Source organism: Kallipyga gabonensis (assembly GCF_001286805.1).
GTDB classification, from domain to species: Bacteria; Bacillota; Clostridia; order Tissierellales; family Peptoniphilaceae; genus Kallipyga; species Kallipyga gabonensis.
The window spans coordinates 1267008-1324678 of record NZ_CXYV01000002.1 but is presented as its reverse complement, the minus strand read 5'-3'; the positions used below and the strand labels follow the sequence as shown (position 1 = coordinate 1324678).

Here is a 57671-nt window from a genome sequence, read left to right as displayed (position 1 = left end):
GAAAACACAGGCAAAAATCGCAGAGAATTCCATTATCCTTGATGAAGACTGGGGTGCCATGCCCATCCTTTATCGGGCAACCGTAACAAGGGAAGAGGATGGAAAAGAAGTCACCGAAATTGCGAAAAGCAGAAATAATGGAGAGGTGATTCAAAAAACCTTGCTATTCCGGGAAGGGAATGTGCCGGTTTGGTCAGGAAATGAGGATGAATCTTTCTATCGTGCTATTTTTCAGAGTAATTTAGAGCCATTTAACCCCTATACCGGTAGGTATAAGACCTTTCATCTCATTGCAGAATTTACTGGCGATCGTAAGGCAGAGTTAGATGAGCGTTATGAACTGAAAATGGAGGGAAATGATCTGGATGGGTGGACACTCACTTTATCATCCAAGATCAGAGAAGGAGTAAAGGAAGACGTTGAAGAGATTCCTTATCGCACAGTTTACGAATTCGATCCGACCATGAAAGAGGGCGAAATTAAGCTTAAACAGGAAGGTCGTCCAGGTCAGAAGGTCACCAAAACGCCCTATTATTACCTTCCCGGTGAAGACGGTAGTGAAAAGCTTTTGAAAACCCTCGATGATCAGGCAACAACTACCGTTACAGAACCCGTGGACGCCATTTACCTCAGAGGACCCGTGGGTCCCGGTTCTGATGTGGATCCCCAGCCTTCCGATCCTTCCGTTGACCGGATCGGTGGTGATGACCGGGTTGACACGGCCAATAAGGTCTCCGGAAAGTTCTATGACAATGCGGATACTGTCATTTTAGCTCGTAAGGATGATTATCCTGATGCTCTGACTGCCGGTGTCTTATCTAAACTGATGAATGCCCCTATTCTTTTAACAGAAACAGACCAGCTGGATGCCCGTGCCGCTTCTGAGATAAAACGCTTGGGTGCGAAGGAAGTCATCGTTATTGGTGGAGACAGTGCTATCTCAGAGAAGACCTTTAATCAGGCTAAAGCCATTGCCGGCTCAGCGAAGCGGATCGGTGGTCATGACCGGTATGAAACTGCTGCACTGATTGCCAATGAAGTTGGTGGACTGACCAAGAATACTTCCAAGGCAGTGATTGCTACCGGCCAGGATTTTGCAGATGCCTTAGCTATTTCCTCTTATGCGGCTAAGGAGGGTCGCCCCATCCTCCTGGTAAAAACGAATCAGATTCCGGAAGCGACCGCTAAGGCACTTGACGACCTGAAGGTTGAAGGCGTGACCATTGTTGGCGGAGATGCTGCTGTTTCCAAGACTCTTGAGGGCAAGTTACCTAAGCTTGAGGCTCGCGTAGGCGGTGCCAACCGGTATGAGACAGCGTCTCTTATCGCCTCCCGTTTCTTCGACAAGTCCGACCGGGCTTTCCTCGCCTCCGGTCAGAAGTTTGCTGATGCTTTGGTTATCGGCCCTGTCGCCGCAAGACTCAATGCACCTGTTCTTCTTTCCAAGCGTGATATTTTGCCGAAAGAAACCAAGGCTCAGATTATGAAGGCATCCTATAAGCAGGTCACCATTATCGGGCTTGACGGTGCCATCTCTAAAGCTGTTGAAGATGCGATCAAGTAAGTCATGTGGTTGTTTCGTCGTTAAATGTTGACTGAAATGTTTTAAGTAAGAGAAAAGGGCCCGCATAATGTCGGGCCCTTTACTTTGATAACAAAAGTGGCTGAGTGAGAAAGAACTAGTTCTTTTCACTCAGCCACTTTTGATTAAATCATCGTTTTATTCTTCTTCATCTTCACCGGGAACCTTGTTCCGGTTGATTGCCGTTTTTGTCTGGTTTTCATCGGTGCGGGGGTTGTTGTTGATTACGGAGTTGTTCTCCTCATAGGTCTTAGTATTTTCATGATCCTGGTATTGGCTGGACTTCTTTTCAGTCATATCTTCCTCCTTAAACGTTACCGGGTTATAGGGAACCTATAACTCCTTGGAACATTGGCTCATCTATTAAATTATTGTATCGTATTGACGGGCATCTGTATAGGCCGGTAGCGGGAAAGAGTTTGCCCTCCTGTGTTATAATAGACCAAGAAAAAAGGAGGGACTATGAAAAAATTCCCGTTTATACTGGCTATAGCCTGTTTGATAATGATTAGTTTTTCCGCCTGTTCCGAAAGAAAGAGCGAAATTACTTCTGAAGAAATTCCGGAAGAAAGTTCTTCTGAACCGATCATAGCGTCCTGGAATGAAGGACCGGAGGAGGTCTTCTATTCCATCTATAACGGTTTAGAGATCGAAGAAGATCAAGTAGGTCTTCGGCCTATGATGGTTATGATTGATAACCAATACTACGCCCGTAACCAGGCCAATCTGACAAAGGCTTCCATCGTGTGGGAGATGAGGGTGGAGGGGGAGTTTACCCGTTATATGGCCCTTTTTGAGCAGAAACCCGGACAAAACGACTTTCTGGTCGGTCCCATCCGGTCAGCCCGGCCTAATTTTGTCACCATTGCCAACCAATATGGAGCCATCTATGCCCATCACGGAGGATCAGCAGACGGCCTCCGTTTGATTGATCGTTTAGGCTTGGATGACCTGGAGGCCATGAGAGAAGGAGGAAATCTCTTTTTCCGCTACCGGAAAACAGGAAAACGGCCACCGCATGACTCCTATTTCAACTTGGAGGACGCCTTCAAACAAGCTGAGAAAAAGGGATACGAACAGGAAGGAAAAAATGTCGGCTTTTCATTCCATCCCATTTTTGAGCCTCTGGATCATGGAGAATCCGCTCAGTCTTTTCTTCTGGACTACCAGGGTAAACTCAACAACATCGAATTCAAATATTTGCCGGAAAAACAAGCCTATGAGCGCTATCGGGAGGGAACCCTCCAGGTCGATGAGGGAACGGAAGAACCCGTCTTATCCACCAATGTCATCATCCAATATGCCAACAGCTACATCTATGATAATAAAGGCCACAAGGCCTTTGATTCCATTGGAGAAGGGAAGGGCTTTTATGTGACCGGAGGGAAGGTTATTCCCATCCGTTGGGAAAAGTCTGATGACCACATTAACCCTACCCGTTTTTTGACCGAGGATGGAGAGGAATTGGTGCTTAACCCGGGGCTCACCTGGATCTGCGTGATTGATGATCGAATGGATCCGAATTTTGAATAGTTTTTTAGAATAAAGAAAGAACCGCTTGAAACCATTGATTTCAAGCGGTTCTTTTTAAGCTGGCAATAGGACTTGAACCCACAACCCTCTGATTACGATTCAGATGCTCTACCGATTGAGCTATGCCAGCAAATGATAAAGTTGACTTCCCTAGTATAACAAAGATCTTGAGGAAGGGTCAAGACCAAAAGCGAGGATAGAAGATGGTATAATAAACTATTGGATCGTTATGTTTGTGTTTTACTGGCCTGCTTAAGGTCGGGATAAAGGATAGAAGGAGAAAATATGAAAACATTGGAAGAAAGATTAAGAAAATACATTTCCTTCGATACGATGTCGGATGAAGAGTCGGAAACCTGCCCATCTACGGAAGGGCAGAGGGTTTTGGGCCAGGTCCTGGTTGAGGAACTCAAGGAATTGGGGTTGGAAGAGGTCAACCAGGATCTTAATGGCTATGTCTACGGGAGCCTGGCGGGAAATGTGGAAGGTATTCCTGCTATCGGACTAATTGCCCATATGGACACGTCGCCGGATGCTCCGGGAAAGGTGGATGATCCTCAGGTCCTTCAGTATGAGGGAGGGACCATTCCCCTGAGTGAAAAAAAAGTTTTGAGCCCGGATGATTTTCCCTTCCTCAATGACCTGGTTGGGCAGACCCTCATGACCACCCGGGGAGATACTCTTCTGGGGGCCGATGACAAGGCGGGGATTGCCATCATCATGCATGTTCTGGAAACTCTGGTCCGGGATCCTTCCATCCCTCATGGTCCGGTCAAGGTGGCTTTCACCCCGGATGAAGAAATCGGGCGGGGGGCGGACAAGTTTGACGTCGAGGCCTTTGGTGCGGATTTCGCCTTTACCATCGATGGGGGAGAAATGCCCGGCTTTGAATACGAGACCTTTAATGCCGCATCGGCTAAGTTGGAGGTGGAGGGGAAGAATGTCCACCCGGGTTCAGCCAAGGGGACCATGGTTTCCGCAGCGGAGATTGCCTTGGAATTTCACAGCCTTCTTCCTGCAGAAAAAAAGCCCCAGTACACCGAGGGGCGGGAGGGCTTTATCCACCTCCTCCATATGGAGGGGACAGTGGATCAGGCCAAGATGGACTACATCATCCGGGACCACGACCGGGCGGCCTTCCAAGCCTTGAAGGAGGTCATGGAAGGGGCTTTGGCCTATATCAACAAGAAACACGGTCCGGTGGCCCGGCTGGAAATCAAAGATAGCTATTATAATATGCGGGAAAAGGTGGAGGAACACCCGGAAATCATTGCATTGGTCAAGCGGGCCTTTGCTAAGGTTGGCCTGGAGCCGGAAATTGTCCCCGTCCGGGGAGGGACTGACGGAGCGGGCCTGTCTTTCAAGGGCCTTCCCACACCCAACCTCTTCACCGGGGGCTACAACTATCACGGGGTCTACGAATTTATTTCCCTGGACCAGATGGCCCGGTCGGCCGATGTCGTCCTCTCCATCCTCCAGGAAAACACCCGGAAGAACTAGTGTAGGCCCGGATAGCCCTGCTGGCGGAGGGCTTCATAAAGGGCGATGGCCACGGCATTGGAGAGGTTGAGGGATCTTTCCGTCTTCCGCATGGGGATTCGTACAACCTTATCGGCATGGCGGTCCAGAAAGTCCTGGGGGAGGCCATGGGATTCGGAGCCGAAGATGAGGAGGACAGGTCTATCCACTGCAACTTGTCCCAGAGTCCGGTCAGTGGTGGATTCGATGATAAGAATTTGGTAGCCCTCTTCCTCCATCCGGACCATGGCTTTCTCAAAATCTTCCAGGCTATCCCAGGTGGTCAGATCCACTTGGGGCCAGTAGTCCATCCCGGCTTTCTTGATGAGCTTGGAGGTCAGTTGAAAGCCCAGGGGCCGAACCAGGCCCAGGCGACTATCGGAAACGACACAGGTCCTGGCCACGTTTCCTGTATTATAAGGGATTTCCGGTTGGACGAGGACAATCATATTTTTATTCACAGGATACCTTCTTCCTTTTTTCTTTATGATACCGCAAAGGAAGGGGGAAGAGTAGAAAAGGAGGAAGGATGACGGCACCGACGACCATAGGAATCTTTGCCCATGTGGACGCAGGGAAAACGACCCTGGCCGAAGCCATCCTCCAACAGAGCGGGGCGGTGAAGAAGGCCGGAAGGGTGGATGAGGGAACCACGGTCATGGATACGGATGACCTTGAGCGAAAGCGGGGGATCACCATCTATTCCCGGACAGCCTCCTTTTTTATGAATACCGGGGAAGGCCGGCGGGAGTTCATTCTCGTGGATACACCGGGTCACCGGGACTTTGCCCCGGAAGCCGAGCGTACTCTCCCCATCCTTGATGGCGCCATCCTGGTCATCGACGGAGCGGACGGGCCTGTGGGCTATACCAAGACCCTTTGGGACCTCCTATCTCGGGCTCAGATCCCGGTCTTCCTTTTTGTCAATAAGATGGACCGGCCAGGTTTGGATAAGGGGGCAATCATGGCCACGATCCTCGACAGGTTGACCGAAAGGGCCGTGGATTTCACGGCCCCTGTCCCCAACCGGATGGAAGCCTTGGCCATGGCCGATCCCGGCCTCATGAAGACCTACTTCTCCATCGATACCATCTCTAACGGGGAAATTCGAGCATCTATCCAGGCCCGGAAGATCTTCCCGGTCATTTTCGGATCGGCCCTGGAAGGGGAGGGGGTGGGTCGGCTCCTGGACTGGATGGGAGAAAGCCTGACTCCCCATCTGGGTCAGGGTCGCTTCCAGGCCATCTGCTACAAGATCGGCTACGATGGGCCCATTCGCCTAAGCCAGGTCAGGATCCTATCAGGAAAACTTAAGGTCAAGCAGGACTTTGATGGAGAGAAGGTTCATGAAATTCGCCGCTACCAGGGTTCGGATTATGAGCCGCTTTCGGAAGCGGGGCCCGGTCAGGTGGTATCCTTAGTTGGTCCTCAAAATACTCGGGCGGGAAGCTGCATTGGGGGAAATTCTCTGCTCCGGCCCACCATTCGTCCTGTTCTCCAATACAGGGTGGAAAGGACAGACCAAGGTCTTGAGGAGGACCTCATTCAAGCCCTGAAATCCTTAAATGAAGAGATGCCTGAACTGGGCGTTCGGTTCGACCCCAAGAGCCGGGAGGTCATGGTCCACGCCATGGGTCCGGTCATCCTGGAGATCATTCAAGACCGACTGGCCCGAGAGGGGATCCCCATCCGGGTCAGCCCGGGCCGGATTCTTTTTAAGGAGACCATTCGAGATACTGTCTTGGGTTTGGGCCATTTCGAGCCCCTCAGGCACTATGCGGAGGTCCATCTTTTATTGGAATCGGGGGAAGCAAATTCCGGGATTCGCTTCTTTTCCGAAGATAGCCAAGGAGGAGCCACGGATGCCCAGTTGGCTACGATCCGGGAGACCCTGGCCCAACCCATCCCCGGGGTCCTGACCGGGGCGGAAGCCACGGATATCCGGGTCAGCCTTCTGGCCATAAAAACAGGGGCCCACACTTCCGCCGGGGACTTGCCCGAAGCGGTCCGGCGGGCCTTCCGACAGGGGCTCATGCAGGCGGAATCCGTCCTCCTTGAGCCCATGATCGCCTTTGATCTGGACCTGCCCTTTGACTGGCTGGGGAGAATCCTCCAGGAATTGACCCGGCTGGGGGTTGAGGGGGTGGACCAGGAAAGTCGGGGCGACCGGGTCCACTTTCGGGGCCGGGGACGCCTCCGCCTCCTCCAGGACTTTTTTGACAACCTTCCCGCCATGACCGGGGGACAGGCTGTCCTCCACCTGGAGGATGGAGGCTATGAGGAGATGGATCCGGAAGAGGGAGAAAATCTCATTGAAAAAATGGACTATGACCCTCTCAAGGACCCCCTCTTTCCTCCCTCCTCCATCTTTTGCCGGCATGGAGCCGGATTGGCCGTCCCCTGGGACCAGGTGGAAGATTGGGTCCACCTGCCTGTGGAGGGGCCCGGGGAGGATGAGGCGGAAGAGGGAGATCTTCCGGTAGAGGGACTTAGGCGGTCTCCCCAGGAGCAGGTCTGGTCCTTATCCAAGGGCGAGGCCGACCGGATCTTCCGGGAAACCTTCTATGCCAACGCCAATTCCCAAAAGGAGGCCAAGCGGCGGGAGGTCCGGGCCCGGGACAAAGCCCGGCAGATGGAAAAAGACCGGAAGGTCGGGAAAGGGAAATCCATCCCGGCATCAGGACCTAAGAATCCCCGGGAAGCCAACCCGGATTTTCGGGGAGAGGCCTGGCTCCTGGTTGATGGGTATAATATTATCCATGCCTGGCCCAACCTCCACTTTGAGGGGGATGAGGGCTTTGAGACCGCCCGAAAGAAGCTGACCGACATCCTCTCCGAGATCCACGCCCTGAGCGGGGAGGAGGTCATCCTGGTCTTTGACGCCTACCGGGTCAAAGGAGCCCTTCGCCGACATGAGGAGAGGGGAGGCATCCACCTCGTCTACACGAAAGAGGCCGAAACGGCTGACCAATATATCGCTGAAATCTCCAGGGAGAAGGCCAAGACCAACCGGGTCCGGGTGGCCACATCCGACGGGCCGGTCCAGCTCATCGCCTGGCGGGAAGGGGCCCTCATCCTGTCGGCACGAGAACTCTACCGGGCTTACCGGGACCTGAAAAAAGAAATTGATGATTATCAACATCCCGAATCAAGTCCACGCTTAACCCACCGGCTGGGTGACTTCCTGGAAGGCCCGCCCGGTGGTCCCAAATAAAGGAGGCAAGCATGAATTACCAATCCATCATGATTTGCATTGTTAACCATGGACAGGCTGAAGAAATGCTTATGGAGCTTAGGCCCTTTAATGTGGCCGGTGGCCTGGTCCTGCAAGGGGAAGGAACCTACCGCAATAAGATTCTTACGATTTTAGGCTTGGATGAGACCCGGAAGGAAGTCCTCTTTCTTCCTGTGGACAACCACTTTCTCCCGGCCATATTTGCCATGTTCCAGGAACAGTTTAATCTGGATAAGAGACACAAAGGGGTAGCTTTCACCATCCCTATGATCCGGTATAAAGAGGACCGGCTAATTTCCCCCGGTGACCAGGTCGATCCCAGCCAATTTAATGAAGCCTGCCTCTTCGTCATCACCGACCACGGCAAAAGCCGGGATGTCGTCGATTATGCTGAAGAGCTGGGGGTCAGGGGGGGAACCATCATCCACGGTCGGGGAGCCGGCCTTCCCCTTCACCTGGCCTTTGATATCCAGATTACGCCGGAAAAAGACATCGTGTTCATGGTCACCGAAAGCAAAAAATTGCCTTCCCTCCGCAGTCACCTGATTGACCGCCTTCAGTTGGATGAGCGAGGCAACGGGATCCTGTTTGTCCTTCCGGTCCTGGACACCGTGGGCTTTTATCAAGAGAAAGGAGGCCGGGGATGAATGAACTCCAAAGTAAACTCCGTGAAGTCAGCCAGTCCATCCTTCCCATCATTTTTTATGTGGTCTTCTGCAGCCTGGTCTTCGTCCCGGTTGATCCGGTCAACATCTGGCGTTTCCTGGTCGGTTCTTTCTTCCTCTTTATCGGCTTGGCCATCTTCCTCTGGGGGGTTGACCAGTCCATGGCCCCCATCGGGATCCAAATGGCCAAGTTTCTCGCTTCCTCCAAGACTAAGTTTTTCTCCCTAGCCTTTGCCTTTCTCCTGGGTTTTCTGATCACGGTTGCCGAACCCGACCTCCTCATCTTAGGCCAGCAGATCGAGGAGGCCTCGGCCGGGGCCATTCATGCCCGCTTTTTTGTCATCCTGGTTTCCGCCGGCGTTGGCCTGATGATTTCTTTTGGCGCGCTCAAAATTCTGATCAACCAGCCATGGAGAAAGCTTTTTACCCTGGCCTACTTTCTCATTTTCATCCTGGCCTTTTTCGCCAGCAATGAGTTCATTGCCTTTGCCTTTGATGCCTCAGGGGCGACGACAGGCGCCATCACGACCCCCTTCATCCTGGCCATTTCCCTGGGTCTATCCAAGATGAAGGGGGGAAACAGCGAGAACGACTCCTTCGGCCTGGTTGGGACCATGTCGGCCGGCCCCATCATCGCCACCCTCCTCTATTCTGCCTTCCTTGGATCTTCCACAAGAATGGAGGGAGCTCCTCTGGTCATCGAGGAGAAGGGGGTATCCGCTGTCTTCGGGGCCCTGAGCCATCTCTTCACGGAGTCCCTTCTGGCCCTCCTCCCCATCGCCATCCTCTTTTTCTTCCTCAACCTTGTTCGCTTCAAGCTCAGCAAAAGGGAGATTATCACTATCGTCCGCGGTCTCATCTACTCCCTGATCGGCCTGACTTTTTTCCTGGCCGGAGCCAATGAGGGCTTCATGGACATGGGAAAAATCCTGGGCACAGGTCTGGTGAAGCAAGGCCCGGTCGTCCTGGTCATCCTCTCCTTTATTTTGGGTTTCCTGGTCGTTTCTGCGGAGCCGGCTGTCCTGGTCCTGGGCAAGCAGGTGGAAGAGGTGACGGGGGGCTACCTGAATGCCAAGATTATGGGGCGGACCCTCTCCATCGGGGTGGGGATCGCCGTCGCCCTATCCACCCTACGGATTGTCCTTCCTTCTCTGGAAATCTGGCATATCCTTCTTCCCGGCTTCGCCCTGGCCATCGCCCTCTCCTGGTATGTCGATGACCTCTTTGTCGGCATCGCCTTCGACTCCGGTGGAGTAGCTTCGGGGCCCATGGCCGCCACCTTTGTTCTCTCCTTCGCTCAAGGGATTGCCAACGACTGGCCCACGGCCAACATTCTTTCTGACGGTTTCGGGATCATTGCCCTTATCGCCATGACCCCCGTCATTTCCATATTAGTTGTCGGTGCCCTGGTAAAGGTCCAGTCCAAGTCGGAAGAGACGCAAGATAGGGAGCTCGCTGAACCCCGGATCATCCGGACCCTTCCGGCCCTGGAAGAAAGGCCCAAGTTCTATGACCTCTTGGTGGTCACCTTGCCCCATGGCGGAGCCGACCGCCTGGTTGAAGTCGCCCGTAATCTGGGGGCGACCGGGGCAACTATCCTCCACGGCCGTGATGAAAGAGGTAAGCAGTGGGCCAAATACCGCCTGGCCTTAGACCCCCAGAGAGACTTTGTCTGGTTCCTGGTCGAGTCGGACCGGTCGGATGCCCTGGCGGATTCCTTGACTCAGGAAGTCATCTTGGGCGAGACCCCCAGGGTGATTATTCTCCCTGTCCATTCCGAGGCCGGTCTTTCCGCCTTCGGGTCCATGCCGGATGAGGACTAGGCCATGAGCCGGATTCGCTTGGCCCATACGGCGGACCTCCACCTGGGTCAGGACCTCCCCTTCCTGGGGTCGGCAGGCCCTCGAAGGGCCCGGGAAAAGGTCCGGGCCTTCCAAGACCTCCTGGCCATCTGCCGGGATGAGGGGGTCCGGGTCCTCCTGATCGCCGGTGATTTTCTGGAGGGAAGCCCGCCCCAATCCCTGGTCCGGACCATCAGCCGGGCCATGGAGGAGGCCGGCTTTTTGATTTTTATTTCCCCGGGCAACCATGACTACATGAGCCTGGACTCTCCCTATGGTCTTTTCTCCTGGCCGGACAATGTCCATATTTTTCAAGGTCCTCCTGAACGGATGGACTTTCCCAGCTTGAAACTTTCGGTCTATGGGGCGGCCTTTCCTTCCGCCCAGCTTTCCCGCCCCCTCTTTGAAGAAAAGGATTGGGCCCGTTTGCTTGGCCAAGCTCCGGCAGATGATCCGGACTGGGTCCACATCGCCCTGATGCACGGTGACTTGGTCCAAGGGGACCGGACCTCCCTTTACCAGCCCATCCGGCCTTCCTCATGGCCCAGGGGCCTCTTGTCCTATGTAGGTCTCGGCCATATCCACAAGCCCTCATCGGTTCAAAAGCTAGGTAAGACCTCTTTTGCCTATTCCGGGACCCCTATGACTTCCTCCTTTTCCAACCTTGGCCCCCAGGGCTTTTACTTGGGCTGGGTGGATTCTGGGGGAGCCCAAATGGACCGGCGGATCCTGCCTGGACCGGTATTTCTTGAGGAGGAAGTGGACCTCTCGGACTGTCGAACCCGGGAGGACCTGGACGAAATCCTCTTCCGAAGGCTCAGTCGCTACCCGGATTACCAAAAGAATTATTACCGGGTCTACCTTGTGGGTAAGCGGTCCGAGGGTTTGCTCGTTAATACAGGGGATCTGGAAAAGTCTCTAGGAGAGGACCTGTCCTACCTGGAAGTGGTCGACCGGTCATCCCCGGCCCTCAACCCCCATCTCTTGGTCGAAGAGAAATCCCCGGAGGGGGACTTCACCCGGGCCCTCCTGGACCTGGCCGGAAAGGAAATTGGGGATCTTGAGGAGGGGGGAGACGGAAGATCCAGGGAAGATCGGGTTCTCCGCCTAGCCTGGAAGCTGGGTCTGGAGGCCATTCAAAAGGAAAGGGATCAGACATGGTAATTCAATCCATCCAGCTTTGGGCCTTCGGCCAGATCAGAGAAGAGTCATGGACCTTTTCCCCCGGCTTCCAGGTCATATATGGGGAGAATGAGTCGGGAAAGACCACCCTCATGGATGCCTTCCAGATGGCCTTCTATGGGTCGGACCGTCGGACAGAGGACCCCCGGACCAACCTGCGCAAGCGCTATCTCTCCGACCGGGAGGGGGAAAGCCGGGTCCAGGTCCGCCTTCGGACCAGGGCAGGAAAGTCCCTTCGATTGGACAGGACCTTTGGAAGGACCCAGTCCAGGGACCGGGTCAGCCTCATCGATGAGGAAACCGGCAAAGAAATTCTCTTAGAGAGGGGCCAGGAACCGGGGGCCTTCCTTTTCGATATGGATGCGGAGACTTTCCGGAGGACCCTCTTCATCGACTCCGGTGCCGGGCCCATGGCCTCCAATCGAGGAAGGGATAGTCTCCAGGAAAAAATAGGCCGAATGGCCTCATTCGGACAGGAGGACCTTTCCCTCTCAGCCATCGTTAAAAGCCTGGAAGAGGAGGCCGGATCTCTCCGGTCAAAATCGGGCCACCGGGGTCTTTTGGTGGACTTGGAGAAGGAAAGGGACCGGCTCATGGAGGAAAAGGGTCGGGCAGTCCGAAGGGAGGAAGAGGAAGCGGACATGGCCCGTAGGCTGGCATCCTTGAAGGCTCATGCGGAAAGGATCAGGGAGGAGGCCGGCAGGGAGAGGTCGGCTGATCTGGCCCAAATTTTCAAAAAACAAGAGGAAAATGCGGGCAAGGAAGAGGTCCTCCAGAATTCGATCAAGCGCCTGGAAAGGGACCATCAGGCGATTTTGGAGGAAAAGAACCAAAAGGAGGGCAGGCTCTCCTTTATGGAGTCCGCCCTTAATCAGAAAAAGGAGGAAGAGGAGGATCCCGCAAAACTTAGGGCCCGCTACCGGAAAATCCTGGATGAAGGCCAGGCTCCAGAGCCTTCTTCCTTAGGCCTGCCGGCATGGATATGCCTTGTCCTGGCCGGACTTTGTGCCCTTCTTGCCTTTCAAGTGGAATCCTTCCGTCTTCCCTTTAGCCTCCTCAGTCTGGCAAGCCTTGGCGCCTTCCTCTATTTCTTCCGGAAGAGAAAAAAAGACTGGAAGACCCATCAAGTCAAACAGAAGAATGCTTTGGAGGAGATGGCGGCTCTCCAGGACCGGATCCTGTCCCTGGAAAAGGGGACCGGTCCTTCAGAAGAGGAGGAGAGGGCATCAGAGGAAATCCAGGTTCTACGGGAGGAGGTCCGGGGCCTGGCTGACCGCTTGAGGGACCTGGAGGATGAAGAGGGCCGGGCCCGGACTCAGCTGGATGGAGTCATTAGAGAGGGACAGGACCTCCGGGAAAGGGTCATCCGGAGGGAAGGGGACCAGGCCTTTTCAGAAGAGGAGGAGAGGATCTGGGAAGAGGTCCGCCAAATGGAGGCGGAGATCCGGGCCCGCTATGGCTTGGAAGAAAGGGCGGAAAGCCTCCAGGTCAAGATCAAGAGGGTGGAAGAGAAATTGGCCGGTCTGGAAGAAAGACGGGAAGCCTTGGACCTGGCCCGCCGAGCCTTTCTGGCTGCGGATGAGGACCGGAGGCGGAGGCTGGGCCCATCACTCCAGCGGAGGACCCTGGATATCCTTGACCAATTGGCACCGGGCCGCTTTGAGAGCCTGGGCCTGGACGACCGATTCCACATGAGCCTGGACGACCGGAAGGATCGGACCTACTATGACTGGCGGGTCCTTTCCCTGGGAACAGGGGACCAGGCCTACTTCAGCCTACGCCTGGCCTTGGTGGAGATCCTGGAGGGGGAGGACCATTGGCCTCTCTTTATGGATGACCCCTTTGTCCACTATGATGATACCAGGGCGGAGGCCGGTCTTTCCTTCCTGACCCGGGACCCCCGTCAGAATAACCGCCAGATCTTCTACTTCACCTGCCATGGTCGGATCCTGGACCGGGCTCGAAGCGAAGAGAAAATCCATATCCACTACTTATGAGAGAGGACGCTCCGGCGTCCTTTTTCTTTGCCCCTAGTCCTGGACAAATACCCCATAGGGGTATATAGTATGTATAGAATGAATAATGAAAAGAAGGAGTCTTCTTATGAATACGATGAAAAATGCAGAGAAAAAACAGACGTTCGACGTCCGGGGGATGACCTGTGCCGCCTGCGAACAAGCGGTCACCAAGGCGGTCTCCAAACTGGATGGGGTAGACCAGGTCCGGGTCTCTCTAATGACCAATTCCATGGAGGTGGACTATGACCCGGACAAACTGACGGATACAACCATCGAAGAAGCGGTAGCCAAGGCCGGTTACCAAGCTGAAGTCAGGGAAGAAAAAAGAGGATCTAACAAGGAGAAAAAGAAGGACATGGGCCAGGCGATTTTCCAGGACCAGGCCAGGGACATGGCCTTCCGTCTCAGGGTCTCCATCCCTTTCCTCCTCATCCTCATGTACTTTTCCATGGGTCCCATGGTGGGGGCCCCCCTGCCCACTTGGATGGAGGGGGTGGAAGGGTCGGTGGCCTTTGCCCTGACCCAGATGATCCTGACCCTCCCTGTCCTCATCGTCAACCGGACCTACTTCATCCACGGCTTTCGGTCCCTCTTTTCAGGGGCCCCCAATATGGACGCCCTGATCGCCATTGGGGCCACGGCTTCCTTTAGCTATGGATTATTTGCCCTCTACCGGATGGCCTACGGCCTGGGGTTCAACCGTCCCGACCTGGTCCACACCTACCTCCACGACCTCTATTTTGAATCCGCTTCCATGATCTTCACCCTGATTACCCTGGGCAAGTACCTGGAGGTCCGGTCCAAGATGAAGACCAGCCGGTCCATTGAAGCCCTCATGGACCTCCAGGCGGAGACCGCCACTGTGGTGGAGGACGGGCAGGAGAAGGTCCTCCCCATTGAAGAAGTAACCCCGGGCATGGTGGTCAAGGTCCGGCCTGGCGAGCGGATCCCCCTGGATGGGCGGATCATCGAGGGGAGGACCTCAGTGGAGGAGTCCGTTATTACCGGGGAGTCCATACCTGTGGCCAAGGAAGTGGGGGATAAGGTAACCGGGGCCACTATGAACAAGCTGGGCTCCTTCCTCTTTGAAACGACAGCAGTAGGGGAAGATACCACCCTCTCCAAGATTATTGACCTGGTCCGGGATGCCAATGCCTCAAAGGCTCCCATCCAGTCCTTGGCTGACCGGATTGCCGGCATCTTTGTCCCGGCCGTCATCGCCATCGCCCTGGTGACCTTTATCGGATGGAACCTGGCCGGTCAGGGGATAGAATTTGCCCTTCGGACGGCCATCTCCGTCCTGGTCATTTCCTGCCCCTGCGCCCTGGGTCTGGCCACCCCGGTCGTGATAATGGTAGCTACAGGAAAGGGGGCGGAAAACGGCCTCCTGATCAAGTCCGCTGAGTCCCTGGAAGTCCTCCAGGAAGTCCAGCTGGTCGCTCTGGATAAAACCGGGACCTTAACAGAGGGCCGGCCCCAGGTGACCGATATATTGGTTCATGGAGGAGAGGATCAAGCAAACTTGAAAGAAAAGGGGAGGGCTCTCCTGGCCCTGGCCGCTTCCCTGGAAGCCGGTTCGGAACAGCCCCTGGCTGAAGCCATTTTGAAGGCAGCGGAAAAAGAGGGGGTTAGCTACCGGGATGCTCAGGACTTCGAGGCCTTGGCCGGTCGAGGAATCCAAGGAAGGGTTTCTTTGGGAGATAGTTTTTGGGGCCAAGGCCCGGGTCTGGGCTTGGCCGGCAACCTCCGGCTCATGGAGGAGAAGGGGGTGGCTATTTCTTCCGACGTCCAAGCCCAGGCTGAAGACTTGGCCGGCCAGGGAAAGACCCCCATGTACTTTGCCTTGGACGGCCGCCTTGTCGGTCTGGTTGCTGCCCAGGATCCGGTGAAAATGACTTCTCGAGAGGCTATCACGGCTATGGAAGAGAGGGGGCTGGACCCCATCATGGTAACCGGAGACCATGCCATGACGGCCCGGGCCATGGCCCTGACCTTGGGTATGGACCATGTGGAAGCCGAAGTCCTGCCTGGCGACAAGGACGCCATTATCCGAAAGTACCAGGACCGGGGGAAGAAGGTGGCCATGGTGGGGGACGGAATTAATGACGCTCCTGCCCTGGTCCGGGCGGAGGTCGGGATCGCCATTGGAGCCGGCACCGATGTGGCCGTAGAGTCGGCGGACGTCGTCCTTGTTCGGTCGGACCTCCGGGACGTGGTCGCCGCCTATGACCTTTCCCACAAGACCATGGCCAAGATCAAGCAGAACCTCTTCTGGGCCTTTTTTTACAACGTCATCTGCATTCCCCTGGCGGCCGGATTGCTCTATCCGGCCTTCGGAATTACTCTGAACCCCATGATTGCGGCGGCAGCCATGTCCTTTTCCTCCGTATTCGTGGTCATGAATGCCCTCCACCTCCGGACCTTTTCCTTCCACCATGAGGGACAAGATGTTGAAGAGGACAAGGGGGGACAGCCTATCACCTATGGAATTTTAAAGGAAGTCAGTTCGGGAGAAGAAGAGAAGAAAGGAAATAAGGAGGAGAAAATGGAAAAAGTGTTGAAGATTGAAGGAATGTCCTGTGCCCACTGTCAGAAGCGGGTGGAAGAGGCCCTCAACCGCTTGGAAGGGGTGGAGGCCAAGGTAGACCTGGAGGCCGGCCTGGCCCGGGTCAAGGGTGACCATCTGAACCTTGAAGCCATGAAAAAGGCCGTGGAAGATGCGGGCTATGAGATGACGGGGGTTGAGGAATAAGATGCAGGCGGATAAAAAAAAGATCCTCCGACGGCTGAGGATCATCGAAGGCCAGGTCAAGGGGGTCATCGATATGGTGGAGGAAGACCGCTATTGCATCGACATCTCCAACCAAATCATGGCCATCAGCCAGGCTCTTAAGGGGGTTAACCGGGAGGTCCTCTCCGCCCACCTCCACCACTGCGTCCTGGATTCCATGGAATCAAGGGACGCTGACCGGGTGGAGGAGAAGCTGGAGGAGATCAACCAGGTGATTGCTAAATTGTCAAAATAATCTAATTTACAGGTTCCGCCAATAATTCGGTCGGTAGGCGGAATAGGCCACCGCCTGGTCGATCTGGGCCAGCATGGCCTCCCTGTCCCGGTTGAAGGTACCGGCAATGGAAACGGGGTTGGAGGCGTGGTTGGACCGAAAGACGGTTCCCGGGGAATCCACTTGTTCGATAAATTCCCGCATCTCGGCCATCTTTTCATCATCGTTGATTTCATAGAAGCGGCCTGCCTTTACCTCATCGTAAAGGGGGGCTCCGGGGCTCAGGTGGAGGCTGAGAAAGGCCACATAGTCGGGTTGAGACCGGTTGATGGCCTGGATGCAGCCTTGGATGTGGTCTTCCCTTTTTTCCAATTGACCCAGGCCCAGGATCATGGTGACCGAGGTCTTGATGCCGGCTTTTTTTGCCTTAAGGATGGCCTCCACATAGTCGTCCTGGGTCATGTCCTTAGAAATTTCCCGGAGGACCTCATCCGACCCCGACTCCAGGCCCACATAGACCATGTCCAATCCGGCCTCCTTGAGGGCCCGAAGTTCCTCATCGGACTTCCGGAGGATGTCCTGGACCGTGGCATAGGAGGTGACCCTTTCCAGCTTGGGATAGAGGTCATAGGCCGTATGGAGGATGTCCAGGAGGCGGTTGGTGGGGACAACCAGGGCATCGCCGTCCGCCAGGAAGATCCGGCGGATTCCTCGGTAGGGGAGGGCCATCTCCCGGAGATCGCCTAAAATTTCTTCCTGACTTCGGATGAAAAAGCGGTCATCTTTATACATGGAACAGAAGGTGCAGGTGTTGTGGGCGCAGCCCACCGTCACCTGGATGATGAGGGAGTAGGCCTCCGAAGGGGGACGAAAGACATTGCCGATATATTCCATAGGATTCTCACTTTCTAGACAGACTTGATTCTTCCTCTATCCTACCAAATAAATGATGAGCTAGTGAAGGGAAGCTTTTGGGGTAAGTAAAAAGAAGTGAAGAAAATAAGGAGGACATATGAGAGATTTTGAATTTCATCTGCCGACAAAAATTTTATTTGGGAAACATGAGATGAACCACTTGGGCCAGGAGATCCGTGAAAACGGAGGAAGCAAGGTTCTCTTAGCCTATGGTGGCGGGTCCATCAAGAAAAATGGAATCTACGACCGGGTTATCCAAGCCCTGGATAAGGCCCAAATTCCCTATGAGGAACTGGGTGGGATCCAGCCCAACCCCAGGGTAGATTCAGCAAGAGAGGGGGTCAAGCTGGTGAAGGAAAAGGGTCTGGATTTCATCCTGGCGGTAGGTGGCGGGTCCACCATTGACTGTGCCAAGCTGATTGCTGCCGGTGCCCTGACCCAAGCTGATCCCTGGGACCTGGTCATTGGCAAAGCCGCCATCGAAAAAGCCCTTCCCCTGGGCACGGTCCTGACCCTTTCTGCAACCGGGTCGGAGATGGACGATTCTTCGGTCATCACCAATGAGGAAACCAGAGAAAAACTGGGTTGGGCTTCCCAATTTGTCCTCCCTCGCTTCTCCTTTATGGACCCTGAATTCACCTATTCGGTCAATGAATGGCACACGGCAGCGGGCACAGCGGATATCATGTCCCACACCATGGAGAACTACTTCTCGGTGAATGATGATGCCTATGTCCAGGACTCCATGGCTGAAGGAATCCTCCGGACCTGCGTGAAATATGGTCCAATCGCCATTCAGGAGCCGGAAAATTATGAAGCCCGGTCCAACCTCATGTGGGCAGGAACCTGGGCCATCAACGGTCTTTTAGATACGGGGAAGACCCAGGCCTGGACCGTCCACCCCATCGAGCACGAGATCTCCGCCCAGTATGACATCACTCACGGAGTTGGTCTGGCCATCGTCACCCCTCGTTGGATGGCCCACCTCCTTTCCGAGGAAACAGCCCCCAAATTGGCCCGCTTCGGCCGCCAGGTTTTCGGCCTTCAAGGCGAAGACGACATGACTCTGGCCAAGGAATCCATCCAAACCCTTTATGACTTCTTCAAGGATGAGTTGGGGATCCCCATGACCCTGAAAGAGCTGGACATCGGAGACGACAAGATCGACCGGATGGCCGATGACACCATCCGTCATAAGAACGGCCCCATCCAAGGCTTTGTCGAGGTCGACAGGGAGGACGTCAAGGATATCCTCCTCCGCTGCCTGGATGAAGGGGTGGAAAGATAAGAGAAAAACAAAATACTGATCTAGATCAGGGCTATGCCGGAATGCGACTTGCTTCTGGCATAGCCCCTTTTCTATTATTCCGAGGACCTTCGTATTGTTCCGATAAAGTGGTATATTAAGGTTAGAAAGGGGGTGAAGTCTCATGGTGATGACGACAAGGGAAGCCGGTGAAAAATGGGGAATTTCTGAAAGACGAGTTAGGACCTTATGTGCGGAAGGAAAGATTCCTGGAGCTTATCAGGAGGGACGGATTTGGAAGATCCCTCTTCAAGCGGAAAAGCCGGCGGATGGAAGGTTTAAGTTGAGGGAGAGCCTCCTTGAGCAAATTGACCGAAAGAAAAAGGAGCTGGATGGAAGACGACCTTTGACGGAGGGGGAAGTAGAACGGTTGAATGAGGAGTTTACCGTTGAATACACTTATAATTCCAATGCCATTGAAGGGAATACGCTGACCCTGCGTGAAACGGATCTCGTTCTGCGTGGCTTGACCATTGACCGGAAGCCTTTGAAGGACCACATGGAAGCGGTAGGTCACAAGGAGGCTTTTGATTATATTCGTGAACTGGTTCAAGAGAAAGCACCCCTGAGCGAGAAGGTCATCAAGCAGGTTCATTTTCTTGTACTTGCCGATAAAAGACAAGATCGGGGAGTCTATCGAAGGCTTCCTGTTCACATTTTGGGGGCCCAACATGAGCCTGTCCAGCCCTTTTTGATTCAGCCAAAGATGGAGGAGCTTCTTGGTGATTATGCAGCCGATCAATCGCATATCGTGACTAAGCTTGCCCGTTTTCATATCGAGTTTGAGAGAATTCATCCATTTATTGATGGGAACGGGCGGACCGGTCGCTTGCTGGTGAATTTAGAGTTGATGAAAGCCGGATATCCGCCGATTGACATCAAATTCAAGGACAGGCTTGCCTATTATCAAGCCTTTGATGACTACCATGTCAAAAAGAGTGCCTCGACCATGGAAAAACTCTTTGCCGGCTATCTCAATGAAAGGCTCGACATGGATTTGAGGATCCGAAAAGTATAGAGGAAGATCATCGCCCATTCATGCTGATAAAAATGATGGTTGATCCTCGCCTCTCTATTCGCATTCCAGGTCTCGATTCGGTATAATATTGAGATAGGTTAGCGGAAAGAAACTGCAGTGAGGTGGGGAAGATGAAGGAAAGAGACGGACAAAAGAAGGGGAGCCGGAAGGATAGTTTTGACTGGCTTTCCTTTCCCGACAAAAATAAAAAACGCATATGGGTTTTTCTACTTCTTCTTGTTTTTGTCTTTTTTGCCCGGTCTTTCTATCGGTCCAACCTTAGCTTTCAGGAGACAAATTATACCGTTACTTCTCCCGATATTCCTAATCCTTTTAATGGCTTTACCATTTGTCAGATTTCCGACCTCCATGGTCACCTTTTTGGGGATCAGGGAGAAAAACTTTTGGAAGCAGTCCAGGAAGGTAAACCGGACATTATTGTCTTAACGGGGGATCTTATCTCCATTTCTGTTGATCAAGTGAAAAAGGAAGATCAGGAAAGAATGGGTAGTTTCTTAAAGGCATTGGGTAAAATTGCCCAGACTTTCTTTATCCCCGGAAACCATGAGCTGGGTATGGAAGAAGTTTCTTCCCATTTTTATCTGAGGGATCTCTTAAAGGAAGCCGGGATTACGGATCTTTCCAATCGGACGCTTCCTCTTCTTCGAGGGGGAAAGAGAATATATCTGTCTGGACTCAAGGAGGGACCCTATTTTTATCGGAATTCCGCCGTCCAAACCCTTCCGGTCCATGAATTCCTTGAAAGGGGAAAGGAAGAGGATTTTCACATTCTTCTTGCCCACAATCCCTTTTACTGGTCGGAATACAAAACCTGGGGAGCCGACCTGACCCTTTCGGGTCACGTTCACGGCGGGGGGATTCGTCTTCCCCTGATTGGTGGTCTTTTCTCCCCGGAAGTGGCATTCTTTCCTAAATATGATCTGGGATGCTATGAAGATTCGCCCTATACCATGGTGGTATCGGCCGGTTTAGGTAATTCAGGCTTGCCCTTTCGGTTATTTAACCCGGAAGAATTGGTATTTATTCACTTGGAATCCAAATCCATCAAATAAGTCCGGGCCGACTATCCGGAAAAGAGGTTCTTATGCATAGTAAAAAAACAAACTTTATTCAGGGACAATTCTGGTCCCTGGTCGTTTTTGCCTTTATCCTCATCATGGCTGTGTTTTCCCTTCTTCCCAAAGGGGGAAAGACTCTCACGGACTACACCTTGGACCAGGGATTGGATCTCCGGGGGAGGGTGACCCTTCCGGGGAAAATAATGGAGGGGGAGGTCAGGAGAAAGGATGGACCCCTGTATGAGGGGAAGCTTTTGGACGGTCACCTCCATGGCCCGGGTAAGGTTACGCTTGAACCGGGCATCGTTTTTGAGGGGGTTTTTGACCAGGGGAGCATACAATCCGGAAAAATAAGGGTGAAGGAGGAGGGGATTTACCTCCTCCAAGAGGACGGGTCTTGGGTGAAACAAGATACCGATAAGAAGTGAGAAAAGGGACGTTGATTTTATGACCAAACGCATTCAGTGGCTGGACTCTCTCCGGGTCTTTGCCTTTGTCCTCGTTGTTATTTACCATCTTAGATCCTCTTTTCTTCCGGCCGGATTTTTCGGGGTGAACCTCTTCTTCGCTCTCTCCGGATTTCTCATTACCGGGAAGTTTCTGGATCGTATCCTTAAAGAGGAAAAAGAATCTTTCTGGACTTTTTTGAAAAAAAGGGGAGGTCGCCTCTTTCCCGGTTTGGTCTTCATGCTCCTGATTACCGGCTTCTTTCTTCTGGTGGCTTCTCCGGATCTTCGAGTGGACTACTCCCGTCAATTCGCCGGGGCCATGGGATTCATGACCAATTGGTATGAGATTCTTTCGGGCGGTTCCTATGAAGCACAATTTATTCCTCATATCTATGTCCATACCTGGACTCTGGCCATTGAGATGCATTTTTACCTTCTTTGGGGCGGAATTCTCTATTTCATTGCCCGAAAAACCGGAGCAGGGATGAGGCAAAGAGAATCCAATCCCGTCAAACATCAAGTTCAAGTCCGTATGGGGGTTTTCATCCTTTCACTGATCTTTTTCTTTTTACCTCACATCCTGATGATTATCGGGTCTATTGTGGGCTGGTCGACCTCATTTCTCTATTTTTCAGACCTGACCCGGATGAGCCCCTTTTTTGCGGGCTCTCTTATGGCCTGCTTGACCGGAATGGAGTCGGTTGCCTATCCTGCCAGGAAGCTGGCTGACAACCTGTCGAAGTCTCTTGCTTGGGCTGTTTTTATTGTCCCCTTGGCTCTTTTAGCTATTCTCTCATTTAACCTCTCCTATGAGGATCCCTCGACCTACCGGTGGGGTTTTCTTCTTGTGGATGTTTTTTGTTTTCTTGCCCTGGGGGGCTGTCGTCTTCTTGACCTTCAGTATGACCGGTGGAAAGAACCTGCTTTGATCCACTATCTTGCTCAATCTTCTTATGGCTTCTATCTCTTCCATTGGCCCATCTATGTGGCTCTTTCCACCACGCCCCTTCCATTGGGCGTAAGCATTTTACTTACTCTCATATTGGCCTCTCTTTTTGCATGGCTGAACTTGTATCTTTGGGAACCCCTACTTCTCGGAAAGAAGATGCCCCGAATCTTTCAGCGAGAAAAAAGAAAGATTACAAATGGAGCTTTCGTTGCCTCTCTTGTCGGACTTATCCTGATTATCGTACAAGGGGTTACTGCACCGCCCCTCCTGTCTTTAGAAAACCAACTTTGGTCCTCTTCCTTGAACCAGGAACTGGACCAGGTGGTCGATGAAGGAGAAAAGGTGAAAGAAATCATTGCCCAGGAGAAGCTGGCAGAACAGCAGAGAAAAGAAGAGGAAGCCATGCTCAAGAAGGCTCGTGCGGAGGGCTTCACCATGGTTGGGGATTCGGTAACCTTGGGCATGAGGAAGGAAATCCTCAAGGCCTTCCCTAAGGCTCAGGTTAACGGAAAAGTTTCCCGTTTCCTCCACCAGGGGCCGGACATCCTCCGGTCCATGGCCAAATCCGGCCACTTAAAAGATATGGTGGTCATAGGATTAGGGAACAATGTCTATCCTTCTTTCAAGAAGACCTGTGCGGAAATTATCGATCTATTGCCTTCCGGCTCCCGGCTTATTTTCATCAGTCCATACCAGAGAGATGCCAACAAGAATTCGGATGTGATCAAATACGCCAATTATCTCCCTCAATTGGAGAAGGATTATCCCTTTGTGACGATTGCCGACTGGAACCGGGCTGCCAAAGACCACCCTGACTTTTTTAAGGGAACAGACGGGGTTCATTTCTATGCCCATAAAGACGGAATTCCCTTGTATATCAACACCTTAAAAGAAGCAATAGCCAAAGCCTATAAGAAACCGGCTAAGTCCTAAGGAGGTAGCGATGTCCTTTGTCGATCTGATCCTGAAGAAAAGAGATGGTCACCCCTTAACAAATGGAGAAATTGCTGATTTTGTGACTGCTGTCAAAGAGAAGACCGTGGCTGACTATCAAATTTCCGCTATGCTCATGGCCATATTCTTTCGGGGAATGAACCCGGAGGAGATCGCCACATTCACCCGGGAGATGGCCCTTTCCGGAGAAAGTTTATCTTTTCCGTCAATCAAGGAGCCCATTGTAGATAAACATTCCTCGGGAGGGGTTGGAGACAAGACTTCCTTAGTGATTTCCCCTATTGTAGCCGCTTGTGGCCTTGCCGTTGCCAAGCTTTCCGGAAGAGGATTGGGGTTTACCGGGGGAACTATCGACAAGCTGGAATCCATACCCGGCTTTCGAACAGAGCTTTCTTCTGAAGAGTTCACCCGCTTTGTGGAAAAAGATGGGATAGCGATCATGGGGCAATCGGCCAAGATCGCTCCGGTGGACAAGATTCTTTATGCCCTCAGGGATGTGACAGGAACTGTGGATTCCATTCCTTTAATTGCCGGATCCATTATGTCCAAGAAACTAGCGGATGGTTCAGATGCTATCGTCCTTGACGTGAAATATGGATCAGGAGCCTTCATGAAGACGACGAATCGGGCAGTAGAACTGGCCAAGGTCATGGTCGGAATAGGGGAGGATAATGGGAAATCCACCCTGGCTTTGGTAACCAATATGGACCAACCCTTGGGTTGTGCAGTGGGAAATAATCTGGAGGTGATTGAGGCGGTTGAAGCTCTTCATGGACGTGGCCCGGAGGATTTTCTTTTGGAGTGCCGGGCAATCGCTTCCGCCATGCTCGAGCTGGGTGGAAAAGCCGCCAGCCCGGAAGAGGCAGGAAAGAAGGTTCAAGAAGTAGTAAAGAGCGGGGCAGCTTTTGACAAATTCCTGGCCATGGTGGAAAACCAGGGAGGGAATGTGGAGTATATAAACAATCCTTCTCATTTCTCCCAAGCTGATCTGATCTTAGATGGTCAGGCGGATAGGGAGGGGTTTGTCGCATCGATCAATACGGAAGAAATTGGGAAGTCTTCCCTTCTTTTGGGAGCGGGTCGTGCTCGCCTGGACGATCCTGTTGATCCTGCTGTAGGTATCAAAGTGTTCAAAAAAATTGGAGATGAGGTTAGAAAAGGTGATCTTCTTTTTACCGTTCATGCGAATGACCGAATGAAAGGGGAAGAAGCGGTGAAAAAAGCCCTTTCGGCCTATAATATTTCAGAGAATCCCGTGGATAGGGTGAACCATCCTGTTTTCTGTCGGGTGAAAAGAGAAGGAAGAGATTATGTTGAAGAAAGAATGTCTTGAAAATTCTTCTTATCGACACCTGATCGATAAGGCCAGGGAAGCCCTTCAGAATTCTTACTCCCCCTACTCTCATTTTAAGGTGGGTGCAGCTATAGAGGATGTAAATGGAAGAATTTGGCAGGGGTGTAATATTGAAAATGCTGCTTTTGGCCCCTCCAACTGTGCAGAAAGGACAGCGATCTTTAAGGCTGTATCAGAAGGGGTGACTTCCTTCCGCAGCTTAGCGGTTGTCGGTCAAATAGAGGGAGAGGAAGAGATCACGGAGGAGGTCACTCCGCCTTGTGGACTTTGCCGTCAGGTTTTAGCAGAATTTTGTCCTCCAGATATGCCGGTTGTATTAGCTAATCGGTCCGGTCAAGTTGAAATCTACCTCTTAGGGGATCTTCTGCCGTTGTCCTTTACCGAAAAAAATCTCGAAAGGTCCTAAACTATTGGAGAAAATCGCGATGAAACAGCGGTCAGGATAGCAGAGAAATTTACCATTTTGAAAAGCAGGAAGACCCTTCTTCTGCTGAAAAAAACTGTGGCGGATAGGTCCGCCACAGTTTTTTGTTTTTCATTCCTGACTATTTCGGACGATTTGGTCGACCTTTAAGGTCAACGCACACTCCATCCTTTTTCGGAAGAGGTCGCAGGAAAAGGGAACGGTACCTTCCAGGCTTCCTGAGGCGTGGTAGGCATTAGCCGCGCATCCGCCTGAGCAGTAGAGCCTTGCCCAGCAATCCTGACATTCCGGTCGGGAATAGGTGTTGCAGGCTTTGAAGTTCCGGATAATCCTTTCTTTTTGGATACCTTCAAAGACATTGCCGATAGTGAATTTATCATCGCCGACAAACTGGTGACAGGGGTAGAGGTCTCCCCATGGGGTGACCGCCATATATTCCGTTCCGGAACCGCAACCGGAAATCCGCTTATAGATACAGGGTCCGCCATCCAGATTCATCATAAAATGGTAGAAGATAAAGGGCCGATCTTTGTCATCCATATCCTCTACGGACCCGCCATTTCGGATCACCTCATCGGCTAACCGGTCCCGTCGGAGCATTTCATCGGTCAGGAGGTCGTATTGGGCCTCCAGGATGGGGAGGTCCTTTTCGGAGAGCATATAGTCTTCCTCAGGATCCCCAATCACCGGCTCCATGGATAAGCGGTGAAAACCGAGGTTGGCCATATGGAGAATATCCTGGTAGAAATCAAGATTCTTCCCCGTATAGGTTCCTCGAATGTAATACTCCTTATCCCCGCGTGATCGGACAAAGTCCTGGAATTTCGGGACGATGGTATCGTAGGATCCCTTCCCATCGATCCGGTGGCGGAGTCGGTCATGGACTTCTTTCCGGCCATCTAAGGAGAGGACAACATTGTGCATATGCCGATTGAGATAGTCGCCTACCTCCTTATCCAGAAGGAGACCATTGGTGGTGAAGGTATAGCGGAAATTTTTCTTATACTTTTTCGCCAGGGAATCGGCATAGGCTACCGTCTCCTTGACCACATCCCAATTGAGCATGGGTTCGCCCCCGAAAAAATCAATATCCAGGTTACGGTGACTTCCGGAATTTTCGACCAGAAAGTCGATCGCTTTCCTGGCTACCTCAAAAGGCATGATGGCCCGCTCCCCATGGTACTTGCCCTGGCTGGCAAAGCAATAGTCGCAGTCCAGGTTGCAAGTATGGGCAACGTTGAGACAGAGGGCCTTGACCTGAGTTTTTCTCTTAGTCAGGTCCATGGAGAGGTCCGCATAGGTATCTTGGCTGAAGAGACTGCCTTCCTCAATCAGGGAACGGATTTCTTCTCTGATTTCCTCGAGCTCCCGATGGGATCGGTCGGGAAACTCCCGGCCTAAGTCCTCAACAAGACCGGTCCAATTCTTATCGGACAAGCCTTCGGTTGGATTGTCCGGAAAGTTCCGGTTGATGGTTTCGATGGCCCGAAAGCTGGGAGGATCAACCAGGTGGACTCCGCCGGAGTAGGTGTCTACAATGATATGGTATCCATGACTGATAAAGGAATGGATCATGGGCATCCTTTCTATCCTGTATTCTTTCCATGAAAAAAGCCACTCCAAAGAGTGGCCAATTCATCACTTGAAATGAAATGGAACTTACTTGGCTTTTTCACAGTCCTGGTTGGCTACGCCGCAGGATGTTTTGCAGGCAGACTGGCAGGAGGTCTGGCATTCGCCGCAACCGCCGTCCTTTTGGCTCTGCTTCAGGTTTCTTGTATGTAGACTTAAAATATGTTTCATGATGGATTCCTTTCCAGGTAAATTGATGAATGACTACGTTTATTGTAGCTTTTTTGCTTTCATTCGTCAATTGATCGGAGGGCCTGAATTTGGCGGGGAAAGAGGCCCCGGTCGGACCGGTAGTCCTGGCCATAGTCTACCCAGTATTTCATGCAGGATAACCAGGCATTTGTGATCTTCTCACCGGGAAGGAGGATGGGGATACCGGGGGGATAGGCCCAAACGGACTCTCCGGCGACTCTACCTTCCGCCTCACTTGTTTTGATGACCTCCATGGGTTGGTCCAAAGCCTGGTCAATTTCCATGACCTTTGGAGGAAGGGGGAAGTTGGGCAGGACCGGGGTGGTTTTTACCGGATGGAGGTCTCGATCCAGGTCAAGAAGGGCTCGGGCAAGGTGGTCCAAATCACCGGACTCATTACCGATCGATGGCATAGCCAGGATGAGGGGACCCAGGGTCATTTCGAATTCAAAACCCAATTTCCTCAAGACCAGGGTGACCTCTTGACCGCTTTCCCGGGTTTTCTGGCAGGAAATGAGTATCTTTAAGGGATCATTGGGGGCCGGAAGATCAACAATCTCCAATAGTTTGAGCTTCCGGGCCTTATCTCGAAAATCCCTGATTTCAATACGAAGACGGTCGAGATCATCCAGTCCCTCCTTTTCCATATAGGTCAGACAGGCATCCATGGAAGCCATTAAAGGATGGGAGGGGGAGGAGGTCTCGAAGATGGAGAGGTTTCGGGCCAGCTCAGCCGGGTCAACCCGGTCACTGCAATGAACTAAGGCAGCCGGGGTCAAGGCAGGCAGGGTCTTGTGGAGGCTCTCCACCACCAAGTCAGCTCCCGCTGCCAGAGCTTCAGGATAGCGTTCATGATCAAGACGGTTGAGGTAGGTTAAATGGGCCCCGTGGGCCTGGTCCACCATAAGAAGAGCCCCATGGTCATGGCAGATCCTGGCCATAGCCTGAAGGTCGGAAATAGCCCCTTCGAAAGTGGGAGAAGTCACCAGAACCAGCTTGACATCCTTCTCCTCTTCCAACCGTCTCTTAAGGAGGTCAGGATCCGGATCGAGGTAGAGGGGGAGGTCAGCTTGGAGTCTGGGGAGGAGGTAGGCCCCTCTTAGGCCCAAAATCTCCAGGCCATGGTAGACCGACCGGTGGGATCCCCGGGAAAGGAGGACCTTATCCCCCCGCCGGGTCAGGGTCCTCATCCCGGAGAGGATGCCGGCAGTGGATCCGGCAATGGAAAAGAAGGAGGCCCGGGCTCCCCGGGATCGGGCCAATTCCTCCTGGGCTTCTTTTAGACGGCCGGAGGGGTGGTGAAGATCGGCCATACCCGCAGTTTCCGTCATATCCAGGGCATAGGGAAGGAGGTTTCCGAATTTCCGGGTGTTTTGCTTGTGACCCGGCATGTGAAAGGGGGTGATCCCGCTGGCTCCGTAGGAACGAATGGCATCTAAAAGATGGTCATAGGTTCGGTCGGGCTTCCACTTTTCCGGTGGAGTGAGGGGGTTCATTGTATCGGAGGGGGTAGAATTTGCCCTCTTTGAAAATGATCTGTCAGTCATTGTTCTTCCTTTCCGTAACACCCATCCGGGAGCGGGTGTCTTGTACAGATTAAGTATAGCTTAGCTTGACGATGAAAATTCAAGAAAAAATCTGTCATAGGTGGTATGATAACTTTATCCATTTTTTTGACTCTTTATTATTCGATGGAAGAAACCCAAGAGAAAGGACGACTATGCGTACATATCGAACCATCTTTCCCTTTCTGAAAAAAAATTATTGGCACTACATTATCGGCATTGTGGTTTTGATGGCGGTGGACTTTGCCAACCTGCTCATCCCGCAAATTTTCCGATCTTTTGCCGACCTCTCGACGACAGGGCAACTTACCGAAGAGAATCTCATGGCCCTGATTCTCCGCCTTCTTTTCATTGGCGGAATCATGGTGGTAGGTCGCTTTATTTGGCGGACACAAATTTTCGGGACGGCTCGACGGATGGATTATTGGCTTCGCGATAAGCTTTTCCAAAAGTATCTCTCCCTCGATACCGATTATTTTAATAAAAATCGAACCGGCGACCTTATGGCCCGGGCAACGAATGACATCTCTGCTGTTCGGGATTCCATGGGTGGAGGGATCATGATGGTCATTGATTCGCTTTTCATGACCATTTTTACGGTGGTTATGATGGTGTCAACAGCGGGGTTGAAAACGACTGCCGTTGCCTTGGTCTCTCTCCCTTTTTTGGTCATCGCGGTTGTCAAGATCATCCGTCCTCTTAACCGACGGTCTCGCATCGTCCAGGACACTTTTGGTGAGCTGACTACGGAGGTCCAGGAAAACCTGTCCGGAATCCGGGTGATTAAAGCTTTTGCCATTGAAGACAATCGGTCTCATTCATTCGAGTCGATCAATGAGAAGTATTCTGACAAGGTCATGGACCTTAACTGGGTGGATGGACTTTTTGATCCTATGATTACCTTAATCTCCGGTTTTTCCTTCTTTGTCTTTATTATTTATGGAGCTAACGGGGTTCTTTCCGGAACGATAACGGTGGGATCCTTTGTCGCCATCATCCAATACCTGGACTTAATTATCTGGCCTTTGATCGCCATGGGCTTGGTCATCTCCCAATTTCAGCGAGGGGTCTCTTCTATGGAAAGGTTGAACGAGATCTTTCGGACTCAAGCCAAGGTTCATGAAAATGAATTTGCTACTAAATTAGATGATCCCAAGGGTAAAGTGGAATTTAAGGATGTATCCTTTCGTTATAACTCTGACTCATCCTGGATCCTGAAAGATGTTTCTTTTACCTTGGAACCGGGCCATTCTTTAGCCATTTTAGGGAGGACGGGATCCGGAAAATCTACCTTAATTAACCTTCTTCTTCGTCGATTTGATGTAACAGAAGGGGAGATCCTGGTGGATGGCGTGGATATACGTAACTTAACCTTTGATTCCCTATATCGGGTTTTCGGGGTGGTTGCTCAGGAATCCTTCCTCTTTTCCCGGCCCATCGATGCCAATATTGCCTTTTCTTCGGAAGAAGTGAATGACGATCATGTCCGCCGTGCGGCTGAATTTGCCCAGGTTGACAAGGATATTGAAGCCATGCCCCAAGGCTACAAATCAATGGTTGGGGAGAGGGGAGTGACCTTGTCCGGCGGCCAGCAGCAGAGGGTATCCATCGCCCGGGCCTACTACAAGAATGCACCTGTCCTAATTATGGATGATTCTCTTTCTGCCGTTGATACGGAAACGGAATCTCGAATTCTTGCTCAACTTTCTCAGCATAAGAAGGGGTTAATCATGGTCTCCCAGAGGATTTCCACAGTTGAAAGTCTGGAAGAGATCATTGTCATTGAAGACGGAAGGATCAGTCAGCGGGGAAAACACACTGATCTTGTCAGCCAAGAGGGCTTCTATAAGGAACTCTACCAGCTCCAGCTCCTGGAGTCTCAAGCTCGTCACTTTGGAGAGGAGGAAACCCATGTCTGAAATGGAAAAGGACATCGAATGGAAAAAAACGGATAGTCATGCGGTCAGACGGCTTTTGGCCTATGCCAAGCCCTATTGGGCATGGTTTCTCCTGGTTTTCGGTCTCATTCTGATCGCAATTGCCATGCGCCTTGTTCAACCTCGAATTATCCAAACCTTCATTGACCAGGATCTTTCCATCCTTGCCAGTGCAGGGGCTGATGATTCGGCGAAAGAACTGGCCATGGACGGAGCAATTAAAAAAGCTCTTATTTACCTGGCCATGGTCCTGGGCATGTTCGTGATTAACTATCTTGGCTTTATTCTCACCCAAAAAACAGGTCAGCGGATTATCCGTAAAATTCGATCGGACATCTATAATCACATACTCGGTTTGTCTATGAAGTTTTTTGATGACCATGCTATCGGATCTCTGGTTACTCGAGCGACCAATGATCCCGAAGCCATCAATGAGATGTTTACCTATGTTCTCGTTTCTCTCTTTCAGTCCATCTTTACCTTTATCGGGATCGTCATCATCATGTATTCTATGGACGTCCGACTGGCGACCTTTGTCGTTCTCCTGACCCCCTTTATTGTAGCCATTTCTGTCATTTTTCGGCGGAAGATCCGGGTAATTTATAAAAAGGAAAGGGAAGTCCTTTCTCTCCTCAATACAAAATTATCCGAAAACTTATCCGGTATTTTTGAGATCCAAACCTTTAGCGAAGAAGAAGGAATCTACCGGGAATTCGACCGGATTAACCAAAAATATTATCAGCTGGGCCGGACGGAGATTCTGGGCTTTGCTATCTATCGGCCGGCGATTGAAGTTGTCCGGACAACGGGATTAGCACTCCTCCTTTGGTTCGGTGGCCTGGCTCAGATGAAGGGGCTGATTACCTTTGGCCTGGTTTATGCCTTCATTGATTATATCCAGCAATTCTTCCGGCCTATCTTAGAGATGGCCATGACCTTTAACGTCATCCAATATGCCATGACATCAGCCAACCGGGTTTTCCATCTTCTGGACCAGACGGTCGATATCCAATCAGGGGACAGGCCTCTTCCTCAGGATTCCGTCCGGGGAGCCATTGAATTTGACCACGTTTGGTTCCGTTATGATGAAGAAGGAGAGTGGATCCTCAAGGATGTATCTTTTGCGGTCGAGCCCGGCCAGTTTGTCGCCTTTGTCGGTGCAACAGGAGCCGGGAAATCCACGATCATGAGTTTAATTTCCCGCTTTTATGATGTCCAGAAGGGAAAAATTCTCTTGGATGGGGTGGATGTTAAAGAATATAAGCTGACTGACCTCCGCCGGGCTGTGGGCTTGGTCCAACAGGATGTTTTCCTCTTTACCGGAGACATTTTAGGGAACATCCGTGTCGGCAGGCAAAGCGTAGATCGGGAGGCAGCCTACGAAGCAGCTAAGCTGGTTCGTGCGGATGAATTTATTAAGAAACTGCCCAAATCTTATGATGAGCCGGTTACTGAGCGGGGATCCACCTTGTCCGCCGGCCAGCGTCAGCTCCTTTCTTTCGCCCGCACCGTTGCTGACCGCCCCTCTGTCCTCATCCTCGATGAAGCCACTTCCAATATTGATACGGAGACGGAAACCCTGATCCAGGAAGCCATCCAAAACATGGCCACCAACCGAACCATGTTGGCTGTGGCCCACCGAATTTCCACCATAGCCGGTGCGGATAAGATTATCGTCATGCACCATGGAGAAATTGCCGAAGAAGGCACCAGGGAGGAACTGATCGAGAAAAATGGTCTTTTCCGGGTACTCTATGACCTTCAATATGCGGAAAGGGTGTAAGAAAAAGCCGAGATTCATGTATAATATAGGCAATGAGTGATGACTTTGAGGAGGAGGGACTTACTATGGCAAACGATGGACAAGGTCGAATTCACCAGTCTTCTCGAAAATTGAGAAATCTTTCTTATCAGGCAGCCTTTCAGCACTGTCACCAGGAAGCCTTAGCTGAGGAGGCTGCCCAACATACGCTTAACCAAGTTAAGCAACTTGGTTCATGGTTTTCATCACAAACTCCCTTGGACCAAAATGGTTTTATCGGTTTGATTTCCACCTATTATGTACTCAAAGACAAATCGATCGAGGAAAAGACGGATGACGGTGAGAAAATAGACCGGGAAGAGGTTGAAAAGGCCAATCCGGACAATCTTATCTCCACTTACCAAGCTGCCCTGAGGGATATGCCGGTAAGGGAAAGAGCTCTTTTCCTATTAGCCGTTCACTTCCGCCTGTCGGACGAAGAAATTGCTAAAGTCCTCTCACAGTCTACCGGACAAATCAGTCGTGAAATTGAGAGGATCTCCGAACAGCTTTCAAATCGAGTTCGAGACGATGAAATAGAGCCCAACCTTCGTCGCAAGTCCATGCAGCAGGCCTGTGCCTTCCAGGTGAAGACCTTGGTAGACCGTCTGGAGGCCTTCGCTTCTTTGAATGACCACACTTTCTCTTCAGATGCGGCCCCGGGACCCCAGGCACCGGTTTACCGTCCCGTAGACCGACCGGTTTCCGGCCAGGACCGCCCTCAAAGGGGGGAAAAGGCGAGAGGGGATTCTTCGGCCAACGGGACCTTCCCGCCCAAGGCCAAGTCCGCCTCCTCTTCCCGGTCCAAGGACCATACCAAGGTGGCCACCAAGTCCGCCTACTACATTTCCGGTATCCTTGCCATCCTTGTCCTCCTGGTCTTAGCCCGTTTCACCATATTAAAGCCCAAGGACCAGGGTAGATTGGCTTCTTCAGACCAAAGCTCCACCAGTGAAGAAGTGGTCCAATCCTCCTCCGAGGAGGCACCGGTCACTAGGGAAACCCGTTCCGTCCCCAGCCGCTACTATGGAGCCTACAACAACACCATCCTCTTCGTCGATCCTGAAGATAACACGGTTTTCGAATATCCCAAGGGGGGAGAAGTCAAGAAGATCCTCAACATTGATGAGGCGGCTTCCCAGCATGGCGGAATCCACCACATCGGGAAGGTGGATGACACCATCTACCTGGCCTTTATGGATGGAAAAGCCGGCCATATTTCCGGAGAACCGGCAGAATTAACCCTGGAGCCCTATTGGCAGAAAGCCTGGTTTGAAGGACAGCTTGAGGGCCAGCCCCAGCTGGATGAGCCCTTGATTTACGATGGGGTGGCCTATCAGTTTGAAGATAAAGAGGACTAGTTCTCCTTAATCCAAGAGTTTTCATATAAACACCTGACCACCCCCGTCCTTCTTTGGGCGGGAGGTGGCTTTTTTGTAAGGGTTGTTCACCTTAATGGAGTAATCATTATGAAAATAGATAGTGGGTTGCTAACAGATTTTATTATTTCCATTCCATTTTTGGTCTATTTCCTTCATCAGATACGCTCTAAATCGAAGTACTATATTTTCAAGTGTGCTGTTATAACTCTTTTGTGTTTTTATACCATTCTACTCGTGAAATACGCCGTTTTTCCGATTTATATCAGCGGATCCATTAAGGAAATGATGCAGGAAGAATTATCATTCTCAGAAAGTCTAGCTGAGAATATAAGTTTAATACCGTTTATTAGGGGTTGGTATCCTAAAGATTTTATATTAAATATTATCATGACCCTACCATTAGGTGTTTTATTACCCTGCCTCATTAAAGGGATGACGAAGATATCAATGACAATAGTTGGCTTAGGGGTTGGTATAACTATTGAACTGGTTCAGTTTTTGATATTCCTATTTCAGGGTTTCACATTTAGAGACATCAATATCAACGATAGTCTTGCCAATGCAATTGGAGTGATTATCGGATTTGTCATTTATACTTTCGCAGTCAGAATATTCATAGAGGAAACAAAAAGCACGAAAATAAAGACTTTGCGCATGTTCAGAAGTTTTTTAATTGATCAAGGTCAATATATGGATTGATCGACCATGTAAAAATGACTTGAAAGGAAAGTATAAATAGTGTAAACTATACAAGTCTGAATTATCCATGCGGTAGTAGCTCAGTTGGTAGAGCATCAGCTTCCCAAGCTGGGGGTCGCGAGTTCGAGCCTCGTCTACCGCTCTGTGCTATGGCGAAGTAGCCAAGTGGTAAGGCAAAGGTCTGCAACACCTCTACCACCGGTTCGAATCCGGTCTTCGCCTTTATCAGGACCTGTGAAGAAACTTCACAGGTCTTTTTTTATGCTTTTGGGCCATAGAAGCCGTCGGCATGCCCTTCTTCCTATGGGCCAACTTTTTTTTTGAAGGCGGCTTTGATATAATTTAGCCATCGATTGGGAGGAAAACTTTTTATTGAAAAAGGCGATCTGTCGCCTTTTCCTAGATGGGAGATGAGTATGGATATTATTCAACCGAGTATTCTTTCCGGCTTCATGGAGCTTCTTCCGGAGGACCAGGTCCGCTTCAACCGGATGAAGGCCATTGTCGAGAAGAACTTTCAGGCCTTCGGCTTTTGGCCCCTGGACACCCCGGCCATTGAAAAGACGGAGATTCTCTTTTCCAAGGGCGGGGGAGAGACCGCCAAGCAGGTCTTCCGCATTGAAAGGGATGACCACTCCCAGGACCAGGCCCTCCGTTTTGACCTTACTGTCCCCCTGGCCCGGTATGTGGCCCAACACAATGCGGACTTAGCCTTCCCCTTCCGCCGCTATCAAATTTCCAAGGTTTGGCGGGGAGAGCGGTCTCAGAAGGGTCGCTATCGGGAGTTCTACCAGGCTGACATCGACATCATCGGCCGCCAGTCCCTTTCCCTCTGGAACGATGCTGAAGTTCCAGCGGTCATCTACAATATTTTCAGGGATATGGGCTTGACCCAGGCCTGCTTCCACATCAACAACCGTAGGCTCTTAAATGGCTTCTTCCTCTCTATTGGGGTGGAGGACCTGGAGGAGACCCTCCGGGCCGTGGATAAGCTGGGCAAGATTGGGAAAGAGGGGGTTCAGGAGATCCTGGAGGATTTGGGACAGACCTCGGATCAGATCGAACGGATCTTCCACTTCATCGAGGATGCCGGGTCCAACGAAAAGACTATCGACAAGCTTCGGGCCATGAACGAATCCGGTGAAATGAAGGAGGAGTTCAGCCGGGGCTTTGAGGACTTCGTCGAAGTCTACGACCACATGCAGGCCCTGGGGATCCCCACAGACAACATTAAAATCGACCTCTCCATAACCCGGGGGCTGGATTATTATACGGGCATGGTCTATGAGACCTTTATTAAGGGCCATGAATCCATCGGCTCAGTATGCTCCGGAGGGCGCTACGACAACCTTTCTTCCAACTTCTCCAATGAGAACTTCCCGGGGGTGGGCATATCGATCGGCTTGACCCGGCTCTTCTACCAGCTTAGCCAGGCCAACCTGGTGAACTGGGGAGAGGATCAATTCATCCGGGCCCTCATCCTTCCCATGTCGGAAGAAGACGGAGATTTTGCCGTCTCGGTCCTAAATCAACTTCGGGCGGAAGGGGTGACCTGCCAGCTCTATACGGAGACCGGGAAGATGAAGAAAAAATTCTCCTATGCGGATAAGCTGGGTGCCGGCTATGCCATCATTATTGGCGAAGCGGAGAGGGAATCCGGAAAGATCTCCATGAAAAACCTGACGACCGGGGACCAATCCACCTACAGCATTGAAGATGCCGTCCGGCTTTTAGCGGATCTGGACCAGGCTTAGGAGCGGTCAGGAAAGATTCATTTCAAGAAATCTTGTCAAGCTTTGGTCAAATGAGTATAATAGCAATATCTGAATATGGTGAGTTGACGAGAAGAGTAAGCACCAGGAGCGGAAAAACAGAGAGATGGGCCAAGGCTGAGAGTCCTATCCAAAGTTCGGTGTCTGAAGACCACCTCTGATCACCGCTGGAATGAAGAATAAAGTAGGGTGGAACCACGATGACGATCGTCCCTATACGACCGTCATCGTGTTTTTTTATGGACTGAATGGCTCCCCGACCCATCTAGTCCCCTTACCGATGAATCGGGAATTTTCGGAAAGGAAGCGCCATGAAAATTATTTGTAAGGATGGATCAGAATTAGAACTGAAGGAAGGGGCTTCGGCTCTGGATGGAGCCAAGGCCATTTCCGAGGGACTTGCCCGAAATGCCCTGGGGGCGAAAATCAATGGGGAAGATGCCGATATCCGCGACGTCTTGTCGGATGGAGACCGGCTGGAAATTGCCACTTTTGACGATGACCTGGGCAAGCACGCCTTCCGCCATTCTTCCTCCCACCTCCTGGCCCAAGCGGTTACCCGCCTCTATCCCAAGGCACAATTTGCCATTGGACCGGCCATTAAAGACGGCTTTTATTATGACATCGACTTCGGCGAGGATGTCTTGACGGAAGAGGACCTGGCCAAGATTGAAGAAGAAATGCAGAAGATTGTCCGGGAAAAATTGGACATCGTCCGCTTCTCCAAACCCCGCCAAGAAGCGATCGACTATTGGAAAGAACATAACCAGCCCTACAAGGTTGAGCTGATTGAAGACCTGCCGGAGGAGGAAGAAGTTTCCTTCTACCAGCAGGGGGACTTTGTTGACCTCTGTGCCGGACCTCATATCCAAAACACCGGAGAAATTAAGGCATTCAAGCTGACTTCGCTTGCCGGTGCCTATTGGCGGGGAGACGAACACAACAAGATGCTGACTCGGATTTACGGGATCTCCTTCCCTAAGAAGAAGCTCCTTGATGAATACCTGGAACGCCTGGAAGAAGCGAAAAAACGTGACCACCGGAAGATCGGTAAGGAAATGAACCTCTTTACTTTCATGGAAGAGGGCCCCGGCTTCCCCTTCTTCCTTCCCAACGGCATGGTCATTAAAAATGAGCTGATTGACTACTGGAGAGAGATCCATAGAAAAGCGGATTACCTGGAAATCTCCACCCCCCAGATCCTCAACCGCAAGCTCTGGGAGACTTCGGGTCACTGGGACCACTACCGGGAGAATATGTATACCACCAAGATTGATGGGGAAGACTACGCCATCAAACCCATGAACTGCCCGGGTTCCGTCCTGGTTTACAACGCCCAGCCTCACTCCTACCGTGACCTACCCCTTCGCTTGGCGGAGTTGGGCAACGTCTACCGCCATGAGCTTTCCGGTGCCCTCCATGGCCTCTTCCGGGTCCGGAACTTCACCCAGGACGATGCCCATATCTTCCTGGCTATGGATCAGATTGAAGATGAGGTCAAGCGGATTTGCGACCTGATCGATATGGTCTACAAAAAGATGGGATTCAAGTACACCATCGAGCTTTCCACTCGTCCGGAGGATTCCATGGGAACCGATGAGGAGTGGGAAGGAGCCACCAACGCTCTGAAGGGGGCCCTGGAACACATGGGCAAGGAATATACCATCAACGAGGGCGATGGCGCCTTCTACGGTCCTAAAATCGACTTCCAGTTGGAAGATACCATCGGAAGAACCTGGCAGTGTGGAACGGTTCAGTTGGACTTCCAGCTTCCCCAGCGTTTTGAAGCCGAATATATCGGTCAGGACGGTGAAAAACACCGCCCCGTCCTCATTCACAGAGTTGTCCTTGGCTCTATTGAACGCTTCATCGGAATCCTGGTTGAAGAATATGCGGGCAACTTCCCCCTTTGGCTGGCCCCGGTTCAAGTGGAGCTGATTCCCGTCAACAATAAGGCCCACGGCGACTATGCCAAGAAGATGAAAGAAGAGCTTGAGGCCGTCGGCGGCCGGGTCAACCTGGACCTTCGTGAAGAGACTCTGGGAAAGAAGATTCGCGATGCCCAGCTGGCCAAGACCTCCTTCCAGATCGTGGTGGGGGATGAGGAGGTGAAAAACAAGACCGTCTCCATCCGCCGTCATGGGGAGAAAGACAGCGAAACCATTCCCTTTGAAGAATTCAAGGCCTGGCTCAAAGAGCAAATTGAGACTCGGGCTTAGTTTTCAAACTCGGGTTAGTTTTCATAAGAGAAGAAATCCCCGGCAGTCTGCTGCCGGGGATATCTTCTCTTATCCAATACAGTTTAATGTTCAGCAAGCTTTATGGTCAGTTCATCATATGCTTTGAGGTCAGAGAAAGTACTCTCTTTATCATTGATATTCGCAAGTTTACAGTGAAGAGGAAATAGGGAAGCCTGAACTTCAAAAATATCAACTTCTTTAGAAATCCCGTCCCGAAAATCCTTTTTTTTCTCAATAGGAAAGGAAAGGGTATTCGCATTGATTTCTTTTCCTGTATTGGAGGCAACTCTCCAATAGGTATTGGAGCTTCCTCTGGGGAGGACCACTCGAATGATCGATTTTGCGTCTTTGATGACAATGGTCTGTTTTTCACATGCACTAGCTTTTGTTTCAGAACTTAGATCCATGTGATAACAATTTTCATTGATTAGGAGAAAGTCTTGCTTCGGAAATCCGTACTCATCCTTTGGAAAAAGAAATATGATTTCTTCCTTTTCTGTATGGGGATGACTATTCGTTTGACAAGCGCTTAAAAAAACGAGAAGAACTAGGCTAAGCACTAGAATTGGTATTTTTAAAACTCTAATGTGAATTGCCATGATAATCGATCTCCTCCTAATGTATATGAGAAGTTGCCGTTAGAATTAAGAGTTACACTTTTGCGGATACCGCCATTTGGCTCTAATAAAACTAAGATCTTACTGTTACCAAAATTTTGTTCCCACTCCTGGTATCCAATTAATGCAATAGAATGTCTACCATTCCCCACTAACCGAAGATGTAGAGGAGAGTTTCTATTAATATGATATTTAACAGTGTTAAAAGGAATAGTATCGGTTTGTTTGGGATATAAGCCCCAATGGTTATACGCTTTTTTAATTTCAGTTAAGCCTCCAGGACGTCCTGGATTTTTTGGATAAACATAGTTCGCTACATTAGATGCGTTTAACGAATATCCATATTCATAGTTAATAATTGCTGCACAAGTAGCTGCCCAACACCAAGGATTCTTCCCTTGAGAAACTCCTTTTACATTTAAAATCTTCTGTGATTTTATGTTAACAGGGGCTCTGGCCGCAATAAAAGTATTTAAATCAAGCTGTTTAAGTGTGAATCTCTTGAGCAACGGTTGATAGTGATTAATAAAAAATGTCATTTTACTTTTATTGATTTTTTCTTGAGGAAAAGATAGAAGATCTATTTTTTCTATTCCATTGAAGGCTGATACACTCCAACCATCTGTAAGAAGGATAAATTCTCCAGATCGCTCAGATTCTAAAAATAACTGCAGCTGTTTACTAAATGACGTTGAAAGAGAGGAGACGAATTCATTCTCTACTTTCGTCACATCCAATATAAATTTTATTTCTCCATGAGACTTTACAGGAAAGCAGAAAGAATAGGTGTTATTGACTGTATTAAATATACTAATTGGCTCACATAAATAATACTCTCCTATATTTTCTCTTATTTGTCTGGATTCCAATAAAGCAGAAAGGTGTTGAATGAAAATATTGTTTGCATAGGTTTTCGTATCCAGATCTGCAGTCAAGGTAACAATGCTTGATTTGGATAGAGATTCTGTTTGATTTGCTGAAACGAATGAAAGTGGCATTATCAAGAGTAAGATGAGCAAAATACAACCTATTTTTTTCATGTGAATCTCCTTTCTTCATAGAAACGTTTTCTAACATCAGTATACCATAAAATATTGTTTTATAATATTAATTATTAATAATAAAGACTTCTCAGAATATGTAATTAATATCAGTAGACCTATGATTAAGATAAATCAAACCCCCTTACCATGATCAGGGTAAGGGGGTTTGATCACTGTTATTATTCAGTTTTTATTGTCATTCTATTACTTCACTTGATCCACCAGGGCCTTGAAATCCTCAGGCTGATGGATGGCCATCTCGGAGAGCATCTTCCGGTTGATCTCAATGTTGTTCTTCTTGAGACCGGCCATGAAGCGGGAGTAGTTGGTTCCGTTGGACCGGCAGGCAGCATTGATCCGGGCGATCCAGAGCTGGCGGAACTGACGCTTGCGGAGCTTCCGTCCCACGTAGGCATATTGCATGGACTTGATGACAGCCTGCTTTGCGGTTCTAAAAAGGGTATGTTTGGAACCAAAGTACCCCTTGGCTTGCTTTAGTACATTTTTGTGATTCTTTTTGGCGTTGACGCCACCTTTAACTCTTGCCATTTTCTACCTCCATCCTAACGGGGCAACATATCATCGATACGCTTCATATCCGACTTGTGAACAGTTTTCGAATGACGAAGCTTGCGAACCGTCTTCTGGGGGTAATGGCCAGTGATATGGTTCATGCCTGAGGACCAGCGCTTGAGCTTGCCGGAACCGGTTCTTTTGAAACGCTTTGCGGAAGCTCTATGTGTCTTTTTTTTGATCTTTTTGACTGCCATGTTATTCTCCTATCTACTCTTTATCAGGGTTGGGTTCGAGGAACATCACCATACTGCGACCTTCCATGGTCGGCTTCTTGTCAATAACCCCACTATCACCAACCAAGTCGACAAACTGGTCCAGGACTTCACGACCTAAGTCCTTATGACCCAGCTCACGTCCCCGGAAGCGGACGGAGATCTTGCAGGCATCTCCACCGTCCAGGAAGCCCTTGACCTTAGCGGCCTTGGTTTCCAAGTCATGCTGCTCGATCCGTGGGGAGAGGCGCATTTCCTTGGTTTCCTTGGTCTTTTGGTTTTTCTTCTGTTCCTTGAGCCTCTTAATCGAGTCGTAACGGAACTTGCCGTAATCCATGAGCTTGGCCACCGGAGGTTTGGCTTGGGGGGACATGAGGACCAGGTCCAAATGTGCCTCTTCCGCCCTCTGTTGGGCCTCTTCAATGGGGATGATGCCGATCTGCTCGCCGTCATCACCGATCAAGCGGACTTCCTGGGCGCGAATCTGCTCATTGATGATTAATTCCTTAATGGTGCACCTCCTAAAAATAAAAAAATAGCGGACAAAGTGCCCACTATACTCATTACCACCGGAAAAGACCTTGAATGGGTCAAGGTGGAAGTTTTCACGAGTAACCGAACGAGCCCTGGCTGTCGGTGAGAGTGGGAACCCTGCTTCAACGCTCTTATTGTAAAGGCCTTCCGGCCATCTGTCAAGGGCTTCCCCTCCAATTTCATTGTCATGAAGGCGACTATCTATTAAAATAGACATGCTTAGCGGTTATAGAAAGGAAGGCCCCTATTCATGCAAAAAAGACCACTTATTGGGATAACCGGTCATTATACTCCTGATGACCGTTTGGGCCCGATGCTTCATATCGGAGTGTCCGGACAATCCTATGATGTGATAAACCATGATTTCATCTCTGCTGTTGAAAGAGCAGGAGGAATACCCTTTATTATTCCTTATACCGAAAATTTTGAGTTAAGAAAGACCTATGTTGACCTGGTGGACGGCCTCATCTTCACGGGAGGGACGGACCCCATGCCTTCACTCTATGGAGAGGATAGCCGAAAAGAGTTGGGCACCACCGTTCCCGAGAGGGACCTCCAGGAATTGGACCTGGCCCGTTTAGCCTACGACCAGGAAGGGCTCCCTATTTTAGGCATTTGCCGGGGGATCCAGGTCTTCAATATTTCCCGGGGAGGATCCCTCTACCAGGACATTCCCAGCCAGTATGAGAGTGAGATCGCTCATAGCAATGAGTCCATCCCGAAATTTTATGGGAGCCACCAGGTTTGTGTGGAAGAGGGCTCCATCCTTGAAGGGATTGTGGGAAGCGGAAAGCTTTGGGTCAATTCCTTCCACCACCAGGCGGTAAAGAAGGTGGGGGAGGGCTTGAGGGTGGTCGCCAGAAGCCGAGACGGCTTGGTGGAAGCCCTGGAAGGTGAGGAACGTCAGGACCTCCTTTTCGTCCAGTGGCATCCGGAGATGATGGCCGAAAAAGATGAGGCCCAGCAGGCCATCCTGAATTGGTTGGTGACTCGTGCCGGAGAGAGGAAGAAAAAGTGAATTTCCAAAAACGCTTGTTCAAGAGGATTCAAAAGTCCCCTCCGCTTTTCTTTCTCCTCGCCTACCTGACCGTCATCCTGATCGGGACCCTCCTTCTCTGCCTGCCCTTTTCGTCAGCGGAGGGGAGTTTTACTTCGCCTGTTGATGCCTTCTTTGTTTCGACTTCCGCCGTTTGTGTCACCGGCCTGACTCCGGTGACCACAGCCTCCTTCTGGTCCCCCTTAGGCCAAGCCATCATCCTTCTCTTAATCCAACTCGGCGGTCTGGGGGTTATGACCGCGGTCGGTGCCCTGGCCCTTTTAACGGGGAGAAAGCTGGGCATGAGCCAGAGGGTTATTTTTATGGAGGAAAAAAATGAGGATGAGCTGACCGGACTGGTTCGTTTTTTGAAATTTATTCTCAAGGCCACCTTCCTGATCGAAGGGATAGGGGCCGTTATCCTGGCCAGTCAAATGGTCCCCCAATTTGGCCTGATCAAAGGCCTTCTTTACGCCATCTTCCTGTCCATATCCGCCTTTTGTAACGCCGGATTTGATCCCCTGGGGCCGGTATCCCTATCGGACTATTCCGCCAACCCTGTGGTCCTTCTGACTATAGCGGGCCTCATCATCGTTGCCGGTTTGGGTTATGTCGTCTACATCGACTTCTTCTTCCGAAAGACCAAGAGGATCCGCCTCCAAACCAAGATGGTCACTGCCATAACCCTTCTCCTCCTGACCCTGGGTACCCTGGGCATTTTCCTCATGGAATATGGAAATCTTTCCACCATCGGGGGGATGACTTTGGGAGAGAAGACCCTGAATGCCTTTTTCCAGTCGGCCAGCCTCCGGACCGCCGGATTCTTCACCTTCGACCAGGCGGCCATGACCAGGCCTTCCTCCCTCTTTTCCTGCTTCCTCATGTTTATCGGAGGCTCACCTGGAGGAACCGCCGGCGGTCTTAAGACGACAACCATGGCGGTCCTGGTCCTGGGCCTGATTGCCCGCGTCCGCCATACCCGGGACCTCCCTGTTTTTCACCGGAACTGCACCCGAGAAAACTTCCAACAGGCCCTGATCCTTTTTACCGCTTCTATCTTTTGGATTACCATCGTCGGTTTTCTTATCCAGCTGGTGGAAGCTGATAAAGATTTTTTGGATCTCTTTTTTGAAGTGATTTCGGCCTATGGGACAGTGGGCTTGAGTCGAGGGATTACCGGAAACCTCCATGCCCTGTCCAAGATCCTGGTGGCCATCACCATGGTCTTTGGGAAGATCGGTCCGGTAACCATGTTAGGGGCCCTCTTGCGGCCGGCCAAGTATCGGGGACACCGGGTAGCGGAAGAGTCCGTTATGATCGGATAAGGAGATAATGATGAAAAATTTTGATAGCTTTGCGGTTTTGGGATTGGGACGGTTCGGGAGCAATGTGGCTAAGGAACTGGCCTCCCTGGGGAAGGAAGTTCTCGTGGTGGACTATGATGAGGACAAGGTCAATGAGATGGCCGAATTTGTCACCTATGGAGTGACAGCGGATGTGGGCCAGGAAGGGACCCTCGACGGCATTGGGATATCCAATGTGGACTGCGCCATCATCTCCCTCACCGAGGATTTCGAGGCCGCCCTCATGGCGGTCACCATCTGCAAGGAAAAGGAAGTCCCCTACATCATTGCCAAGGCCATGTCCGAGCGCCATGCCCGGATCCTTCTAAGAGTAGGGGCCAACAAGGTCATCCTTCCGGAAAAGGAGATGGGGTCCCGCCTGGCCCATAAGCTGGCCGGCGGCTCCCTCTTTGATGCCCTCGGTGAATCCTCCGACTACTCGGTCTCCAACCTCCCGGTTCCGGACAGCTGGATCGGCAAGAGCCTGGGTGATATTGGTGTCCGGATGGTTTACAACGTGACCATCATCGCTGTCCAGAGGGAAGAAGACCTCATGCTCAACCCTGCCACAGATTTGACTTTTGAAGTGGGGGACCGGGTCTATGTCTTGGGCAAGCAGGAAGACATCCTTAACTTGGACCACCGTGCCAAGGAAGAAGAGGAATAGGAGGAAGGGATGGACCGGATCGATTCAGCCGGTAACGGTCGCTACAAGGCCTGGAAAAAATTGAAAACGGTCCATGGCCGGAAGAAGCAGGAAGCTTTCCTGGTGGAGAGCCATAAATTGGTGGTGGAGGCCCTTCTTTCGGGCATGGATATGGAAGCCCTGGTCATTGACCGGGAGAAGATGGACCGGACCCTGCCGCTTTTTATTGCCAATCTCAAGGAACGACATCGGGAAAAAAACGAGTTTGAAGAAGACATTTCCCTAAAAGTGGAAAATGAGTTAAAAGCGATTCTGGATTCCGGGGGAGGAGACTACATCAGCCAGGAGATCGCCGGCTGGGTTAAGGACCGGGCCGTCCTCCTGCCTCATGCCCTCTTTGAAGACCTCTCCTCGATGGAAAACTCGGATGGGCTTTTAGCGGTCATCCGGGAACCGGGATCGGATGGGCGGTTTGTCGGTTTCCGTCAACCGGGCCTATACCTGGTTCTTGACGGCATTCAGGATCCGGGAAATCTAGGCACCCTCCTTCGGACAGGAGAAGCCTTGGGCTTTCACCGGGTCCTCTTGGTGGATTCCTGTGACCCCTCCAATGAAAAGGTCCTTCGGGCCTCCATGGGGGCCTCCTTCCGCCTGGAAATTTGCCGGTCCAGTGAAAAAGATGCCCTGGTATGGAAGGAAGAAAGCGACATTCCTTGGCTGGGAGCGGATATGGAAGGGGAGGATTACCGGCTCTTCCCCAAGAAAGATCCCCCCCTGGCCCTGGTGATAGGATCAGAAGGTCAGGGCATCCGACCGGGTTTTATGGCGGTCTTGGATGGGAAAGTCTCCATCCCTATGGCCCCCCAGGTGGAATCCCTAAATGCAGCGGTTTCGGGAGCGATCCTCATGGCCTACTTTTCAACCATCTGATGGGCCTGGGAATTCGGAAAGATGAAGGATTCCCTATTTTACGATATAATTAATTTTTAGTTACCAAGCATCATTGTCGATGGTCGGCGTCCGAGTCCGGGCCCTGCCTTCGCTTTACCGATGAGGAGGAAATATGATCGAAGAAGTCAGAGCATTAGTGGAGGAGGCCCAGGAAGCCATCCAATCGGCTGACCGTTTGGAGGACCTGGAAGACCTCCGGGTCAAGGTTCTGGGAAAAAAGGGAAGCTTGACCGAGGTCTTAAAAGGGATTAAAGACCTCAAGGGGGGGGAAAAGAAGGCCCTGGGTAAGGAAGCCAACTTGTCCAAGCAGGCCCTTTACCGGGCAATTGAAGACCGGAAAACGGAAATCATAGCCAACTCATCCGTAGTGGATGGGGCCCTGGACCTTTCCCGTCCGGGCAAGGCCCTGGAGACCGGCGCCCTCCATCCGATCACCCAGATGATGTACGACCTGAACGACGCCTTCCTTTCTTTGGGGTTCGAGATTTTCTCCGAGGATGACATCTCTTCGGAAAAGTATGCCTTCGACAATTTGAATTTCCCTCCCAACCATCCTGCCCGTGAGACCATGGATACCTATTGGCTGGAGGGGACAGAAGATAAGCAGGGCTTTGAACGCCTGGCCCTTCGCCCCCATTTGACAGGGGCTTCGGTCCGGTATCTGAAGAAATATGGGGCTCCGGCCCGTTTCGTCTATCCCGGTCAGGTTTTCCGCAATGAGACCACCGATGCCAACCATGAGCGGGCATTCTCTCAATATGAGGCCCTGATCGTCGATAAGAATTTTTCCTTTGCCTCCGGTCAGCTCCTAATCGATACCATTTTGGAAAAAGTCTTCGGACACCCGGTAAATACCCGTATGCGGGCCGGATTCTTCCCCTTTGTGGAGCCGGGCTTTGAAATTGATATGGAATGCCAGGTCTGCATGGGCAAGGGTTGCCGGACCTGCCACCACAGCGGTTGGCTGGAAGTCATGCCGGGTGGATCCCCCCATCCCAATGTCTTGAAAGCGGCGGGCCTGGATCCTGAGGTCTGGTCCGGATTCTATATTAACATCGGCTTGGACCGCCTGGTCATGATGCGATATGGGGTGGATGACGTCCGTCTCTTCCACTCCGGCGACCTTCGTTTCCTGAAACAATTCCGTTAGGAGGAAGTATGCTCATATCCTATAAATGGTTAAATTCTTATGTAGACCTGCCTCAGGACCTGACCATGGAAGACCTGGCCTATGACTTGACCATGCGGACTGTGGAAGTGGAATCCACCACGGACCTCCGTGAAAAATACCAAAATATTGTGGTCGGGATCATCAGAAAAGTCAGCCCTCACCCGGATGCTGACCGCCTCAGGGTCTGCCTGGTGGATATCGGCAGGGGAGAGGATGTTCAAATTGTCTGTGGGGGCAGCAACATCGTCGAAGGTCATGCCGTGATTTGCTCCTTACCCGGGGCATATGTTGTCTGGCATGGGGAAGGAGAGCCGGTCAAGATCAGCGAGAGCAAGCTCCGCGGAGTCGACTCCTACGGGATGATCTGTGGAGCCGGTGAAGTGGGCCTGTCCGACCTTTTCCCTGCTCCTGAAGACCATTACATCGTCGATCTCACCAAATCTTTGCCCGAAATGACCTTCAAGGCAGGAGAAAATATTGCTGACTTTTTGGGTTTAGATGACTTCATCATTGAGATTGAAAATAAGTCCTTAACTAACCGGCCCGACCTCTGGGGTCACTACGGCATTGCCCGGGAGCTGGCCGCCATCTACCACCGTCCCTTGAAAGCCCTTCCTGATGCTAAAGACTTCTTCGACAAGAACAAGGTGGAAGACTTCCCCCTCTCCATTGAAGACCCGGAAATCTGCCACCGTTTCTTAGCTCTTCACCTGGCCGGAGTGGATGACAGGAAATCCCCCCTTTGGCTTCAGACTTCCCTGATGAAGGTGGGCATCCGTCCCATCAACGCCCTGGTTGATTGGACCAATTATATGATGATGGTCACCGGGGTTCCCACCCATGCCTACGACGAGGACCATATTGTCGGAGGCCTCAGGGTACGTCGGGCCAAGGAAGGGGAAAAACTGACTCTTTTAGATGGGAAAGAACTTCAGTTGACCGATAAGGACATCGTCATCGCCGATGAGGATAAAGCCTTGGGATTGGCCGGATGCATGGGCGGGGCCCACGATTCCATCCAGGCGTCCACCAAGGAAACCGTCCTGGAAATTGCCAACTTCAAGCCTCAGATGATCCGGAAGACCGCCCAGCGCTATGGGATCCGGACGGAAGCCTCCCAGCGCCATGAAAAAGGCCTGGATACCCAGCGAATGGACCAGACCCTGGGGGTGGCCATGGCCCTTTTCCGGGAGCTCTTCCCGGAGGTCAGGGCGGTCGCCTTCGCCGACCTGACCTTGGAAGAAACCTGTCCGAAAGAAGTGGAAATTTCCATGACCTGGCTGTCTGACCGCCTGGGACGGGAAGTGGATGGAGAAGAGGTTGAGGCCCTGCTCCAACCCCTGGGCTTCTCTCTGGAGAAAGAAGAGGGCGACCACTACCGGGTTCTGGTTCCCAGCTGGCGGTCGACCGGGGATGTTTCTCTTCCTGACGATATTTTAGAAGAAGTCGCCCGGATGATCGGCTATGAAAACTTTGACCTAAAAGCTCCTCGTGTTGCACTTACTAAGGCTGTCAACCAAAGAAATGAAGATTTGGACCGGTCAATCCGTGAATTCCTGGCTTTCCAGGCCGGGACCTATGAGATCATGACCTATCCCTGGTCCAGGGAGGAGAGTCTTTCCGCTTTGGGACTGGCTGAGGAAGAGGCCCTTACCCTTGCCCAGCCCCCGGCTCCCAACCAAGCGAAACTCCGCCGGAGTCTGGTCGCCAACCTCATGGATGCCGTGGTATCCAATGTCCGTTTCTACGACCGCTTCCGTATCTTTGAGCTGGCCCAGGTCTATCAGCCGGGACAGAGTCACCCATCGGAGGAAGCCGAGACTCTCCCCCTCATGCACCGGGAACTTTGCCTGGCTTTGGTTGGACAAGATGCTAAAGAACTATTTTATGAAGGTAAAGGAATTTTAGAAGCCATGCCCCGGGCAGTACAAGTTGACCCTATAAGCTTCCGCCAGGAAGCCAAGCCCTCCTGGGCGGATAGGAATGCCTGGATCAACATTTTCTATCGGGGCAAGTCCATTGGAGCCATGGGGCTGGTGTCCAACATGGTAAAGAGAGATTTAGACCTGAAATACCATGATGCCTGCCTGATTTCCCTGGATGTGGAAGCCCTGGTTCCCTCTGACTCAAGAAATAACCGCTACCACGCACTTCCACTCTTTCCCCATGTTTTCCAGGATATTTCCCTGATTTTTGATGAGGGCATGTCTTGGTCCGCTATCATCAAACCCATCCTGGGTAAGGTTGAATCGGTGTCTTTTGTCGATGAATACCGGGGTGATCAGATTCCTCAGGGGAAAAAATCCATTACCCTGCGGGTAGAGCTGGCTTCAGAAGAGGGGACTTTGACCAACGCCCAGATTAATGAAAAGATGAAAGAGATTCGGGAGAATCTGGAAGAATTAGGCGGTTCCAACCGTTTCTAAGAGGAATATTTAATACCGGAGGGGAGGATGCCATGTCAGGCCAAGACCGGGAAGTCAACCGGATGCAAGTCACCATCAATGGAGACCGGTATGTCTTAAAGAGCAAGAAAAACAAAGAAGAGATGGAGCGGGTGACAAATTATGTCAACAGAAAGATCGGAGAAATCAGCCGTTCTGACCTCCGCTTTAATAAGACCATGCAAACCACCCTGGCGATGATGAATATGGCCGATGACCTCTTCCTGGTTCAAGATCAATTGGAAGAAATTAAGGCGGAAAAAGAGGGCTTGGAGGAAGATATCCAGGCCCTTCAGAGGGAGAATAAGGAAATGAAAGACCGTCTCCACCGCCAGGAAGAAGCCTCTTATGACCGGGAAGAAGATCTTAAGGCCCTCCGGCAAAACCTGAAAGAGGCCGAAGACAGGATTCTCCTTCTTTCCAAGCAGTTTCAAGAGTATCGGCGGACCCACCGATAAAGGAGGTTCCGATTGGTCAATCACTTAGAGAACGGACAAGAAAAGCCCCCTTGTCTTCCCGAGATCCTGGCGCCGGTTGGAAATGATGACATGGCCCGGGCTGCCCTTGCGGCCGGGGCGGATGCCATTTACCTGGCCGGCCTTTCCTTTGGGGCACGTGCCTACGCTGATAACTTTACCAAGACTGGCTTGAAAGAAACGATTCGTCAGGCTCACCTGGCAGGGAGTAAGGTTTATATCACGGTCAACACTGCCTTAAAAGAGGAAGAGGTGGAAGAGGCTTTTCAGACTTTAGTTGATCTTTATGAGATGGGAGCGGATGCCATTATCATCCAGGATCCCGGCCTAATCAACCTTGCCCATACCTTACTTCCCGACCTGCCCCTGCATGGATCAACCCAGATCTCCGTCAACGCCCTTTCGGGTGCTCTCCTGGCTCAGCATAGGGGATTAGACCGTCTGGTTATGGGCCGGGAAATGTCTCAGGAAGAGGTGGGTCTGGTCCTGGAAAATACCGACCTGGAAGTGGAGGTCTTCGTCCATGGATCGCTTTGTATTTCTCAATCCGGTCAGTGCCTTCTTTCTTCCTTTGCGGGAGGTCGATCAGGAAATCGTGGACGGTGTGCCCAACCCTGCCGGAAGACATATTTTCTGAAAAAACCAAATGGCCAAGTTCTTGGTCCTGCTGACACCTATCTTTCTCCTCGGGATCTCATGACCTTAGATCAGGTGGCAGTCTACCGGGAGATGGGCGTTCATTCGCTGAAAATTGAAGGACGGATGAAAAAGCCGGAATATGTCTATGCGGCGGTTAAAGCTTACCGGGAGGCCCTCCGAGGGAGTAAGCCTGACCCGACCCCATTGGCCCTCATGACCAACCGGCCTTTCACCTCAGGCTATTTCTTTAATGAGTTCGGACGGTCAATGGCCTATTCCAAGGAAGAAGAAACCGGAGTCTTTCTGGGGAAAATCGACCGACAAGGAAAGACCCCTTTCCTTCGAGCGAATAGGGACCTTAATAGAGGGGACCAGATTCGAGTTCAGGGTGGCCGCTCTGCCTTCCCTTTGACGCTAAAGGAGGATCTCCCTCAAGGACAAGCCCTCTTTTTTTCGGATTACCCCGATTTACTTCCGGGTTCTTCAGTTAATGCCATTTACACCGGACAAATCCGTGTTGCCTTAGAAAAAGAGTTGAAGAAAGATAAAGAGGGGAAGATTCCTCTCATTATGGATCTTTCCTTTAAGGTGGGTCGTCCCCTATCTGCCTCCTTTAGGGCCAAGGGTCACACTGTTTTCCTGGAAGGAAACCGGGTCGATCCGGCTAAAAATCACCCCTTATCTCCGGAGGATCTTGGTTCATCCCTGGCAAAACTGGGGAACACGCCCTTTTTCCTGGAGGACCTCCGGGTTGATATGGAGGGGGAGGGCTTCCTTCCCATGGGAGCCATTAATGCCTTCCGCCGAAAAGGAGTTGATCTTCTCGTAGAGGAAATGACCCTTCCTTCACGCCCTAGACTGGACCGACAGGATCTAGAGGCTCGGATGACTTCCCTGAAGAAAGACCGAGATCAAGCTTCCTGGCCAATGGAAAAGAGGGAGGATCCCACTCTTTTCTTCCGAACTGAACAGGGTCCCGACACCTATTCTTCTACAGAAATAGCCGGGATGGACCTGGTGATTACCGAAGATCCGACTGTAGTTTCCGCCTGGACAGAGGCCGGCAAGGAAGTCTTCCTGGTCATGCCTGAACTCCTGGAAAGCCGGCATTTTGAGGACTTTCTGGATCAGGCCGAGGAAGGCCTGAATATGGCCAAGGGGGTTTACCTTCCTACCATCAACGAATGGGGGAGGGTGAAAGAAATTCCGGAAGATAAGGACCTTATCCTGGGTCCGGGTCTTCAGGTTTTCAATGCATGGGCGGCCCATGCCCTTCGAAAGGAAGGGGAGGCTCTCTTGGGCAAAGAGGTCTTTCGCCACCGCCTTCGAGCCATCATTCCCTCAACAGAACTCACGAGTGAGGAATATCGGACCCTATTTGATTACCCCATGCCCTGGCTACTTCCGGTCTATGGACGGATGACGGGAATGGTTCTCCGTCATTGTCCCGCGTCTTTGATTAAGGGGTGTCGGGGTGATCGGAACTGTCCCCGCTGCTCTTTCCGTAAGGATCTCTACCTGGAGGATGACTTTGGGAATCGGGAGCTTATCCGTACCAATCGAACCAGTCGCCTCCTTTTGCCCGAACTCCTGGACCTCCGGATAAATCCTGACCTGGTTAAGGGACTGACCTCCCGATTCCTGGTGATTGACCGGGGAGAGGGAGAGGCCGGAAAGGTGGCCAGCCAATGGAAAAAGGGAAATCTACTTCCTCCCAGGGACCAGGGCCGGAAGGAAACCAGGACCTTTGCAAGGGGATTGGGACACTATACGATGGAGATTGAATAGGGTCGAAAATAGACCGTCAGGAAATAAGGGTTCTTCCCTGAAAGTAGGACATTCATGGATCAGCTTGTACTTGAAAGTTTGGAATTTAATAAAGTTTTAGACCGGCTTGCTCATTTTGCTGCCTCTCCTTTGGGAAAAGAAGCCGTGAAGAAGATCCGGCCTCTTTCCGATCCCGCTTATCTCAACCAAATTCAGGAAGAGACCCAAAATGCGGTCGACCTTCTCCTGGCGTATTCCAATCCTCCTTTATTCGGAATCTATTCGGTTCGTCCTGCCGTTAAGCGGGCCAGCCTGGGTGGAATTCTCTCCATGGGCCAACTTTTGGAAATTGCGGAAGGCCTTCGCGTCGCAAGGGCCCTCATCGATTATTGTAAGGAGGCGGAAACCAGCCATTTTGTCGCTGAAATTCGTTCTCTTTTTGTGCAAAAAGGCCTGGAAGAATCCATCACTTCAGCCATTGAAGCCGAAGGGGTAATGAATGACTCCGCTTCATCCGCCCTCTTTCGGATCCGCCGGGCGATGAAAGCCAAGCAGGATTCGGTTCGAGGAAAACTGAATGATATTATGATCTCTGCCGGTCAGGCAGGCTATTTGAGTGAAAACCTCATCACTATGCGGGACGGTCGCTATGTCCTCCCGGTCAAGGCAAAGTCCCGAGGATCCTTCCGGGGACTGGTTCATGACCAATCCGCTTCTGGGGCTACGGTCTTTATGGAACCCTTGGCCATCGTGGAACTCAACAACGAGATTCGAGAACTGGAGGGGGAGGAGAAGGAGGAAATCCAGCGGATTTTGGCTGATTTTTCCATGGAAGTGGCCAGTTTTGCCGATGAGATTTCCGGAAACGAAGGAAAGCTTCAATATATCGATAAGACCTTTGCTAAGGCAAAATATGCCCTGGAGATTCATGGATCCCGACCCTTCTTTACTGATGACCGGTCCATTGATTTGAAAGAAGCCCGGCATCCCCTTTTGGGTAAAGATGTCGTGCCGATTGATTTCTCTTTAGGGGAAGACTTTTCGACCCTCATCATCACCGGTCCAAATACGGGCGGAAAGACCGTTACCTTAAAGACTGTCGGCCTCCTCCAGGTCATGGGCCAATCCGGCCTCCAAATCCCCTGCCGGTCCAACTCCAAACTGGGGGTTTTCAAGTCCATCTATGCTGACATCGGAGATAAGCAATCCATTGAACTCTCGCTTTCTACTTTTTCCGCATCCATGGACAACATCATTAAAATTTTGGCCAATGCTGATTCCCGTTCCCTCCTCCTCTTTGACGAGATCGGATCGGGGACGGATCCGGTGGAAGGGGCAGCCCTGGCTATGGCCATCTTATCTCGTCTGACCCGTCGGGGAATACGGACGGTAGCGACCACCCATTACAGCGAGCTTAAGCTTTTCGCTATCCGGTCTCCCGGCGTTCAGAATGCCTCGGTGGAATTTGATGTTCAAACCCTTTCACCCACTTACCGTCTACAGATCGGCCTTCCCGGACGGTCCAATGCCTTTGAGATCACCAAACGATTGGGCATGCCTGAAGATCTTTTAGATGAAGCCAAGAGTCTGGTAGACTCGGATACGGTTCAATTCGAGGATGTTCTTCAGGATATTGAGAGAAGCCGGGAAGAAACCCGCCTGGCCCGGGAGAGTATGGAAAAAGAAAGACAGGAATACCAGGAAAAACTATCCGCTATGAAAGCGGACCTCGACCGGTCAAAGACCGACTATGAGAAAAAGTTGGAGGCCTCCAAGAAGGAAGCCAGAGACCTCCTTCAAGAAGCCAGAGACCAGGCTCAGCGGATGATTCGGGAGGCAAAAAAAGCCATCGATCAGGTTGAAGATAGTCGAGATCTGGACCGAACCCTGACCGCAGTCAATGACCGGGCAAAGGCCATGGAAGGCCGTCTGGGCGGTTCCGGTCCCGTCAAAAAGAAGATGAAACCCCACAAGGCTCCTCAGGGACTGAAAATCGGGGAAGCCGTGGAAATTCTCTCCATTGGTGATGAGGGAAGGATTGTAGATGGACCGGATAAAAATGGAGATGTTATGGTTCAGATGGGGATCCTTAAGGTCAAAGCCAATGTTAATGACCTCCGAAGGATGGAGGATGATGGAAATTCTTCCAAAAATCAAGGTCAAACGCAGTTAATTATTCAGCGCAGAAAAGATGCCGGGATTTCTTTGGAACTGGACTTGCGAGGGGAGCGATTTGAGTCGGCAATGGACCGAGTTGACCGTTACCTGGACGACGCGGTGTTAGCCGGTTTGGAGAAAGTTCGTATTATTCATGGAAAAGGAACGGGAGCCCTCAGACAGGGAGTTCAGGAGTTTCTTGCCAGGGACCGTCGAGTAAAAAGCTACGAGTTTGCCAAGCCCGACCAGGGTGGCAGCGGGGTAACAGAGGTGGAACTCAAGTAAAGGGAGGAAGGATGAAGGATTTCGCACTGGTTTATCAGAGATTATTCAAGGAGATCAAAGATCATATTAAGGGCTTGCCCGTCCTGGTCTTGGCTTTTATTTTATACTTGACACTGACGAATTTGGTTAACAACCTTTTTACCCAGATGGGCAATTCCATTCTTAGCGGATTTATCCGCTGGTTTATTCAATTGGCCATCCTCACTCATTTAGCCGGCTTACTGACCAGACTTTTTCGTCGAGGGAGCCTGACCATGGAAGACCTGGCCGAGTATGACCAGGGTTACTTGGCTCCCTTGAGCCAGGTTTACTTTGTTTTCTACCTGGTGGAAATGCTGGCCGCCAGCTTAGGCCGTCCTATCCTGGCTTCAACAGGCTACCTCATTCTTTTTCTCGTCTGGTCTGTTTTTATCAGCCCGGCCTATGAGGAGGTTTACCAGTCCGGTGAGACCATGAACACCATTTTTTCTTCACTTCTCCATTTTTGGAAGGAAAATATTCTTATCGTGATTCCCTATGTCCTGGTCGCCATCTTGATTTACCGGAGCCTGGGAATGGGGTGGTCAATCATGGCTTCCATTCCCGGAACGGAGTCCTTTATTTTTATTGTGGGATATGCCCTTCTCAAGGCCGTCTTCTATTACACCAAAGGGTTACTCTTTATGATCCTGTCCCGGACCTCAAAGAGATCCCGGGCCTACCATGAAAGGAGCCGGTATTGAGACTTGAGGATTATTTTATCCGGTTTACCAAAGATCTGGCCTACCTTGACTTGAAGGAGGACGCTCAAAAGAAATGGGGGATAGGTCCAATTCCCCTGCCTATCCGCCTTCAGGATTTTCTCGGAGGTATTGAGAATGGACATTTGGACCAGGAGATTGAGTATTCCTTTTTTGTGAAAGGGATGATTTGGAACTTGGGGATTGATCCCGACTTCACTTATGCGAAAGAGTATAAGGATCTTTTGGGCCGAACGGTTAAAGAGGCCGACCGATTTGCTCTTCAAATGGGCTTGGAGGCGGAAGCCAAAGGGAAGAATGTAGATGCCCTGATTGCTTTTCGTTCAGCTTCCATAATCAATCCGGAAAATACGTCGGCCCTTATTCACCTGGGGGATCTCCTGTGGAAAATTCCCTCTCTCAGTGAAGAGGATCGGGAAGATATGGTTCACCAAGCCTCCCATATTTTGGAAAAAGCTTTGGATATGGATGATCGTTCCCCCCTGGCGAATATCGCCTTGGGTCAATTGAATGAGGGAATGGGTCATTATTCTAAAGCCACCGCCTATTACAAGCGGGCCCTGGAGTGGGCAGAGGATCCGGAGATGAAAGAAGAGGTCCGTTTGTTAATGGAGAATATTGAACCAGAAACGGAAATAGAGTCTGCTCTTTATTTCATGCGGCGGGCAGACTATTCCCGGTCGGTGGACATCCTGAGCAAGCTGGCAAAACATAGTAAGCGTTACGATGTTTGCTACTATTTGGGTTTAAGCTATCAGAATCTCTCCGCCTATGACCTGGCAGCATTTGCTTTCCAGGAGGCTTTGGACCGAGGTGGGGACTTTGAAGACCTGTATAACGGTTGGGTATATACGCTCAATGCCTGCGGAAAAAGGGACCAGGCTCTGGCTGCGGCAAATAAGGGATTGGACCGCTTTCCTGCCGCCCTCCGCCTCCGTTTTAATCGGGCCATCCTCCTTGCTCTCTCCGGAAAAAATGACCGGGCCATGGAGGACATCAATGAGCTCCTTTCCTATGATGATCTGTCGGATGAGTTTTTTAATGAAATCATGTCCCTTCGTGAGGAAATTTCCTAATAAAAACCCCTGCCCTTCGGTGAGCTTGATCGCTTCCGTTTGGCAGGGGTTTAGTTTTTTGATATGTTGATCATTACTCTCCCTGGGCAACCAGGAGTTTGGCAATCTCATCGGCCTTTCCGCATCCTGTGGTCAGGATGAGGTCATCCGGTGTCACTTTAGTTTTCAGGTAGTCCACCACATCCTGGTAGGTCTCTTGATAGACTGCCCGGTCACCCTGAGCGAGGACCTGATCCACCAATTCTTCCGAGCGGACAGATCCGTCGTCAACTTCACGGGCTCCGTATATTTTTGTAATGATGGCTTCATCGCAATCACTGAAGGTTTTTGCAAAGTCCTTCATCAGGGTTCGCGTCCGGGAGTAGGTGTGGGGCTCAAAAACACAGTAAAAACGACCTTTAACATGGGGATGAATGGTTTCCAGGGTGGCTTGGATTTCCGCAGGATGGTGGCCATAGTCGGTAAGAACCCGGGCACCGCGGAAGCTTCCCATATCCTCCATCCTCCGGTGGAGAGAACGATAGGATTCCAGACCCTTTTTGATGGTCTCAAAGGAAAGGCCGGCCGCTCGGGCAGCCAGGCTTGCCGCCATAGCGTGACGAATATTGAAATCCCCTAAAACCCCGAGTTGGATGTCCAGGCATTCTCCATCCTTAAAGACTAATGTGAATGCCGGCTGACCCAGGTTTGTATAGACAATGTTTTCTACATGAACATCCGCTTCATGATTGTCCATGGAGAAAAAAGCTACCTTTCCTTTGACGAAATCCTTTAAGCTTCGAGAGTTGGGGTCATCCATATTGAGGATGGCGAGACCGTCTTGGGGGATATTCTCCATATAGTGTTCAAAGGTATGGATGATGTCGTTCAAATCCTTGTAATAATCTAAATGGTCAACATCAATATTAAGGATGACAGCGATAGAGGGAAAGTAAAAGCGAATGTTTCCTTTATATTCACAGCCTTCAGCTAAAAAGATGTCTCCATCACCGCTTCGGCAGTTTCCTCCCATCTCATCCAGGGCACCCCCAATTAGGATGGTGGGATCTTCACCCTCGGCAGAGAGGAGGATTTCAGCCATCATGGAGGTGGTGGTGGATTTTCCATGGGCTCCTGAAATGGCAATGGAGTGTGCATAATTTCTCATGATGGCTCCCAGAACCCGGCCTCGGGAGACAACGGGTCGTCCTGTTGCCCGGGCAGCGATGAGTTCAGGATTTGTTTCCGGGATAGCATCGGTATAGACGAAGAGATCCTGGTCTTTGATGTTTTCCGCCTTTTGTCCAAAGACGATGGGAATCCCTTTTTTTCTGAGATGGTGGGTATAGGACCCTTCTTCTCGGTCGGATCCGGTGACCGTAAAGCCTTTATCGAATAAAAGTTCGGCAATACCGGACATGGAGGTGCCTCCGATGCCGATAAAGTGTATACTCTTTATTTGGGACCTTAGGGGGTCCATATCAAAAGTGAACATGCTTCCTCCTCTTCATGAAATCAACTCATAATAACACAAAATGGGAAGCTATGGCATGAACCGCTTCATTTGGGGGAAGGATTGTGTATAATGAAAACGAAAAAAGTCATTCAATTGAACCGGGAGGTCTGCAATGAGAGCTGTTGTCTTGGATAATGAATTTACCAAAGCCCTGAAGGAGGAAGGCAAGGAGGATCTCCTTACCCTTATGAACCATCCGATGGGAGAATTAGTGGA

General features: G+C 51.1%; 47 protein-coding genes and 3 tRNA genes (2 of these 50 cut by a window edge). 37 read left to right on the top strand and 13 right to left on the bottom strand.

The genetic code is table 11. The features are described from left to right. Positions 1–1564, top strand: partial view of a cell wall-binding repeat-containing protein gene (locus BN2373_RS07540; protein WP_162200065.1) — the 3' portion only. Its footprint begins 128 nt before the window's first position; the window shows 1564 of its 1692 coding nt (coding positions 129–1692); the start codon falls outside the window, past its left edge; it ends in the stop codon at positions 1562–1564. A gap of 156 nt (positions 1565–1720) precedes the next feature. On the opposite strand, the gene BN2373_RS07860 is transcribed toward BN2373_RS07540, so the two are convergent. Then, positions 1721–1879, bottom strand: a complete 159-nt coding sequence (locus BN2373_RS07860; RefSeq protein ID WP_156296238.1) for a hypothetical protein — start codon at positions 1877–1879, stop codon at positions 1721–1723. Positions 1880–2044: 165 nt separating this feature from the next. Between BN2373_RS07860 and BN2373_RS07535 the strand changes: the two genes are divergently transcribed. Continuing rightward, complete coding sequence (locus BN2373_RS07535; protein ID WP_053943459.1) at positions 2045–3115, top strand: DUF3048 domain-containing protein; 1071 nt, start codon at positions 2045–2047, stop codon at positions 3113–3115. A gap of 57 nt (positions 3116–3172) precedes the next feature. Here the strand turns inward: BN2373_RS07535 and BN2373_RS07530 are convergent. Continuing rightward, positions 3173–3245, bottom strand: a tRNA-Thr gene (locus BN2373_RS07530). 155 nt (positions 3246–3400) lie between these two features. Here BN2373_RS07530 and pepT point away from each other — a divergent pair. Next, complete coding sequence (gene pepT, locus BN2373_RS07525; RefSeq protein WP_053943458.1) at positions 3401–4615, top strand: peptidase T; 1215 nt, start codon at positions 3401–3403, stop codon at positions 4613–4615. Here the strand turns inward: pepT and BN2373_RS07520 are convergent. Beyond that, positions 4612–5094, bottom strand: coding sequence for a tRNA (cytidine(34)-2'-O)-methyltransferase (locus BN2373_RS07520; protein ID WP_238379637.1), 483 nt, complete (start codon positions 5092–5094; stop codon positions 4612–4614). The genes pepT and BN2373_RS07520 overlap by 4 nt on opposite strands. 68 nt (positions 5095–5162) lie before the next feature. Between BN2373_RS07520 and BN2373_RS07515 the strand changes: the two genes are divergently transcribed. From BN2373_RS07515 to BN2373_RS07485, 7 genes are all read left to right on the top strand, one after another. Continuing rightward, positions 5163–7847 (top strand): translation factor GTPase family protein, encoded by a 2685-nt coding sequence (locus tag BN2373_RS07515; protein WP_053943457.1) that lies wholly within the window; start codon positions 5163–5165, stop codon positions 7845–7847. An 11-nt stretch (positions 7848–7858) separates the two neighbouring features. After that, complete coding sequence (locus BN2373_RS07510) at positions 7859–8515, top strand: hypothetical protein (RefSeq protein WP_053943456.1); 657 nt, start codon at positions 7859–7861, stop codon at positions 8513–8515. Beyond that, a complete protein-coding gene (locus BN2373_RS07505) occupies positions 8512–10356 on the top strand; it encodes a DUF1538 domain-containing protein (protein ID WP_074017987.1) in 1845 nt (614 codons plus the stop codon). Before BN2373_RS07510 ends, BN2373_RS07505 begins: the two co-directional genes overlap by 4 nt. 3 nt (positions 10357–10359) lie before the next feature. Then, on the top strand, positions 10360–11538 hold the full coding sequence (locus BN2373_RS07500) for a metallophosphoesterase family protein (protein ID WP_053943455.1): 1179 nt from the start codon (positions 10360–10362) through the stop codon (positions 11536–11538). Beyond that, complete coding sequence (locus BN2373_RS07495; RefSeq protein ID WP_053943454.1) at positions 11532–13553, top strand: ATP-binding protein; 2022 nt, start codon at positions 11532–11534, stop codon at positions 13551–13553. The genes BN2373_RS07500 and BN2373_RS07495 overlap by 7 nt, the downstream gene beginning before the upstream one ends. A gap of 106 nt (positions 13554–13659) precedes the next feature. Beyond that, on the top strand, positions 13660–16326 hold the full coding sequence (locus BN2373_RS07490) for a heavy metal translocating P-type ATPase (RefSeq protein ID WP_053943453.1): 2667 nt from the start codon (positions 13660–13662) through the stop codon (positions 16324–16326). 1 nt (position 16327) lies between these two features. After that, positions 16328–16600 (top strand): metal-sensing transcriptional repressor, encoded by a 273-nt coding sequence (locus tag BN2373_RS07485; protein ID WP_053943452.1) that lies wholly within the window; start codon positions 16328–16330, stop codon positions 16598–16600. A 6-nt stretch (positions 16601–16606) separates the two neighbouring features. On the opposite strand, the gene BN2373_RS07480 is transcribed toward BN2373_RS07485, so the two are convergent. Then, positions 16607–17473, bottom strand: coding sequence for a B12-binding domain-containing radical SAM protein (locus BN2373_RS07480; RefSeq protein WP_053943451.1), 867 nt, complete (start codon positions 17471–17473; stop codon positions 16607–16609). A gap of 118 nt (positions 17474–17591) precedes the next feature. On the opposite strand from BN2373_RS07480, the gene BN2373_RS07475 reads away from it, so the two are divergent. The 7 genes from BN2373_RS07475 (at position 17592) to cdd (ending at position 25009) form a co-directional block, all read left to right on the top strand. After that, positions 17592–18782, top strand: a complete 1191-nt coding sequence (locus BN2373_RS07475; protein ID WP_053943450.1) for an iron-containing alcohol dehydrogenase — start codon at positions 17592–17594, stop codon at positions 18780–18782. A gap of 142 nt (positions 18783–18924) precedes the next feature. Next, the gene (locus tag BN2373_RS07470; RefSeq protein ID WP_053943449.1) at positions 18925–19818 is read left to right on the top strand and encodes a Fic family protein; all 894 of its coding nucleotides are present in this window, start codon (positions 18925–18927) and stop codon (positions 19816–19818) included. A gap of 131 nt (positions 19819–19949) precedes the next feature. Continuing rightward, positions 19950–20891: a metallophosphoesterase gene (locus BN2373_RS07465; protein WP_053943448.1), complete on the top strand. Its 942-nt coding sequence runs from the start codon at positions 19950–19952 to the stop codon at positions 20889–20891. Positions 20892–20923: 32 nt separating this feature from the next. Continuing rightward, positions 20924–21325, top strand: a complete 402-nt coding sequence (locus tag BN2373_RS07460; protein WP_053943447.1) for a hypothetical protein — start codon at positions 20924–20926, stop codon at positions 21323–21325. A gap of 19 nt (positions 21326–21344) precedes the next feature. After that, positions 21345–23228, top strand: a complete 1884-nt coding sequence (locus BN2373_RS07455) for an acyltransferase family protein (protein WP_053943446.1) — start codon at positions 21345–21347, stop codon at positions 23226–23228. Positions 23229–23238: 10 nt separating this feature from the next. Further along, entirely contained in the window at positions 23239–24582 is a 1344-nt protein-coding gene (locus tag BN2373_RS07450) for a thymidine phosphorylase (protein ID WP_053943445.1), read from the top strand. Next, complete coding sequence (cdd, locus tag BN2373_RS07445) at positions 24560–25009, top strand: cytidine deaminase (RefSeq protein WP_053943444.1); 450 nt, start codon at positions 24560–24562, stop codon at positions 25007–25009. Before BN2373_RS07450 ends, cdd begins: the two co-directional genes overlap by 23 nt. Positions 25010–25138: 129 nt before the next feature. Here cdd and scfB read toward each other — a convergent pair whose 3' ends face one another. The 3 genes from scfB to BN2373_RS07435 all read right to left on the bottom strand — a co-directional run bounded on the left by scfB (position 25139) and on the right by BN2373_RS07435 (position 28398). Further along, positions 25139–26602 carry a thioether cross-link-forming SCIFF peptide maturase gene (scfB, locus tag BN2373_RS07440; protein ID WP_053943443.1) on the bottom strand — a complete coding sequence of 488 codons (1464 nt, stop codon included), beginning with the start codon at positions 26600–26602 and terminating at the stop codon, positions 25139–25141. Positions 26603–26686: 84 nt separating this feature from the next. Beyond that, complete coding sequence (gene scfA / locus BN2373_RS07725; RefSeq protein ID WP_074017986.1) at positions 26687–26830, bottom strand: six-cysteine ranthipeptide SCIFF; 144 nt, start codon at positions 26828–26830, stop codon at positions 26687–26689. A 59-nt stretch (positions 26831–26889) separates the two neighbouring features. After that, positions 26890–28398, bottom strand: coding sequence for an aminotransferase class I/II-fold pyridoxal phosphate-dependent enzyme (locus BN2373_RS07435; RefSeq protein ID WP_053943442.1), 1509 nt, complete (start codon positions 28396–28398; stop codon positions 26890–26892). A gap of 173 nt (positions 28399–28571) precedes the next feature. Here BN2373_RS07435 and BN2373_RS07430 point away from each other — a divergent pair, with 173 nt between their 5' ends. The 8 genes from BN2373_RS07430 to thrS all read left to right on the top strand — a co-directional run bounded on the left by BN2373_RS07430 (position 28572) and on the right by thrS (position 38226). After that, positions 28572–30335, top strand: a complete 1764-nt coding sequence (locus BN2373_RS07430) for an ABC transporter ATP-binding protein (RefSeq protein ID WP_053943441.1) — start codon at positions 28572–28574, stop codon at positions 30333–30335. Then, positions 30328–32136 (top strand): ABC transporter ATP-binding protein, encoded by a 1809-nt coding sequence (locus BN2373_RS07425; protein WP_053943440.1) that lies wholly within the window; start codon positions 30328–30330, stop codon positions 32134–32136. Before BN2373_RS07430 ends, BN2373_RS07425 begins: the two co-directional genes overlap by 8 nt. A gap of 65 nt (positions 32137–32201) precedes the next feature. Then, positions 32202–33515, top strand: coding sequence for an RNA polymerase sigma factor (locus BN2373_RS07420; RefSeq protein WP_053943439.1), 1314 nt, complete (start codon positions 32202–32204; stop codon positions 33513–33515). Positions 33516–33623: 108 nt separating this feature from the next. Next, a complete protein-coding gene (locus BN2373_RS07415; RefSeq protein ID WP_053943438.1) occupies positions 33624–34235 on the top strand; it encodes a VanZ family protein in 612 nt (203 codons plus the stop codon). Between the two features lie 69 nt (positions 34236–34304). Continuing rightward, a tRNA-Gly gene (locus BN2373_RS07410) sits at positions 34305–34377 on the top strand. 9 nt (positions 34378–34386) lie between these two features. Then, positions 34387–34457: transfer RNA gene (locus BN2373_RS07405), tRNA-Cys, on the top strand. A gap of 194 nt (positions 34458–34651) precedes the next feature. After that, on the top strand, positions 34652–35989 hold the full coding sequence (gene hisS, locus BN2373_RS07400; RefSeq protein WP_053943437.1) for a histidine--tRNA ligase: 1338 nt from the start codon (positions 34652–34654) through the stop codon (positions 35987–35989). A gap of 329 nt (positions 35990–36318) precedes the next feature. Further along, entirely contained in the window at positions 36319–38226 is a 1908-nt protein-coding gene (thrS, locus tag BN2373_RS07390; RefSeq protein ID WP_053943435.1) for a threonine--tRNA ligase, read from the top strand. Positions 38227–38309: 83 nt separating this feature from the next. Here thrS and BN2373_RS07385 read toward each other — a convergent pair whose 3' ends face one another. The 5 genes from BN2373_RS07385 to infC form a co-directional block, all read right to left on the bottom strand. After that, positions 38310–38846: a hypothetical protein gene (locus tag BN2373_RS07385; protein ID WP_053943434.1), complete on the bottom strand. Its 537-nt coding sequence runs from the start codon at positions 38844–38846 to the stop codon at positions 38310–38312. Continuing rightward, positions 38822–39904, bottom strand: a complete 1083-nt coding sequence (locus BN2373_RS07380) for a papain-like cysteine protease family protein (RefSeq protein WP_053943433.1) — start codon at positions 39902–39904, stop codon at positions 38822–38824. The genes BN2373_RS07385 and BN2373_RS07380 overlap by 25 nt, the downstream gene beginning before the upstream one ends. A gap of 207 nt (positions 39905–40111) precedes the next feature. Then, positions 40112–40456 carry a 50S ribosomal protein L20 gene (rplT, locus tag BN2373_RS07375; RefSeq protein WP_053943432.1) on the bottom strand — a complete coding sequence of 115 codons (345 nt, stop codon included), beginning with the start codon at positions 40454–40456 and terminating at the stop codon, positions 40112–40114. Positions 40457–40470: 14 nt separating this feature from the next. Further along, the gene (rpmI, locus tag BN2373_RS07370; RefSeq protein WP_053943431.1) at positions 40471–40677 is read right to left on the bottom strand and encodes a 50S ribosomal protein L35; all 207 of its coding nucleotides are present in this window, start codon (positions 40675–40677) and stop codon (positions 40471–40473) included. 13 nt (positions 40678–40690) lie between these two features. After that, positions 40691–41194 (bottom strand): translation initiation factor IF-3, encoded by a 504-nt coding sequence (infC, locus tag BN2373_RS07365; RefSeq protein WP_053943541.1) that lies wholly within the window; start codon positions 41192–41194, stop codon positions 40691–40693. 285 nt (positions 41195–41479) lie between these two features. Between infC and BN2373_RS07360 the strand changes: the two genes are divergently transcribed. From BN2373_RS07360 to BN2373_RS07310, 11 genes are all read left to right on the top strand, one after another. Next, positions 41480–42247, top strand: a complete 768-nt coding sequence (locus BN2373_RS07360) for a gamma-glutamyl-gamma-aminobutyrate hydrolase family protein (protein WP_053943430.1) — start codon at positions 41480–41482, stop codon at positions 42245–42247. After that, positions 42244–43590, top strand: a complete 1347-nt coding sequence (locus BN2373_RS07355; protein ID WP_053943429.1) for a TrkH family potassium uptake protein — start codon at positions 42244–42246, stop codon at positions 43588–43590. Before BN2373_RS07360 ends, BN2373_RS07355 begins: the two co-directional genes overlap by 4 nt. Before the next feature lie 10 nt (positions 43591–43600). After that, the gene (locus BN2373_RS07350) at positions 43601–44275 is read left to right on the top strand and encodes a potassium channel family protein (RefSeq protein ID WP_053943428.1); all 675 of its coding nucleotides are present in this window, start codon (positions 43601–43603) and stop codon (positions 44273–44275) included. A gap of 9 nt (positions 44276–44284) precedes the next feature. Beyond that, the gene (locus BN2373_RS07345; RefSeq protein WP_053943427.1) at positions 44285–45184 is read left to right on the top strand and encodes a TrmH family RNA methyltransferase; all 900 of its coding nucleotides are present in this window, start codon (positions 44285–44287) and stop codon (positions 45182–45184) included. 133 nt (positions 45185–45317) lie between these two features. Then, positions 45318–46355 carry a phenylalanine--tRNA ligase subunit alpha gene (locus BN2373_RS07340; protein WP_053943426.1) on the top strand — a complete coding sequence of 346 codons (1038 nt, stop codon included), beginning with the start codon at positions 45318–45320 and terminating at the stop codon, positions 46353–46355. 8 nt (positions 46356–46363) lie between these two features. After that, positions 46364–48802, top strand: a complete 2439-nt coding sequence (gene pheT, locus BN2373_RS07335) for a phenylalanine--tRNA ligase subunit beta (protein ID WP_053943425.1) — start codon at positions 46364–46366, stop codon at positions 48800–48802. 32 nt (positions 48803–48834) lie between these two features. Then, entirely contained in the window at positions 48835–49278 is a 444-nt protein-coding gene (locus tag BN2373_RS07330) for a cell division protein ZapA (protein WP_053943424.1), read from the top strand. A gap of 12 nt (positions 49279–49290) precedes the next feature. Continuing rightward, positions 49291–51723, top strand: a complete 2433-nt coding sequence (locus BN2373_RS07325) for a peptidase U32 family protein (protein ID WP_053943423.1) — start codon at positions 49291–49293, stop codon at positions 51721–51723. A gap of 54 nt (positions 51724–51777) precedes the next feature. Next, the gene (locus BN2373_RS07320) at positions 51778–54144 is read left to right on the top strand and encodes an endonuclease MutS2 (protein ID WP_053943422.1); all 2367 of its coding nucleotides are present in this window, start codon (positions 51778–51780) and stop codon (positions 54142–54144) included. Positions 54145–54155: 11 nt separating this feature from the next. Further along, positions 54156–54866: a hypothetical protein gene (locus BN2373_RS07315; protein WP_053943421.1), complete on the top strand. Its 711-nt coding sequence runs from the start codon at positions 54156–54158 to the stop codon at positions 54864–54866. Further along, positions 54863–55960, top strand: a complete 1098-nt coding sequence (locus BN2373_RS07310) for a tetratricopeptide repeat protein (RefSeq protein ID WP_053943420.1) — start codon at positions 54863–54865, stop codon at positions 55958–55960. Before BN2373_RS07315 ends, BN2373_RS07310 begins: the two co-directional genes overlap by 4 nt. Positions 55961–56033: 73 nt before the next feature. Here the strand turns inward: BN2373_RS07310 and murC are convergent, their stop codons facing one another. Further along, entirely contained in the window at positions 56034–57434 is a 1401-nt protein-coding gene (gene murC, locus BN2373_RS07305) for a UDP-N-acetylmuramate--L-alanine ligase (protein WP_053943419.1), read from the bottom strand. A 133-nt stretch (positions 57435–57567) separates the two neighbouring features. Between murC and BN2373_RS07300 the strand changes: the two genes are divergently transcribed. Next, a protein-coding gene (locus BN2373_RS07300; RefSeq protein ID WP_053943418.1) for a hypothetical protein crosses the window boundary here: on the top strand, positions 57568–57671 show its 5' portion. Its footprint extends 1015 nt past the window's final position; the window shows 104 of its 1119 coding nt (coding positions 1–104); its start codon is at positions 57568–57570; the stop codon falls past the right edge of the window.

Coding starts and splice junctions, on each gene's coding strand:
- BN2373_RS07860 (WP_156296238.1), bottom strand. CDS start 1,879: ATGACTGAAAAGAAGTCCAGCCAATACCAGGATCATGAAAATACTAAG.
- BN2373_RS07535 (WP_053943459.1), top strand. CDS start 2,045: ATGAAAAAATTCCCGTTTATACTGGCTATAGCCTGTTTGATAATGATT.
- pepT (WP_053943458.1), top strand. CDS start 3,401: ATGAAAACATTGGAAGAAAGATTAAGAAAATACATTTCCTTCGATACG.
- BN2373_RS07515 (WP_053943457.1), top strand. CDS start 5,163: ATGACGGCACCGACGACCATAGGAATCTTTGCCCATGTGGACGCAGGG.
- BN2373_RS07510 (WP_053943456.1), top strand. CDS start 7,859: ATGAATTACCAATCCATCATGATTTGCATTGTTAACCATGGACAGGCT.
- BN2373_RS07505 (WP_074017987.1), top strand. CDS start 8,512: ATGAATGAACTCCAAAGTAAACTCCGTGAAGTCAGCCAGTCCATCCTT.
- BN2373_RS07500 (WP_053943455.1), top strand. CDS start 10,360: ATGAGCCGGATTCGCTTGGCCCATACGGCGGACCTCCACCTGGGTCAG.
- BN2373_RS07495 (WP_053943454.1), top strand. CDS start 11,532: ATGGTAATTCAATCCATCCAGCTTTGGGCCTTCGGCCAGATCAGAGAA.
- BN2373_RS07490 (WP_053943453.1), top strand. CDS start 13,660: ATGAATACGATGAAAAATGCAGAGAAAAAACAGACGTTCGACGTCCGG.
- BN2373_RS07485 (WP_053943452.1), top strand. CDS start 16,328: ATGCAGGCGGATAAAAAAAAGATCCTCCGACGGCTGAGGATCATCGAA.
- BN2373_RS07480 (WP_053943451.1), bottom strand. CDS start 17,473: ATGGAATATATCGGCAATGTCTTTCGTCCCCCTTCGGAGGCCTACTCC.
- BN2373_RS07475 (WP_053943450.1), top strand. CDS start 17,592: ATGAGAGATTTTGAATTTCATCTGCCGACAAAAATTTTATTTGGGAAA.
- BN2373_RS07470 (WP_053943449.1), top strand. CDS start 18,925: ATGGTGATGACGACAAGGGAAGCCGGTGAAAAATGGGGAATTTCTGAA.
- BN2373_RS07465 (WP_053943448.1), top strand. CDS start 19,950: ATGAAGGAAAGAGACGGACAAAAGAAGGGGAGCCGGAAGGATAGTTTT.
- BN2373_RS07460 (WP_053943447.1), top strand. CDS start 20,924: ATGCATAGTAAAAAAACAAACTTTATTCAGGGACAATTCTGGTCCCTG.
- BN2373_RS07455 (WP_053943446.1), top strand. CDS start 21,345: ATGACCAAACGCATTCAGTGGCTGGACTCTCTCCGGGTCTTTGCCTTT.
- BN2373_RS07450 (WP_053943445.1), top strand. CDS start 23,239: ATGTCCTTTGTCGATCTGATCCTGAAGAAAAGAGATGGTCACCCCTTA.
- cdd (WP_053943444.1), top strand. CDS start 24,560: ATGTTGAAGAAAGAATGTCTTGAAAATTCTTCTTATCGACACCTGATC.
- scfB (WP_053943443.1), bottom strand. CDS start 26,602: ATGATCCATTCCTTTATCAGTCATGGATACCATATCATTGTAGACACC.
- scfA (WP_074017986.1), bottom strand. CDS start 26,830: ATGAAACATATTTTAAGTCTACATACAAGAAACCTGAAGCAGAGCCAA.
- BN2373_RS07435 (WP_053943442.1), bottom strand. CDS start 28,398: ATGACTGACAGATCATTTTCAAAGAGGGCAAATTCTACCCCCTCCGAT.
- BN2373_RS07430 (WP_053943441.1), top strand. CDS start 28,572: ATGCGTACATATCGAACCATCTTTCCCTTTCTGAAAAAAAATTATTGG.
- BN2373_RS07425 (WP_053943440.1), top strand. CDS start 30,328: ATGTCTGAAATGGAAAAGGACATCGAATGGAAAAAAACGGATAGTCAT.
- BN2373_RS07420 (WP_053943439.1), top strand. CDS start 32,202: ATGGCAAACGATGGACAAGGTCGAATTCACCAGTCTTCTCGAAAATTG.
- BN2373_RS07415 (WP_053943438.1), top strand. CDS start 33,624: ATGAAAATAGATAGTGGGTTGCTAACAGATTTTATTATTTCCATTCCA.
- hisS (WP_053943437.1), top strand. CDS start 34,652: ATGGATATTATTCAACCGAGTATTCTTTCCGGCTTCATGGAGCTTCTT.
- thrS (WP_053943435.1), top strand. CDS start 36,319: ATGAAAATTATTTGTAAGGATGGATCAGAATTAGAACTGAAGGAAGGG.
- BN2373_RS07385 (WP_053943434.1), bottom strand. CDS start 38,846: ATGGCAATTCACATTAGAGTTTTAAAAATACCAATTCTAGTGCTTAGC.
- BN2373_RS07380 (WP_053943433.1), bottom strand. CDS start 39,904: ATGAAAAAAATAGGTTGTATTTTGCTCATCTTACTCTTGATAATGCCA.
- rplT (WP_053943432.1), bottom strand. CDS start 40,456: ATGGCAAGAGTTAAAGGTGGCGTCAACGCCAAAAAGAATCACAAAAAT.
- rpmI (WP_053943431.1), bottom strand. CDS start 40,677: ATGGCAGTCAAAAAGATCAAAAAAAAGACACATAGAGCTTCCGCAAAG.
- BN2373_RS07360 (WP_053943430.1), top strand. CDS start 41,480: ATGCAAAAAAGACCACTTATTGGGATAACCGGTCATTATACTCCTGAT.
- BN2373_RS07350 (WP_053943428.1), top strand. CDS start 43,601: ATGAAAAATTTTGATAGCTTTGCGGTTTTGGGATTGGGACGGTTCGGG.
- BN2373_RS07345 (WP_053943427.1), top strand. CDS start 44,285: ATGGACCGGATCGATTCAGCCGGTAACGGTCGCTACAAGGCCTGGAAA.
- BN2373_RS07340 (WP_053943426.1), top strand. CDS start 45,318: ATGATCGAAGAAGTCAGAGCATTAGTGGAGGAGGCCCAGGAAGCCATC.
- pheT (WP_053943425.1), top strand. CDS start 46,364: ATGCTCATATCCTATAAATGGTTAAATTCTTATGTAGACCTGCCTCAG.
- BN2373_RS07330 (WP_053943424.1), top strand. CDS start 48,835: ATGTCAGGCCAAGACCGGGAAGTCAACCGGATGCAAGTCACCATCAAT.
- BN2373_RS07320 (WP_053943422.1), top strand. CDS start 51,778: ATGGATCAGCTTGTACTTGAAAGTTTGGAATTTAATAAAGTTTTAGAC.
- BN2373_RS07315 (WP_053943421.1), top strand. CDS start 54,156: ATGAAGGATTTCGCACTGGTTTATCAGAGATTATTCAAGGAGATCAAA.
- murC (WP_053943419.1), bottom strand. CDS start 57,434: ATGTTCACTTTTGATATGGACCCCCTAAGGTCCCAAATAAAGAGTATA.